Consider the following 54,912-nt stretch of genomic DNA (forward strand, 5'->3'; position numbering starts at 1 on the left):
GTCCGACCATCGCGCAGGGAAGGCCGTGTGTTGGGCTTCACCTGTATGCTGCTGTGCGGTTCTTCCTGCGTGTGCATTTTCGCGCAGCGGACCGCGGGTGCCGCCGGCACTCGGCCTTCCCTGCGCCCTCTTGGCTCGAGAGGGTAGAGCGACGAAGCAAAGCTCGGGCGGATTGCGCCGCGAGAACGCGACGGCGCGCCTGGCGCCCTTTGCTCCGCAATTGCGGGACCAGTTCGAGGGCAGACGCGCGCTGGATCAAACTTAGAATCTCTCCAAGAAACTCTCCGGACTCACTTCGCTGCGCACGCAATGCAACTCTGAAAGATATTGCTCATTACTCTTGCGGGAGGGTCAGGTGCGCGTCTCGCAGCGATTTCTTTCCGCTGCTCGATCTTTCGCAAGTCCTGCGTCGTCATCCCAGGCTGTGTGGCCGGGGCCTAACCGTACGCCTCACCCCTGGCTCGACACGCGCGCGGGGTCGAGATGCTGCTCGATCTTGGGGCGGTCACGCGTGCGCTCGAAACTGGTGCACAGCAACTCGGTCTCCTCGAGCGAGATCGGAGCGCGATAGAGCCGGCACATGAATTCGGCGGTGGCACGTCCCTTGACGGTCCCCGGGCCGCGCTCCGCGAGGAACATGCAATCCCGGCAGATGCTGGCATCGAGCCGCTGATGGGCCGCATCGAGGTGATTGAGGATCTCGCGGAGAGAGTCGCGCAGCCTGATGCACTCGTCGGTGCCGAGCGCCGTGACCGCGTTCACGACGTGGTTGATAGGGTCGTGCTGGCTCAGGCATTTCTCGCCCTGGGCGGTGACGTGGAGGACGACGGAACGTTTGTCTTCCTGCGAAGGCTTTCGCACCAGAAAGGACTTGCTCTCCAGAGTCTTCACGATCTGCGACGCAGTCGCCCGCGTCGCGCCGATGAAGCCGGCCAGCGCGGACGGAGTGCGCGAAAACCTGTTGGCGCGGCCGAGGAAGCGCAGCGCCATCCACTCCCGATCGCGCAATCCATGCTGATTGCCTTCGAAATACCAAGCCCTCGCCGCCTGAACCAGCAGCTCGACGGCTTCCCGCGCCAATGGCATGGATCTACCTCGTCCCCGGAGCTTCGTCGGCGGCGTCTCGAAGCCGCTTCGCGCCCTGAGGTTCCGACCAGCATGTCGTGTCGAACTCTCGCGCAAACGCACCGACCGCAACGCGCCGGATCTGGGCCGATCGGCGCCGCGTTGTCCGAAGCGAGAGGCTGTGGCGCCGATGGCATGCCAGCAGCATCGCCATCGCGGGGGAGCCCGGGTCGCCGTCGCCGGCAGACGGTGGATCGGAGTAGCTCAACCGAAGCCCCCAAAGTTCAAGTCACAAGCAGACGTTTCTTGTAATCCGCGGAAACGATGAATGAGCTTCTCAACAAAATCAAGTCAAGACGCTCGCGGAGACTGGATGTCGTCGCAGCCGAACGTAACGTTCAAGACAATCTCGCTCTCTCGGACACATGATGGTGAACGCACATTCTCTGCCCGGCGCGCGAGATGCGTCAGATCCACGACGGTTGGATTTCATTGGCATGTTGCTGTCCGCCGTTGACGCAAACTGATCGAAGCTTGTGCATGACGACGATGTGTGTCGGCACGTCATCCACAACTTGTGCGTTCTGCCCGGGAATCCTCAGGGGAACTCGCAAGGATTACTCGTGATGGTTGTCAGGGCCGTAGTCGCAGGATCGACCGCCCCGTCGCACCTGGGGCGCGTTCTCACCCGAACGGAGGATACGCCGACGAGGGAAATTGGTCGTAGATGTGCGCGCGCATGCACGGGAAGCGTAGCGACATGCGCAATCTCCTGTCGATAACCACGGGCTGGACGGGTGACAGGCTTGTGTTGCACGCCGTCCCACCTTTCCGACTAGTCGCCCTTGAGCATGTCCCGGAGCTCGCGGAACGGATCGGCGCTCGGCGGAGCCGAAGCGCCTTGGCGCATCGCGCTGTAGATTCTCGGAACCATCTCAACCGCCTGATCGAGGCTCGAATCACGTCCCGACTGGTATCCGCCCATCAGGCGGAGGTCGCGCGTGTCCTCGTATTTCGCGATCATGGCGCGCAGCTTGCTCACCAGTTCGCGCTCCTCGGGATCCCAGACGTTGTGGGCGAGGCGCGAGACCGAGGCCAGCACGTCCACGGCCGGATAGCGCGCCTGGTCGGCGATGTGCCTGGAGAGCACGATGTGCCCATCGAGTGTGCTGCGGATGGTGTCCGCGATCGGCTCGTTGTGATCGTCGCCGTCGACCAGCACGGAGAAGATCCCGGTGATCGTGCCGGATCCCTCCTCGCCGGGACCGGCGCGCTCCAGGAGGCGCGGCAGATCGGTGAAGACCGTCGGCGCGTAGCCGCGCGCGACCGCGGGCTCCCCGGCGGCGAGCGCGACCTCGCGAGCGGCATGGGCGAAGCGGGTGATCGAATCGACCATCAGCAGCACCGACTCGCCCCGGTCGCGGAAATATTCGGCGACCGCCATCGCGGTCTTCGGCGCCAGCCGCCGCATCATCGGGCTCTCGTCCCCCGTCGAGACGATCGTGACGGCGCGCTGACGGTCGGTGCCCAGCACGTCCTCGATGAACTCGCGCACCTCGCGGCCGCGCTCGCCGACCAGCGCCAGGACGACGGTGTCAAAACCCTGGCTGCGGGCGAGCATCGCCAGCAGCGTCGATTTGCCGACGCCGGAACCGGCGAAGATGCCGACGCGCTGGCCGGCGCAAATCGGCGCGAACAGGTCGATGACGCGTACGCCGGTGCGCAGCGGCTTGTGCACGCGAGCGCGCTTCATGGCCGACGGCGCCTCCGCTTCCGCCGAGACCGCCTGGGCTCCCTGGGTGAGGGGACCCTGTGCGTCCAGCGGCTCGCCGAGAGCGTTGATGACGCGGCCCTTCCAGCTCGGATCTGGCGCGAAGGACAGAGGCGGCATCCGGTAGGCGACCGAGCCGAGGCCGCCGGAAAATTGCCGGTCGAACGGCTTGGCAACGATGCCGTCGCTGTCGATCCGCACCACCTCGCCGATCTGGCGCTTGCCGGCCGAATTGACGCCGATGAGCTCGCCGAGCCTGACGAAGCGCGACAGGCCGGAGACGCGGAAATGCGTCGGCGCGATCTCGGAGATCGCGCCGCTGACGCTTGCCAGGGGAGTGCTCTGCTGGAGCTCCAGCAGCGCCCACTCGAGTTGCCGAAGAGCGTTCAAGGAAACCGTCCAACCTCAATCTCAATGCGCGCGAGGCGCAGTCTACTTGCCGGGTTCGCCGAGTGTCCGGATGGCGTTCTGGAGCGAGCTCTCGGTGCCCTCGATCATCGAATTGGTGCCGTCGAAGGCGCGAGAGGCCGAGATCAGCCGCGTCAGTTCGAGCATCGGATTGGCGCCGGAGCCCTCGACATAGCCCTGCTTGAAGCCGTCCCGGGAGAAATCGGCGATGGCGGTCGCGGGCCGGTCGGGCGTCACGCCGGAATTGCCGTAGCGTTCGAGATTGGCGTCGGCCGGAATGCTGAACAGGCCGATCGTGCCGATCTCGTTGTTGTCCTGGGTGATCGCGCCGCTGCGCGCGATCGAGATCGGTCCGCCGTTCGGGTCGAGCGTGATCTGCGCGCCGCCGGAATCGACGACGGGGAAGCCGCTCACGGTCTGGAGGTCGCCGTTGGGCGCGATCTGGAGGCGGCCGTCGCGCGTGTAGACGGTGCCGTTCGGACCGGCGAAGGCGATCCAGCCCTGTCCGACCACGGCGACGTCGAGGGGGTTGCCGCTCTCGGTGATGTTGCCCATCTCGCGCGAGATGATGTTGTCGCCGGGCGAGGAGAACGCGACCGGGGTCGGCCCCGCCTTGGACAGCACGGTCTCGAACTTCACCACGTCGGTGCGGAATGCCGCCGTGTTGACGTTGGCGACGTTGTTGGCGATCGTCTGGAGGCGCTTTTCGAGAGCGACCTGCGCCGACAATCCCACATAGAGGGCGGATTGCATGACTTACCTGTTGAACTTGATGTTCTGAAGCGTCGCGAGCATGTTGGTGTCCATGCTGATCGACGTCGACGCGCCGGCGATCAGGACCAGCGCGGGATTGGTCGAGGGGTCGTTCTGGGCCTGGGTCGCATCCCACATCGCCGCGAAACGCTGCACGAATTTGGTGACCTTGGCCGGGTCCTGGAAATCGGCGAGATCGATCTTGTCCGTGATCATCTTGGCCTGGGCGTCGATGTCGGACGAGCTGATCGTCGACGGCCAGCCCATTGCCGTCTGCACCACCTGCGTCAGCGCCTTGTCGGCGAGGATCTGGTAGGGGGTCGTGATCGTGGAAGCCTTGCGGGCGAAGTAGAGCGCCAACCGCAGGCCTTCGTTCTGGTCGCCGGCCTTCTCCTCCATCGTCTGGGTGACGTATTGGGTCGCCGTGCCGGTCGTGGCCGCGGTGGCCTGGGTTGCCTTGTCGCCGAGGGCGGCGAAGTCGAAGGCGGCGGCAAATTGCCGGTAGCGGGTGTCGGTCAGCTTGTTGGCGAAGGCGTCCTTGCTCGCAACACCCTCGGTCAGAACCTTGCGCATGAATGCCTTGGCATAGGTCATGTCGCTGAGGCCGTAAGCCTTCATCGCGTAGGAATAGAGACGATAGTCCTTCAGGAAATCGTCGATGGTCTTCACGTTGCCGATATGGCTGAGGAAATAGTCGGTTTCGCGGCTGACGTCCGGCTGCTTCGCGACCTGCGTCAGCGACTTGCCCATGTCCTTCGTCAGTCTGGTGTAATCCGCGATGGTGGATAGCATGACGCGCGCCCCTCTGGCCCCTGTTGCGGCTTCGTCTCAGGCTGCCGTGAATTGCTTGCGCGGGGCTGGCGAGACCGAAGCCAGCTTCGCGCAAGCGTCGCCGACTAGATACTTTCGACGGGATCGGCGATGGAGCGGCGCGTTGGGCAGTTTCGTGGGGATATTCATCACGGTAGCGGCGCTGCTCGGCGGCTTTGCCGCCATGGGCGGGCATCTGGCCGTGCTCATGCAGCCGTGGGAATTCGTCATCATCGTGGGCACCGCGGTCGGCACCTTCATCGTCGCCAATCCCTGGAAGACCGTCGTGGACACCGGCGTTGCCTGCATGCAGGCCATCACCGGGTCGGTACCGGGCCAGCGCTACTATCTCGACCTGCTCGGGGCGCTGCACGCGCTGATGCGTGAATTGCGGGGCAAGGGCCGCAACGAGGTGGAAGCGCATATCGACGATCCCTCTTCTTCCGAGATCTTCAAGGCGTTCCCCAGCGTGCTCGGCGACCCGTCGCTGCTCCAGTTCATCTGCGACTATATTCGCCTCATCATCATGGGCAACGCGCGCACGCACGAGATCGAAGCGCTGATGGACGAGGAAATCCACACCATCGTGAAGAGCAAGCTGACCCCCTACCATTCGCTGGTTACTGTCTCCGAAGCGCTGCCGGCACTCGGCATCGTCGCTGCGGTGCTCGGCGTCATCAAGGCGATGGGCGCGCTCGACCAGTCGCCGAAGCTGCTGGGCGGCTACATCGGCGCGGCCCTCGTCGGCACATTCGCCGGCATTTTCCTGTCCTACGGCATCATTTCGCCCTTCGCGCTGAAGATCAAGATGACGCGCGAGAAGAAATGCCGGCCATACATCATCGTCAAGCAGACGCTGTTGGCGTTCATGAACGGTGCCATGCCGCAGATCGCGGTCGAGCACGGCCGCAAGATGATCGCGAGTTCCGAACGGCCGTCGATCGATGTCGTCGAGAATGAGACCATCGCAGGTCCCAAGGCGGTCGTGACCGAGCCCGAACCCAAGGCGGCGCGCGCATGATGATGGAAGACACCGAGGTCGATCAGCGGAAGCAGCTGCCGAACTACCTGCTGGACGCCGCCGGCATATCGATCGATCGCATGCCGATGCTCAATGTGATCTTCGATCGCATGGCGGCATCGTGCACGGACAGCCTGCAGCCGATGGCCGGAACGCCCTGCTATTTCTCCGTCAACGGCATCAGCAACGACCGGGTCGGCGACATCATCAAGGACTACGAGGCCAACGCGGTCGCGGCGGTGCTCTATGCCGAGCAGTGGGATTCCCGCATCATCATCATGCTCGACCGCGACTTCGTGTTCACCATGGTCGAGGCGATGTTCGGCTCCGACGGGGCCGAGCCGCCGCTCGACGTCGAGCGCTCGTTCTCGAACATCGAGCTCCGCCTGGTCCAGGCGCTGTTCGAACGGTTCGCCAAGGCGCTGCAATCCGCCTTCGCCGGCACCTCCAACGTCACCTTTCGCGTGGAACGGGTCGAGACCGCGATGGCATCGCTGGCGATCGGGCGGAGCGGCAACATGTCGATCTGCGCGAACATCATGCTGCAGGCGCTCTACCGCGGCGGCCAGATGTTCCTCATCATTCCGCACTCCGCGCTCAATCCGCTCAGGCAGAAGCTCGCGCACGTCGTCGTCAGCGACGGCCGCGCCGCCGATCCGCGCTGGCGGGAGCAGATGGAGAGCGAGGTTCAGCGTACCGAGGTGACGCTGAGCGCGGTGCTGGACGAGAAGACGATATCCCTCGGCGACATCGTGAAGTTCCATGTCGGGCAGGTGCTCGAGCTCGAAGCCACGCCGCGCACGCTCGCTCGCCTCGAAAGCAACAACCAGGTGCTGTTCTGGTGCCAGATCGGCCAGCTCGATGGCTATTACGCCATGCAGGTGGCCGATCCCGTCGATCAGAAACGGGAGTTCGTCGATGATATCCTATCTCGTTGATGCCGTACTGCTGATTGCGCTCGCCTTCACCAGCATGCGGGTGACCCGGATGCACCGCGAGCTGGCACGGCTTCGCAGCTATCAGGGCGAATTCTCGACCGTCATGCACGAAACTGCGGGCGCCTTCGACACGGTCATCACCGCGGCGCACGATTCGACGGCAAGTCTCGGACGGCTCGCCAACGTGCTCAGCACGAAGATCGACCAGGCGCACGAGGCCATCGCGGCGCTCGATGCGCGGACCGGGTTCGCGCCCGCCGCGACCGCAGGCGGCGCCGACCTGAACAAGCACTGAAGCCGAAGCCGGCGGAACGAATACGATCGGAACGCCACGGCGCTCCGGGAGCGGAAATACCAAAAGGCGATACAAGATGGCGCAATCCTTCGACTATGAGTCTGCACATGAATCGGCAGAATCCGAGACGTCTCCGCTGGAGCGGCTGGCGGAGATTGCCCAGCGCACGGCCGAGGAAACCGGCAAGTTCGCCAATGTCGACGCGATCCTGCGCATTCCCGTCACCATGCAGGTGGTGCTCGGCTCGGCCACCATCCCGGTGGCAAACTTGATGAAGCTCGGACGCGGTGCGGTGGTTCCGCTCGATCACCGGGTCGGAGAGCCCGTCGACGTGGTCGTCAACGGCCGTATCGTCGCTCGCGGCGAGGTGGTCGTCGTCGAAGAGGACAATTCCCGCTTCGGCGTCTCGCTCACGGAGATCGTCGGACCGCTGGGGCAGGGTGATACCTGACCATGGCGGCACCGGTCGGCATCGCTCCCGTCAAGCAGCGAGGCGTTACCACGCTCGGCGGCACGGAAAAGGTCGCCGCGCTCCTGCTGGCGATGGGACGGCAGGCGGCCGCCAGCGTGCTGCAGCAGTTCGAGCCGCAGGAGATCCGCATCGTCACCAAGGCGGCGGCGGAACTGCGGCCGATCACCGCGCAGGAGCTGGAGGGCATCGTCGAGGAGTTCGCCCAGCAGTTCTCGATGGGCGCCAACATTCTCGGCACCCTCGGCGGCCTGGAAGCCGTGCTCGGCGATGTGCTTCCGGCCGACCAGGTCTCGCAGATCATGTCGGATCTGCTCGGCAATTCCAGCCGGTCGGTGTGGGACCGCGTCTCGTCAGTGTCCGAAAACTCGCTCGCGAGCTACCTGTCCAAGGAGCATCCGCAGACCGCGGCGCTGATCCTGTCCAAGGTCAAGCCGGCCTGCGCCGCCAAGGTCATGAGCCAGCTGCCCTCGAGCCTGCGTAACGAACTGATGCGGCGCGTCCTGAGCCTCAAGCCGATCGTCGATGACGCCATGCGCATCATCGAGAAGACGCTGCACGAGGATCTGACGCTGAACTTCGCCCGAAACCTCGGCGCGGATACCTATGCCCGGGTCGCGGACATCATCAACAAGATGGAACGCGGCCACATCGAGGACATGTTGAAGAGCCTGTCGGAGAAGCGGCCGAAGTCGGCCGAAGTGCTGAAGGAGCTGCTGTTCACCTTCGACGACGTCGTCAACCTGACGCCGAAGGCGCGCACCATGATCTTCGACCAGGTGCCGACCGATCGCATCGTCGTCGCGCTGAAGGGCACCGACAAGAATTTCCGCGAGCTGATCCTGTCCTCGGTCGCCTCTCGCGTGCGTCGCGTCGTCGAGCACGAGCTCGCCATCGGCGAGCCGTCGAACCAGCGCGACGTGCTGGAGGCGCGACGGGTGATCACCGACCTTGCGCTTGACCTGGCGGAGAAGGGCGAAATCGAGCTCAACCCCGAGCAGGAGGATGAGCTGGTCTTCCGCTGACCGCTGAACGGGCATGGCAGAAACATCCGATCAGGAGAGTAAGACAGAAGAGCCGACCGAGAAGAAAGTCCGTGATGCGCTCGAACAGGGCAAGATCCCGGTCTCTCGGGAGGCCTCCATTTTCGCCTCGATGGCCGCGCTCATGGTGATCCAGGCGTTCCTGATCGGCCAGGGCGTGCAGCAATTGACGCCGACGCTGAAGAGCCTCCTCGACGATCCCGAGGGCTTTCCGCTCAGCACCGGCGCGGACGCGCAGAACTTGCTCACGGTGGTCGGCCTCCAGGCGCTGCGGTTCCTGGTGCCGCTGGTTGTCATCCTGATGGTGTTCGGGCTCGCCGCTTCGCTGCTGCAAAACGCGCCGCGCGTGGTGCTCGAGCGCATCAAACCGGACCTGAATCGAATCTCTCCGGTCAGCGGCTGGAGCCGGCTGTTCGGGACGCAGGGCCTGATCGAGTTCGCCAAGTCGCTGTTCAAGCTCGGCGCGGTGACCGCCGTCGTCGCCTTCGTGCTGCGCTCGTCCGAAGCAAGGGCGTTCGAGGCGATGTACACCGATCCGGTCGCGCTGCCGGAGATGATTCTCAACATCGCGATGCGAATCGTCTCGGCGATCTGCATCGCGACCATCGTCCTGGTGGCGATCGATCTCGCCTGGGCGCGTTTCCACTGGCGGCGCGAGCTGCGCATGACCAAGCAGGAGATCAAGGACGAGCACAAGCAGGCGGAAGGCGATCCGCTGGTCAAGGCGCGCCTGCGTTCGCTGGCGCGCGACCGTTCGCGCCAGCGCATGATCGCTTCGGCCTCGCGCGCGACGCTGGTGATCGCCAACCCCACGCATTTCGCGATCGCGCTGCGCTACAAGCGCGAGGAAAACGCCGCGCCGCTCGTCGTGGCCAAGGGCATGGACGTGATCGCGCTGAAGATTCGCGAAGTCGCCGAGCAGAACCGAATCCCGGTGATCGAAAACAAGGCGCTGGCGCGCGCGCTGTACGAGGCGGTCCAGGTCGACCAGGTGATTCCGGCGGAGTTTTTCCGGCCCGTCGCCGAGATCATCTACTTCCTCCAGTCCAAGCAGGCGGCGCGGCCCGAGAAGGTTCAGTAGATTTCGGAGGACGGCGTCTGCCTCATCAGCCTGACGAAAGCTTGCCGCCCTAAGCTTCTCCCGAATGGATCAGAATGGGGCCGTCGTGGGACCGCTTTATCTCTTCGAACTCGCATCGTCGCAGGCGCGGTACCTCGAACTACGCCAGTCGACCATCGCGACCAACGTCGCCAACGTCAACACGCCGGGCTTTCGCGCGCGCGACGTCGAGCCGTTCAACAAGGTGCTCGACGGCATGCCGGTCAGGCTTGCGACGACGTCGCCGTCGCACATGCAATTGTCCGCGACCGAGACCGACACGCGGGCGACCGCGAAGAAGGACAGCTGGGAGGTGGTTCACTCCGGCAACTCCGTCAGCCTCGAGCAGGAAATGATCAAGGGCAGCGACGTCAATCGCGATTATTCGATGAACTCTGCAATCGTGCGGTCGTTCCACCGCATGGTTCTGTCGAGTGCAAAGGCTTGAGGTGAACTGATATGCTGGACTCCCTGCAGGCGTCATTGACGGTCGCAAGCTCCGGGCTCGAAGCGCAGTCGACACGCATGCGCATCGTCTCGGAAAATCTCGCCAACGCCACTTCGACGGGACGCGCCGCCGGCGCCGATCCGTATCAGCGCAAGACGATCACCTTCGACGCCGCGATGGATCGTGCTTCGGGCACGCAGCTCGCGAAGGTCAAGGAGATCGGGGTCGACACCACGCCGTACCGCGTGGAGTACGACCCCGGGCATCCCGCCGCCGACAAGGCCGGCTACGTCAAGCTGCCGAACGTCAACATGATGATCGAAATGGCCGACATGCGGGAAGTCAATCGGTCCTATGAAGCCAATCTCCAGGTCGTGAAGCAGGTGAGATCCATGCTCGGCATGACCATCGACCTTCTGAGGAGCTGACAATGCTTGAGGCGATTTCATCCACGGCGATCTCCGCTGGCCAGGCGGCGACCCGCGCGACCGAGACGCAGGTCGTCTCGCCCGCGGCGACCACGGCGACTCAGGCCAGCGACGACCTCGGATTCGAATCCGTGATGAAGCAGGTGACCACCGACGCGATCGGGACGCTGAAGGCCGGCGAGGCGGCGTCGATCTCGGCGATGCAGGGCAAGGAATCGACGCGCCGCGTCGTCGAAGCCCTGATGTCGGCCGAGCAGGCCCTGCAGACGGCAGTCGCGGTTCGCGACAAGGTCGTGCAGGCCTACCAGGAAGTCGTTCGGATGTCGATCTGATCTGAAGGGATGAGATAAGTGAAATCGCTCGCCATTGCGGCCACGGGCATGAACGCCCAGCAGACCAACATCGAAGTCATCGCGAACAACATCGCCAACATCAACTCGACCTCCTACAAGCGGGCGCGCGCGGAGTTCACCGATCTGTTCTACCAGATGGACCGCATGCAGGGTGTCGCGAACGTCAACGGCTCCTCGCCGATCCCTGAAGGCGCCAATCTCGGCCTCGGCGTCAAGTCGGCGGCGATCCGCAAGCTTCACATCCAGGGCGCGCTCACGCAGACCGGCAACCCCTACGACCTCGCGATCAACGGGCGCGGCTGGTTTCAGGTGCTCGGCCCGAACAACGAGGTGCAGTACACCCGCGCGGGCTCGTTCAACACCAATGCCAACGCCCAGCTCGTCACGATCGACGGCTACCTGCTGGATCCCGCGATCACCGTGCCGCAGGGAACGGTGGAGGTCACGGTCAACGCCACCGGCCAGGTGTTTGCCAAGCTCGATACGGAAGTGAACCCGCGGCAGATCGGCCAGCTCAACCTCGCCAACTTCGCCAACGAAGCCGGCCTCGAGCCCCTCGGAGGAAATCTCTATCGCGAGACCACCGCGTCCGGCACGCCGGTCGTCGGACTGCCCGGCGATGCAGGCTATGGCAAGATCAACCAGAAATATCTCGAAGCCTCGAACGTCGACCCGGTCAAGGAAATCACCGAGCTGATCTCGGCGCAGCGTGCCTACGAAATGAATGCCAAGGTCATCCAGGCCTCGGACGAAATGGCCCAGACGGTCTCGAAGGGCATGCGCTAGTTCCGGTGTCTCGATGTTGAAGAGGGTGGGCCTGATCATACGCGGGTTGGCCGCCGTGCTGCTGGTTCTCGGCGCGGCCCGGGTCGCTGCGGCCGAGGAGAAGCGGCTTCCCGTGCCGGCCGTCTCGATCCGGGCCGGCGAGCTGATCCGGGAGGAGATGATCACCGAACGCGCCTTCGCGCCGAGTCTGCTCGGCGTCGCCATGTTCATCGAGGGGCGTCAGGTGCTAGTCGGCCGCATGGCGCGGCGCGCGCTGTTCCCTGGCCAGCCCATTCCGACCAATGCGGTGGAAGATCCCTGGACCGTGGCCCGCGGCGCCATGGTCAAGGTCGTGGTGGAAGACAGCGGCCTCTCCATCGTCACTTACGGCTCGGCGATGCAGTCGGGTGCGGCTGGCGCACTGATCCCCGTGCGCAATACGGACACCGGGGTGATCATCAGGGGCGTCGTCCAGCCGGATGGCACCGTCAAGGTCGTGGACGGGTCATGACCAGACTCCTGCTTGCGCTTGCTCTGCTCATGTCGGTCGCCAGCGCCCAGGCCGCCGTCCGCATCAAGGACATCGCGGACATCAAGGGTCTGCGCGAGAACCAGATCGTCGGTTACGGCCTCGTCATTGGCCTGAACGGCACGGGCGACACGCTTCGCAACGCTCCGTTCACGGAACAATCCCTGCAATCGATGCTCGAGAACATGGGCATCAACGTCAGGAACGAGACCACGAGCACAAACAACCCCCCGCGTCCGACGACGCTGCGCACGCGCAACGTCGCGGCGGTGATGGTGACTGCGGATCTGTCGCCCTCGATCGGGCCCGGCGAGCGCATGGACGTCACCGTGTCGTCGCTCGGCGACGCGACCTCGCTGCTCGGCGGCACGCTGGTCATGACCTCGCTGCGCGCGGCAGACGGCGCCGTCTATGCGGTGGCGCAGGGCGCGATCACCGTCGCCGGCTACAGCGTCGGAGGCCAGGCACAGAACGTCAGCCAGGGCACGCCGACGGCTGGCCGCATCCCGAACGGTGCGCTGGTCGAGCGTGAGGTGCCGGGAAGTCTCCACGAGATGGAGTTCCTGGTGCTGCAGCTGAAGAACCCCGACTTCGTCACCGCAACGCGCATCCTCGACGCCATCAACCGCTACGCCGGCGGCCGCTACCGCGCGCAGATCGCCTTCGAGCGCGACTACCGCACCATCGTGTTGTCGAAGCCGCGCCATATCGGTCCTGTCCGCTTCCTCGCCGAAATCGGCGAATTGTCGGTCGAGCCGGATACGCCTGCGCGGGTCGTGATCAACGAGCGGACCGGCACGGTGGTGATCGGGCGCGACGTGCGGATATCGACGGTGGCCGTGACCCACGGCAATCTGACGGTCCGTGTCACGGAGATGCCCGTCGTCTCGCAGCCGGCGCCGTTCTCGCGAGGGCAGACGGTGGTCGTTCCGCAGACCGTGGTCGAAGCCAACGAGGCGGGGTCGCAGGTGGCGATCCTGAGCGGGGTCGATCTCCAGCGCCTGGTGCGCGGGCTGAACCAGATCGGCCTGAAGCCATCGGGGATCATCGCGATCCTCCAGGCGATCAAGTCGGCAGGCGCTCTCCAGGCCGATGTCGTCGTGCAATGATGCACAAGCGTCATGCAAGCTTGTGCGCTCAATGCTGAGGTCTCGACCGAGAATCGCACGCGGCCCGATGCTGAAGCTGGATCACAAAGCCAAACTCCTCCTGCTCGCCGTAGCCACAGCGCTCGCGAGCGCGTCGCCCGTGCTGGCGCTGGAGGAGGCCAAGCCGTCGAAGCCGCTCAATTTGCTCTCCTTCGCGCGCGCCCGCGCGCCTGGACCGCAGAGGCCGCCGGTTGCCTCGTTACCAGGCGGCGATGCCTCGATCCGGGCGACGGCTTGGGCGGCCGAAAATTCGGGACCCGCGATCACCGGCGCGATGCCGTCTTCCGAGACGCCGCCCCCTGCGCCGGCGCCCGCGCCGGCACGCCCGGCAAAGCCCGGCAGCGCCGCGCCTGCGAAACCAATGCCGACGCAAGCCGCGGCGGCTCCGGACAACGAAATCGCGCTGTTCTGCAGCAACGTCGCCGATTCCGCCGTCGACGCCAGGCTGGCGTGGCAGCTCAAGGAGCTGGAGAAGGCCGAGAGCCTGCTGCGTGAGCGGATCGCCGAAGTCGAGGCCAAGCGCGCCGAATACGAGAAATGGATGGCGCTGCGCGACGACTTCCTGAAGAAGGCCGAAGCGAGCGTGGTCGAGATCTATTCCCGCATGAAGCCCGACGCTGCGGCGACACAGATCGCCGGCATGGCCGACGAGACCGCCGCCGCCGTGCTCGCCAAGCTCAGCCCGAGGAGCTCGAGCGCAATCTTCAATGAAATGGACACGGCGCGCGCGGCACACCTCGCCGACCTGCTCGGCGGCATGCGTCGCGTGGATGACGGAAAGCCAAAATAGATGAACAAGCCGATCCTCGTCCTCTCGCTGCTGGCCGCTTCCGTGCTCCTGGCCGGATGCTTGCATGACCCGGCCGAAGTGCTGATCGGTCCGCAAATGTCGCCCGTCGGCAGCGGCCTGAGGATGCAGGCCGATCCGATCCCGGTGACGCCGCGCATGCGCACGCCTGTCAGCTATCGTTCGACCTGGGACGACGGCACCGATCTCTACCGCGATCCCCGCGCCCGGCGCACCGGTGACGTCGTGACGGTGATCATCTCGATGCAGGACAAGGCCAAGCTCGACAACAAGACCGGCCGCTCCCGCGATTCGCAGGTCAAGTTCGGGCTCGACTGGCTGATGGACGTCGCAGGCTGGAGCGATACGGGCCAGGCTAACGCCAACCTCAGCACAAATACGCAGATCAAGGGCAACGGCCAGATCGACCGCACCGAGGACATCAAGCTGTCGATCGCGGCCATCGTCACCGACGTGCTGCCGAACGGCAACATGATGATCAGCGGCTCGCAGGAATTTCGCGTCAACACGGAGATGCGCGTGCTCAACGTCGGCGGTATCGTGCGTCCGCGCGATATCTCCCGGACCAACACGATCTCCTACGAGAAGATCGCCGAGGCGCGCGTGTCCTATGGCGGGCGCGGAAATCTGTCGGACGTGCAACAGCCTGGATGGGGACACCGGATCTATGACGCCGTGGCACCATTCTGAAGTTCGTCCCGCCCGGGTCGCGTCACGACGGCAGGGAATGGCATGCGCCTGATTGCCGCCATCGTCGTGCTGACCCTGATCGCGATCGGCGCGGGCGCCCTTGCCGGTCTGCACCTGATTGCGACCGCCGAGCGCGTTGCCGATGCGAGGAAGAGCGCCACGCCGCCGCCGATCGCGTCGAGTTACGCCGGCAGCGCGCGGCTCCGGAAATTGTCTCCGATCGTGACCAATCTTGCCGCGCCTGCCAACAACTGGGCGCGCATCGAAGCCTCCATGGTGACTGACAGCATGAGCGACGAGGACGCCGGCATTCTGGCCGCCCACATCAGCGAGGACATCGTCACCTATCTGCGATCGGCGACGGTTGCGCAGTTCGAGGGATCGCGCGGGCTCCAGCATCTGCGTGACGACCTGACCGAGCGCGCCAACATCCGCTCGTCTGGCAAGGTCCGCGAATTGATCATCGAGACGCTGGTGATCCAGTGAGGGTGAGGGTCCTGCTGCTCGCGTTGGTTCTGGTCGCTCTGCCCGAAGCGGCGCTGGCCCAGATTCCGGACCTGAATTCCCTGCTGCCGCCCGGCAACGGCTCGACCAGCGGTCGGATCATCCAGCTGATGGCGCTGATCACGGTGCTGTCGGTGGCGCCGGGGCTGCTCATCATGGTGACGAGCTTCACGCGATTTGCGGTGGCGTTGTCGTTCCTGCGCGCCGGTCTCGGCCTGCAGACGACGCCTGCCAACCTGGTGCTGATCAGTCTCGCGCTGTTCATGACCTTCTACGTCATGGCGCCGACCTTCGACAGGGCCTGGGAGACCGGCGTCCAGCCGCTGATGAAGAACGAGATCTCGGAAGAGGAAGCCTATCTGAAGATCACCGATCCGTTCCGCGAGTTCATGCTGGCGCATGTGCGCGACAAGGATCTCCAGACCTTCGAAGCGCTCGCCGCGGAGAGCTTCCGAAAGAAGTTCGACGACAAGCGCATCGATCTGCGGGTCATCATTCCGGCCTTCATGATCTCCGAGCTCAGGCGCTCGTTCGAAATCGGATTCCTCATCATCCTGCCGTTCCTGGTGATCGACATGATCGTGGCGACGCTGACCATGTCGATGGGCATGATGATGATGCCGCCGACGATCCTGGCGTTGCCGTTCAAGATGCTGTTCTTCGTGCTGATCGATGGCTGGAACCTGCTGGCCTCCGGCCTGGTGCGCTCGTTCTCTTAACCGCCGAAATCGCTGACCGGCTGGATATGGTTAAGCGATACGCGCTGGTTATGGTTAGCGGCGAGTAATCTTAACCATATGATTTTACAGCTAAATTCAGGCGCGCCTTAATCCGGAAGCAAGATTCGGCGTGCTAGCAATGCGGCACGGCGGGTTGGACCCCACCCACATCAGTCCAAAGGCATGATGCCGCCCTTCCGTACCGGTGAAAGCCCGGTATGTCCCCTCGTGAAATGTAACGCGTACATAAAGGGACATTCGCAATGTCAAGCCTGCTTACGAACTCGACTGCCATGACCGCACTCCAGACCCTGCGGTCTGTGAGTTCGCAACTCTCCACCACGCAGAACCGGATCTCCACCGGTCAGCGCGTGGCCACCGCGTCGGACAACGCCGCCTACTGGTCGATCGCCACCTCGATGCGCGCCGACAACGCCGCGCTCTCCGCGGTCTCGGACTCGCTCGGTCTGTCGGCCGCGACCATCGACACCGAATACACCGCTCTGACCTCGGTGATCGGCGACAAGGACTCGGGTCTGACCAAGCTCCAGGCGCTGCTGGTCCAATCCAAGACCGCCGGTATCGACCGCACCAAGATCCAGGCGGACATCACCCAGATCCAGCAGGACATGAAGCTGAAGGCCAATTCGGCGACCTTCAACGGCATCAACTGGCTGAGCACCACGACCGGTACCACACCGACGAGCTTCAGCCTGGTGTCGTCCTACTCGCGCGTCGGCGGCACGCCCACCATCGGCTCGATCACGGTGACGACGGCCAACTACACGCTCTACTCGACCACGCAAACCGGCATTCTGGACACCGTGGCCGGCAGTGCGTCGGTCGACACGATCAACATCTCCGCGCTGACCGACTCGGCCGCCGACCAGACCACGCTCGATGGCTACATCTCGAAGGTCACCGCGGCGATCAACTCCGTGGCCTCGGCCGCTGCCGATCTCGGTGCCGTCAAGAACCGCATCTCGACCAACACGAACTTCGTGAAGTCGCTGATGGACTCGGTTGACCGCGGTGTCGGCCAGCTCGTCGACGCGGACATGAATGCGGAATCGACCCGCCTGGCTGCCTTGCAGGTGCAGCAGCAGCTCGGCGTGCAGGCACTCTCGATCGCCAACAACAGCAGCCAGAGCATCCTGTCGCTGTTCCGCTAGGACCAGATCATCGGAGGAAGGGCCGCGCTTCAAGCGAAGCGCGGCCCTTTCGTTTGGCGTGTCGCGGCGCGTACGCCGTCATTTCGGCTGCCTGTTGCGCGCGGAGCACAGAGCCACAAGCCTCGCACAAGCTTCGCCCGCTAACCTCGCCGTTACGACAGATTGGGCCTTGAACCTGCGCTTGCGGGAGCCCAAAGGCATGACGCCGTTCTGTCGTACCGGTGCAAGCCCGGTATGTCCCCTCAGCACGATTCAATCTCCAAAGGGACATCAAAATGGGTTCTAGTCTCCTCACCAACTCCTCCGCCATGACCGCGCTCCAGACCCTGCGGTCTGTCAGCGCCCAACTCGCTACCACGCAGAACCGGATCTCCACCGGCCAGCGCGTCGCCACCGCGTCGGACAACGCCGCCTACTGGTCGATCGCCACCTCGATGCGCTCCGACAACGCCGCGCTCTCCGCGGTGTCCGACTCGCTCGGGCTGTCGGCCGCGACCGTGGACACCGAATATACTGCTCTGACGTCGGTGATCGGCGACAAGGACTCGGGTCTGACCAAGCTCCAGGCGCTGCTGGTCGAAGCCAAGACCGCGGGTATCGACCGCACCAAGATCCAGGCGGACATCACCCAGATCCAGCAGGACATGAAGCTGAAGGCCAACTCGGCCACCTTCAACGGCATCAACTGGCTGAGCACCACAACGGGTACCACCCCGACGAGCTTCAACCTCGTTTCGTCCTACTCGCGCGTCGGCGGCACCCCGACAATCGGTTCGATCACCATCACGACCGCCAACTACACGCTCTACTCCACCACGCAGACCGGCATTCTGGACACCGTGGCCGCCAGCGCCTCGGTCGACACGATCAACATCTCTGCGTTGACCGACTCGGCGGCCGACCAGACCACGCTCGATGGCTATATCTCTAAGGTCACCGCTGCGATCAACTCGGTGGCCTCGGCCGCTGCCGATCTCGGCGCGGTCAAGAACCGCATCTCGACCAACTCGGAGTTCGTCAAGACCCTGATGGACTCGGTTGACCGCGGTGTCGGCCAGCTCGTCGACGCCGACATGAACGCGGAATCGACCCGCCTCCAGGCGCTGCAGACTCAGCAGCAGCTCGGCGTTCAGGCGCTCTCGATCGCCAACCAGAACAGCCAGAGCATCCTGTCGCTGTTCCGCAGCTAAGCGACGCTCCCGAAAACGACCGTGCTCCCTCAGGGAGCACGGTCCCCGCCACGTTTCGCGGACGTGACGGCACGGGACGTGCCGGCAATCGACCTTCCGGCCCCAGACTTCGTGCAACTCGCCGCAGCCGATCGCGCTGCCACGCGCCCGAGCGTGCGCTTGTAGCTGCTGAGCCGACTGGGCCCGCCCGAGCTTCATGTAAAATTGCAACGCCTCGCCAGCGAAACGACACATTGGTAGCCTCGCACAACCTTCAGACAAGGTTGAAGGCTGAGTGTCCTCTGCGTTCGCATTGGTACGAGGTCACATGCTCAGTCGTGCGCAGGTACAGCAGCTGCTCAATAATCTGCTGGAGCTTGGGCCGCGTCGCCTGATGGCCCTGGGACTGATCGGCTTTGCGGTTCTCGTCACGGTCGTCGGCGGCGCCTATTACCTCAGCCGGCCCGAGTTCGAAGCGCTCTACACCGGCCTCACCCGAGAAGACGTGACGCGCATCGGTGCGGCGCTGCGCGAGCAGAACATCGCGTTCGACGTCAATTCGGCAGGCGATGCGGTCTCGGTGCGCCCGAGCCAGACCATGCAGGCGCGGATGCTGCTCGCCGAGAAGGGGCTGCCGACCAGCGCCAATTCCGGTTACGAGCTGTTCGACAAGATCGGCTCGCTCGGCCTGACCTCGTTCATGCAGGAGGTCACCAAGCTGCGGGCCCTGGAAGGCGAGATTGCCCGCACAGTCCAGCTGATGAAAGGCGTGAAGGCGGCGCGGGTGCATATCGTGCTGCCGGTGCGCGGCTCGTTCCGCGCGACGCAGCAGCCGCCTTCGGCATCGGTCGTGCTGCGCACCGACGGCGCGATCGAGGCACGAACGGCGCAGTCGATTCGTCATCTCGTCGCCGCTGCCATCCCCGGCATGAGCCGCGACAAGGTGACGGTGCTGGATGCCGACGGCTCGATGCTGCTCGCCGAAGAGGACGAGGCGAGCGCTGCGCCGGCCAAGATGGCGAGCCTGCAGAAGACGGTCAGCGGCATGGTGCAGGAGAACATCCGCAAGGCGCTGACGCCGTATCTGGGCATCGACAATTTCGAGGTGAGCGTTGCGCCGCAGCTGTCCACCGACAAGCGGCAGATCAACGAGACCGTCTACGATCCGGAGAACCGCGCCGAGCGCTCGGTGCGGAACGTGCGCGAGAAGGAGTCCTCGCAGAACGCCGACCGCTCGACGCCGACCACGGTGCAGCAGAATCTTCCCGACCAGCAGGTGAATGCCGGTGGAGGCAAGAACTCCAGCGAGGACAAGACCCGCCGCGAGGACGTCACCAACTTCGAGGTTTCGTCCAAGACCACGACGACAGTGAGCGACGGCTATTCGGTCAAGAAGTTGTTCATCGCCGTGCTGGTCAACCGCGCGCGACTGGTCGCCGAGCTCGGCGACAAGAGCAACCAGGCTATCGTCGACAGCAAGCTCGCCGAGATCAGTCAGCTCGCGGCGACGGCGGGAGGACTGGACAAGGCGCGCGGCGATCAGATCCAGGTCACGGCCGTCGACTTCATCGAGGGCTCGCGTGAGCTGGCACCGGTGCCGCCGATCAGCTTCGTCGAGATGATCAACAAGCAGCTCGGCAGCGTCATCAACGCGGTGACGATCCTGGCCGTTGCTTCGATGCTGGTCTGGTTCGGGCTTCGGCCCGCGGTCAACGGCATTCTGACCCATCGCGCGGAGCAGGAGCAGGCAGAAGCGGCCGAGGCCGCCCAGCTCGAAGCTGCGGGGACCCTGGCACTGTCGGATGGCGAGGAGGCCGAGCTCAACCTCGTCGAAGACCTCGAAGGCAAGATGCAGCGAACGCCGCAGAAGCGGCTGGAGCAGATCGTCCGGCTCGACCAGATGCAGGCGGCGGCGATCCTTAAGGACTGGATGCGACGCGAGGAGGCGGCATGAACGCGGCAATCGGAAAGCTCCTGACGCAGTTCGACGCGAATGGCCGGGCCAAGTCGCCGCCGTCTCCACCGCCGAAAATCCAGGACGTGCTGACGAGACCCAAGGATGCGCGGCGCGAGCCGTCGCCTCAACCGCCGCCTCAAGCGCCCACGCAGCCGCAGCTTCAGGCGCCGACGCCTGCCACGGAAGCTCCGCAGTTCAATCTCCTTGACGATGCCTATCGGCGAGGCCATGCGGCCGGCGTCGCGGAAGGCGACGCAAGGCTGGCCGAGGAGCGCGTCCGCAGCGCGATCCGGCTCGGCGAGGAGCGGGCCAAATGGTCCGACCAGCAGGCACTCGCGATCGTCAGCGGCTTCGAGGCGGCCTGTCGCGAGATCGAGACCAACATCGCAAGCTCCGTTGCGCGGATATTGCTCCCGTTCCTTGCTGAGGCGGTGCGCGACAAGGCGATCGGATCGCTGGTCGAGCAGATCTCGGCGCTGACCGGCAATTCGTCCGTTCCGGCCTTCAAGGTCACCGGCCCGAGCGAGTTGCTCGACCTCGTGAAGACGCAGCTCGAGGCTTCGAGGCGAACGGGCATCACGTACGAGTCGGCCGACACCTTCGAGGTCCGCGTCGTGGCCGACCAGACCGTGATCGAGACCCGGATCGCCGCCTGGAGTGAACGCCTCAAGGAAGCGCGCCGGTAATCTGCCATGGAAGAGGTCAAGCATGAGATCGTGATCATCCGCCGGCGCAGCGCCTTCGCCGAGGAGGCGCATCATGGCGGCGTCTGGAAGATCGCGTACGCGGATTTCATGACCGCGATGATGGCGTTCTTCCTGGTCATGTGGCTGCTCAACGCGCTCAACCAGGACCAGAAGCAGGTTGTCGCGAGCTATTTCAACCCGATCAAGCTCGCGGAGAACGCGCCTGCCCCGAAAGGCCTCAAGGATCTCTCCAAGAAGGAGCCGTCGTCGTTCGAAGGCCAGGATGGCAAGCGCCAGCCGGCAGGGCCGAACGAGGAACGTCGTGGTGACTCTCCGACCGCCGAGAAGCGGGCCTCCTACGAGGAGAAGGTCCTGTTCCGCGATCCCTATGCGACGCTCGCCGAGATCGCAAACAGTGCGAACCAGTCCTCGGGACAGCGGCGTGTGGGCGCGCTCACCTCCGCCGAAGAGGAGGGCCTGAAGGGTGGCGATGCCTACCGCGATCCCTTCGATCCCGGCTATTGGAGGCTGGCGCCGCAGACGTCCAAGGACGCGGATCGTTTCATCGAGAGCGAACCCAAGCCGAATGCCTCCGCCCGCGATGCGTCGGGAGCCGCTCAGAGTGAGCCGCAGGCGCGCCGTGCCAAGGTGGACGAGGCCGACGGAAGCGTGGCGCCGAACGCAGAGAGCTCGTCCGCAAGCCTGTCGCCCCTGCTGCCGCCGGGTCCCGCACCGACGCAATCCTCACGCGAGGGCAGCGCCCAGGCTGGCGTTCAGGCCAGCGCCACCCCGCAGGCGCGTCCAAACGAAACGGCGAAGGAGTCCGAACCGCGCGATGCGGCGCAAGCGCAGCAACCGACGTTGAAGCAGCTTCAGTCGGCGATCGCGGATGCGCTGTCGGACATCAAGGCGGGCGCGGGGCCGGCCGCCGAGGTGCGTCAGGTCGAAGAGGGGCTCCTGGTCAGTCTGACCGACGATGCGAGCTTCGGCATGTTCGCGGTCGGCTCGGCCGAGCCGCGGCCGGAGTTGATCCGTGTGATCGACAAGATCGGGCCGCTGCTGACCAAGCGCCAGGGCGTGATCATCGTCCGCGGCCATACCGACAATCGGCCCTATCGTTCGGAAACCTACGACAACTGGCGGCTGTCGACCGCTCGTGCCCAGATGGCCTATTACATGCTGGTTCGCTCCGGCGTCGACGCCCGGCGGATCGAACATGTCGAGGGCTACGCCGACCGGCGACCGAAGCTTCCGAACGATCCGGCGGCCGCGCAGAACCGCCGGATCGAGATCCTGATCCGGGAGAAGCGCCCTTGATCAGGCTGCTGCGCCGCGCCGCCTTGCTGCTGCTGCCGTTCGCGGCGGCGAATGCGCTTGCTCAGCCTGCGCCTCGGCCCGGCGAACCCTATGAGCTCGTCCGTGCGTTACAGGCTGTGCAGGACGGCATCGCTAACGGCGACACCGCCGCGCACGGCAGCCACATCGCGATGATCCGGCAGATCGGCGAGAAATTCCTCGCGGCCGATCCCGCCGTGTGGAGCAATCCGCAAAACAGCCAGGCCGTGGTCATCTACCTGCTCAGCGGCGGCGCGCCGCAAATCGTCCGCAAGCTGCCGCGCGACAAGATGAACGTGGACGAGCGGCTGTTCAACGGCGCGCTCGCCTATGTCGAGGGTCGACAGGACGAAGCGCGGGAGCTGCTCAAGGAGGTCAAGCCGCGGACGCTTTCCTCGGGGCTGGGCGGACAGGTCGCGTTGGTTCAGGGCGCGTTGTTCGCGCGCGCCGAAGCATCGTTCGCGATCGAGCGTCTGGACGATGCGCGCCTGCTGTTGCCCGGCACGCTCGTCGAGGAGGCGGCGTTGCGGCGCGAGATCCTGCTGGTGGGGCAGGCGGAGGACTTCGAGAAGTTCGAGTTCCTCGCGCTCGCCTATATCCGCCACTACCGCAACTCGATCTATGCCGGCGATTTCTGGCAGCGCTTTTCCACGGGGCTGACGCAATCGAGCATGGCGCTCGACGAGCGTCGTTTTGCGCGGGTCGCAGCTCTGCTGGAGCAGATCGATCGCGCCGGCCGCCTCAAGCTGTATCTCGTGATCGCGCGGGATGCGATGGTGCGCGGACGGCTGGCCGTGACCCGGCTCGCCAGCGAGCGGGCGCTGACGCTCAGCGCCGACGCCTCGGCTGATCGCGAGCGGGCCCATTTTTTCCGCGGCGCCTCGCGGGCGCTCACCGACGAATATGACGGCGGTCTCGCCGAGCTGAAGGCGCTCGACCGGTCGAAGCTGCCGGAGCGCGACGTCCCCCTTTTGAATGCCACGATGCAGCTCGCGCTCGACGTCCGCAAGCCGTTCGCAGGCGGGTCCGCCGCCGCAGCCGACAAGCCTCCGGCAACGCCGGCGCGACTCGATCTGGCGTCATCAACCGTGACGCTTGCCCGCGCGCAGAAGCAGCTCGGCGAACTCGAACTCCTTACCAGGGACCGCCGTCGATGACCAAGCTCAACGGAACCTCCGGACAGCTCTTCTCGGGTCTCGCCGAGAGCCTCAACATCCGCGGGACGTCGCGTTCGGCCAAGAGCGCGGGGACCAAATCGCAGGCAAATTCGTCGTTCAACGATCTGCTCCGCACCGTCTCGAACCTTGCGAAGCAGGCACTGAGCGATGATGGCAGCGATACGACCGCGAAGACCGGAGCGCCGCGCACGCATCTGGCCGGCCCGACCGAGAAGGACAAGAAGGGCGCGACGGCGCACGACCGCATCGCGGCGACCGCGCATCCAAAGTCCAAAGAGGAGCCTTCCGACACCAGGACCGACGGGTCGTCGGAGAATCAGCGTCCGATCGATCACGCCGCGGGGACAGACGTCCACGACCAGTCCGGCATCACCTTGGTAGCCGGGCAGGAGATCGCCGTTGCGCCTGCCGTGACGCCGCAGATGCAATTGCAATCCGCCGACAAGGACGCGCCCGCGCGTGACGAGCGGCTCTTCACGGCGAAGCGCGAGGCTCCGGGCGCGAGCGCGGCGAAGGCGGCGTCGGTCGACGCCGCCCCATCCGGTATCGCTCCGACTGCCGCGCGCTCGGAGGCCGCAGCTTCGCAAGGCATGACTGCGGCGCAGCCGGCGCCGACGCAAGGCGCGGAGACTTCGAGCGCAATGCCTGCATCACCCGGCTTCGAGGCGGTCACGGCCAATGTCGAGCGGGCTGCCAAGGCGTCAGCTCGCGCCGCGCTGCCCGAGACGACCAAGGTCACCGTGGTCCAGCAGGAGACGCACCTGCCTCCGGCGCAGTTCGGCCCGCCGCAACAGGTCGCCAATGCAGTCGTCGCCGAGCTGAAGGAGTCCTCGGCGCCGGCAGCATCCGCAGCGTCCGATCTCGCGGCGTCCCAGACCAATGCGCCGGATCAGCCTCTCAAGATCCTGACCGTCAATCTCGAGCCACCCGCGCTCGGCAACGTCACCGTACGTCTTCGTCTCGTCGGCACCGAAGTGTCCGTGCAGCTTGCAGCCGAGCGCAAGGACACGAGCCAAATGCTCGACCAGCAGCGCGACCAGATCCGCGATCTGATGCAGTCGGCCGGGTATGTCGCCGACGTCGCGCCGGTCCAGCACGGCTCGCTGGACGGATTCCAGAGCGGATCCGGCCAATCGCAGCCGCAGCTTTCCGGCCAGCAGCAATCGTCGCCGCAGTCGCAAGGCACGTCCGGCGGTGCGGGCACGTCCTCGGGGCAGTCCGACGGCGGCGCGAAGCAGGGGCGCCAGGAGCGCCAGTTCAACCAGGAGACGCGTCATGATCAGGACGTGGGGCCGCATCATCGCCGCGGCCCTGTTTATCTCTAATGCGAGTGTCGCCGAGGCGGCCGCCGAAACTGCGCGGCCCTGCGAGCGGGAAATGGCGCGGGCGGCCCATCAGCACGGGATTCCGCTCGGCATTCTCTACGCGGTCGGCCTCACCGAGACCGGACGGCGCGGTGCACTCCATCCCTACGCGCTCGGCGCGGATGGTCAGACCGTGTTCGCCAAGGACGTGAACGATGCAATCGCGAACTTCGAGGCGATGCGCAGCAAAGGCATCAAGCTGATCGACCTCGGCTGCATGCAGATCAATCACTACTATCACGGCGAGAAGTTCGCCTCGGTGCGGGCGATGTTCGATCCTGCCAGGAACGTCGAATACGCCGCGCGTTTCCTGAAAGAGCTGAAACAGCGCGAAGGAAGCTGGACCATGGCGGTCGCCCGTTACAACGCAGGCCCCAACAATCAGCCGGCGCAGAAGCGATACGTCTGTCACATCGTCGCTCATCTCGTCTCGAGCGGCTTCGGCGCGTGGACCGAAAAGGCGCGCTCCTTCTGTCAACCCAGAACGACCTGAAGCGGCAAACCGAAGCGACAACCGACGGACCACGACAAGTTGTGCATCGCTTCCAATCATCAGCCCCGCGCAAGCAAGACCCCCCATTGTAGCTGCAACCTACCAAAGGAGCCCAATTCATGAGCCTGTATGGTGTTATGCGCACCGGCGTTTCCGGCATGTCTGCGCAGTCCAACAAGCTGTCGACGGTCTCGGACAACATCGCCAACGTCAACACGACCGGCTACAAGCGGGCTTCCACGGAGTTCTCCTCGCTGATCCTGAAGAGCGGCTCCGGCAACTACGATTCCGGCGCCGTCGAAACCACGGTCCGCTACGCCATCACCGATCCCGGGCATACGCAGTTCACCACCTCGAGCACGGACCTCGCCGTTCAGGGCAATGGCTTCTTCGTGGTGTCGAACGCAAACAACACGCAGCAGTATCTGACGCGCGCTGGCGCCTTCGTGCCGGACAGTCAGGGCAATCTGGTCAACGCGGCCGGCTACTATCTTCTGGGACAGCCCGGTCTCGTGACCAACTTCTCGCAGAACAGCCTGTCCGGCATGCAGATCGTCAACATTGCCCAGATTCCGCAGGTGCCGGTGCCGTCGACGGCGGCGACGCTCACGACCGGCAATCTGGATCCGGATGCGGCCGTCATCGCCGGTCCGCCCGGCCCGGCGTCATACTCGTCGAAGAGCTCGATCGTGGCCTACGACAATATCGGCCAGGCCGTTACGCTGGACGTCTACATGTCCCACACGGCGACGGCTGCCGGCTCGGATACCTGGCAGATCGAGGTCTACGACTCCGCGACGGGCACCTCGCTCGGCGCCGCCACCACTTTCACCTTCGACACCACGGCAGCCGGCAGGGGCGCGCTGGCGGCGGCGAGCCCGACCGGTCTCACCGTGACCGTCCCCGGCGGTGCGCCGCTGACCATGGACCTCTCGAACATGACGCAGGTCGGAACCGACTTCAGCTTCAAGGCGACCGTCAATGGCAGCGTTCCCGCGGCCATCGAAAAGGTCGACGTCGACGGTGCGGGCCACGTGACGGCGATTCTCAAGAACGGTCAGCAACTGACGCTCTACACGATCATGCTCGCCGACGTCGCGAGCCCCGACAATCTGACGCCCGAGCCGGGCAACGTCTATTCCACCAACCTGAATTCCGGCAACGCCCAGGCTGGAAATGCCGGCACCGGCGGGCTCGGCACGATCCAGTCCGGCGCACTGGAAGCCTCCAACGTCGACCTCGCGGACGAACTCACCGGGATGATCGAGGCGCAGCGCGGCTTCACGGCGAACTCGAAATCGTTCCAGACCGGCGCGGACCTGCTGGACGTCGTCGTCAACCTGAAGCGCTGAATTCTCCAGCGCTCGCTTCGGTCAAGAGCACGCCATGTCGCTTACCGCCGCTCTCAACTCGGCTCGTTCCTCGCTCTCTGCGTCGAGCGTCCAGTCGTCGGTCATTTCGCGCAACATCGCCGGCGCGAGCGCCGACGGCTACTCGCGCAAGCTCGCCGTGCTGGACAATCTGCCCGGTGCCGGCGTCTATGTCGCGGCAATCCAGCGTGCCGCCAGCTCGGGCCTCTACGACAACGTCCTGATCGCCACCTCGTCGTCGGCCAAGCAGACTGCGATCTTTGATGGTCTCCAGAAGATCGCGGCTTCGACCGTGGACGATCCGGAGCTCGACCAGTCGCCGACGGCGCAGCTCAATGCGCTGAAGCAGGCGCTGCAGAAATACGCCAACGCTCCGGACAACACCACGCTGGCACAGGCGGCGGTGGCGTCCGCCAAGGACATGGCAACCGCGCTCAACCAGGCGACGAAGACCGTGCAGTCGGTCCGCGAGAGCGCCGATGCCGACATGAAGACGTCGGTTCAGAACATCAACCAGTTGCTCTCCCAGTTCGAGACCGTGAACACCGCGATCGTGAAGGGCACGATCTCCGGCGACGACATCACCGATTACCTCGACCAGCGCGACAGCATCGTCTCGCAGCTGTCGCAGGAGGTCGGCGTCACGATGTCGATCCGTCCCAACGGCGATGCGGCGCTCTACGCCGACAGCGGCGTCGTGCTGTTCGACAAGACGGCGCGGACGGTGAGCTTTGCGCCGACGAACGTCTACACCGCCGGCACCACGGGCAATGCGGTCTACATCGACGGCGTCCCCGTGACCGGGGCCAATTCGGTGATGCCGCTGAAGTCGGGCAAGCTCGCAGGCCTCGCTCAGCTGCGCGACCAGGACACCGTCACCTATCAGAGCCAGCTCGACGAAATCGCGCGCGGCCTGATCAACACTTTCAGGGAAATCGATCAGACCGCCGCGGCGCTGCCCGACGTCCCCGGGCTCTTCACCTATCCCGGGGCGCCGGCCATGCCCGCGAGCGCCACCGTCTCGGTGGGCCTCGCCGGCACGATCTCGGTTGCCGCATCGGTCGATCCGGCCCAGGGCGGCAATCCGAACCTGCTGCGCGACGGCGCGATCAGCGGCAACCCTGCCTACCAATACAACACCGCCGGTAACGGCGGCTACTCGACCCGGCTGCAGCAGCTCATCGACGGCATGGATGCGTCGCAGCCGTTCGATCCGGCAACGCAAGGCAAGCCGACCGGCAATTTGATCGACTTTGCGTCGTCGTCGACGAGCTGGATCGAGAACCAGCGCAAGACCGCCAACGACAACTCCGAGTACCAGAACACGCTGCTCAACCGCAGCATCACGGCGCTGTCGAACGTCAACGGCGTCAACATGGACGACGAGATGGCGTTGATGCTCCAGGTCGAGCGCACCTATTCGGCGTCGTCAAAGATCATCTCGACCGTCGATGAAATGCTGCAGAGCCTGCTGGCTGCCGTGGGGAATTAAGTCATGATGAGCGCAAACTACGTTTCCACCCTGATGTTGTCCTCGTCGTTGAGATATTCGATCACGAGTAACCAGGCGGCGCTGACCAGGGCCTCGACGGAGGCGACCACCGGCCGTTTCTACGACGTTGGGCTCGAGCTTGGTGCCACGACGGGAAGCGACCTCACGCTGCGGGCCGACTTCAGCTTCGCCGATCAGCTCGTCGACACGAACGGGCTCGTCGCGGGACGCCTGGACGTGACGCAGAACCGGATCACCCAGCTCAGCAAGACGGCGACTGACTTCCTCAAGGACCTGATCGCGGCTCGCAGTACCGACGGCGGCGGGCGGGTCATCCTGCCGCCTGCGGCGTCCAATCTCCAGGATCTGATCGGCGCCTTGAACGTCTCTTATAACGGCTCGTATCTGTTCTCGGGCATCAACACGCAGAACGAGCCCATCACGGCTTACGCCGCGGGCTCGGCCAGCAAGAACCAGGTCGATGCGGATTTCCTCGCGACCTTCGGCTTCTCGCAATCCTCGCCCAATGTGGGCACCATCACCCCGGCCCAGATGCAGACCTTCCTCGACACCACCTTCGATGCGGAGTTCGCGAGCCCGGCCTGGAACACCAACTGGTCGTCGGCCACCGACCAGACCATGCAAAGCCGCATCTCCACGACCGAGATCGCCGAAACGTCCGTCAGCGCCAACGAGGCCGGCTTCCGCAAGCTCGCCGAGGCCTACACCATGATGGCCGATCTCGGGAATGTGAACCTGAGTCAGGAGACGTTCCAGGTCGTCGTGGACAAGGCGATCGGGCTCGTCGGCAACGCCATCAACGACCTCGCAGCGCTCGGCGGCTCCGTCGGCACGGTCCAGCAGCGGATCACCACCGCGACGGCCAAGCTCAAGACGCAGCAGGACATCCTGAACAATCAGATCGTTGGCATGGAGAAGGTCGACCCGACCGAAGCCTCGGTCCGGGTCAATACCCTGCAGACCCAGATCCAGACCGCGTTGGCGCTTACCTCGCAGCTCCAGAAGATCAGTCTCATCAACTATCTCTGAGGCGGGGCTCGTAACCTTTGTCTAGTTGTTCGGTCTTCGAAGAGTGGTCCTGATGACGTTTGAAGCCTATGAAGCGGTCGTTGACGAAAGCGGCTATGAAGCGCGAAGCCGCGAGCGGCAGGCGCTCAGCCTCGGCATCGACCGGCTCGAGCGGATCCAGAAGGGGCGTTTCAGCCTCGAGGACCTGGTCGAGAGTCTGCTCTATGTGCGGCGGCTGTGGACGATCTTCATCGAGGATCTCGCTCACCCGGAAAACGGGCTGCCGGACAAGCTGCGCGCCGACATCATCTCGATCGGCTTGTGGGTCGTCAAGGAAGCCGACCGTCTCCGCGAGGAGAAGTCGAACGACGTGGCGCAACTCATCGAAATCAACCGCCTGATCAGAGACGCGCTCTAATGAAGATCTCCTTGCGGGCGGGCGAACGGATCTACGTCAACGGGGCAGTGCTTCGTGTGGACCGCAAGGTGTCCGTCGAGCTCGTCAACGACGTGATGTTTCTGCTCGAAGGGCAGGTCATGCAGGCTTCCGACGCCACCACGGCCCTGCGGCAGCTCTATTTCATCGTCCAGCTCATGCTGATGAACCCGACCGATGTCCGCGACGCTGCGGCGCTCTACGCGCAGCATCACGCAGCCCTGTGCGCCGTGTGTGAGAACCGCGAGATGCTGGATGGACTCGGCGCGGTCGACGAGCTGGTCGGGGCGACGCGTTACTTCGAGGCGCTCAAGCGGATTCGGGCGCTGTTTCCGGTGGAGCAGGCCATCCTGGCCGGAGCCGCCACCGTTTCCCCATTCGAGGCTGCCTGACAGCGGAGAGGCCAGATGAACGTCACCAGCGCGACCGACACGACCGGAAATGCGTCCAGTTCGAACAGCTCCAGCTCGACGACGTCGAGCAGCAGCGTGGATTACAACACGTTTCTTCAACTCCTGATCGCCCAGATGAAGAACCAGGATCCGACCAATCCGATGGATACCTCGGAATATATGAGCCAGTTCGCCCAGCTCTCGACGGTGGAGCAGGCGATGCAGACGAACTCGAAGCTGGACGCGCTGCTGTCATCGCAGTCGTTGTCGCAGGCTAACGGGCTGATCGGGAAGACGGTCAGCTTCACCGACTCGACCGGCGCGAGTTTCAGCGGCAAGGTGGTCTCGGTCTCCATCAACAGCGACGGCTCCATCGCGACGCTTCAGGACGGCACGAAGGTCGCCGTCGGGCCGGGGCTCACGATCAGCCAGTCATGAACGAGCGGGATGCCCTCGATATCGTCCAGGCCGCGATCTGGACCATCATCGTCGCCTCCGGACCCGCGGTCGGCGCCGCGATGCTGGTCGGCACCGTCATCGCGCTGATCCAGGCCCTGACCCAGATCCAGGAGGTGACGCTGACCTTCGTTCCGAAGATCATCGTCATTCTCGTCGTCGTTGCCGTCTCGGGCTCCTTCATCGGAGCGCATCTCTCGACGTTCACCGAGATGGTCTACTCGCATATCGAGCGTGGCTTCTGATCCAGCGGGGGCCGCGGCCACCACCCTCGCGTAAGCTTTGCGCGGCAGATTACGGGCGGACCCCTCTGCCGGTGACCCATGGCCGATACGTTAGCTGCTAGCCTGCCCAATCAGCGCCGCCTCGGGGCGGATGCCTTTTTCGCCGCCGGCATCGTGGCCATGCTCACGATCCTGTTCCTGCCGATCCCTCCGATCCTGATCGATCTCGGCCTCGCATTCTCGATCGCATTGTCGGCGCTGATCCTGATGGTCGCGCTATGGATCCAGCGGCCGCTCGACTTCTCGGCCTTCCCGACCGTGTTGCTGATCGCGACGATCCTGCGCCTGGCGCTGAACATCGCGACGACCCGCCTGATCCTCTCGCGCGGCGGCGAGGGCGAACATGCCGCGGGCCATGTCGTTGCCGGCTTCTCGAAATTCGTCATGGGCGGTGACTTCGTCATCGGCCTGATCATCTTCGCGATCCTGGTCACCGTGAACTTCGTCGTGATCACCAAGGGTGCGACCCGTATCGCCGAAGTCGGCGCCCGCTTCACTTTGGACGCCATTCCCGGCAAGCAGATGGCGATCGACGCGGACTTGTCCGCGGGCCTGATCGACGACAAGGAAGCCCAGCGCCGCCGGCGCGAGCTCGAAGAGGAGAGCGCGTTCTTCGGCGCCATGGACGGCGCCTCGAAGTTCGTCCGTGGCGACGCCATCGCCGGCCTCATCATTACCGCGATCAACATCTTCGGCGGCATCGTCATCGGCGTCACCCATCACGGATTGACGCTCTCCCGCGCCGCCGACGTCTACACCAAGCTTTCCGTCGGCGATGGTCTGGTGTCGCAGATGCCGGCGCTGATCGTGTCGCTGTCGGCGGGCCTCCTGGTCTCCAAGGGCGGCACCCGGGGCTCGGCCGAGCAGGCGGTGCTGCGGCAGCTCGGCGGCTATCCGCGCGCGGTGTCGGCTGCCGCGCTGATGATGTTCGTGCTTGCCCTGATGCCGGGGCTGCCCATGGCGCCGTTCGTGCTTCTTGGCGGTGTCATGGCTTTCGTCGGCTATTCGCTGCCGAAGCGGGAGGCCGCGCGGAGACAGAAGGAGGATGCCCGCAAGGCCGACGAGCGCGCCCAGACCGACGCCAAGGAATCAGTGAAGGAGCAGCTCAAGACCGCCGAGATCGAGCTGGCGCTCGGCGGCCACCTTTCGGTCCATCTCCTGGGCTCGCGCACCGAGCTTGCCCACCGCGTGGCCAAGATACGCAAGAAGTTCGCCAAGCAATACGGTTTCGTCATTCCCGAGATCAAGCTCACCGACAATCTGTCGATCGATCCCAAGAGCTACCAGATCCGGATCCACGACACGCGCATTGCCCATGGCGAGCTCAGGCTCGGCGAAGTTCTGGTGCTCGTCGACAAGGACGGCAAGCCCGACGTGCCGGGCGACGAGGTGATCGAGCCGGCCTTCGGCATGAAGGCGCTGTGGGTGACGGAAGCCTTCACCGATGAAGTCAAGCGGCAGGGCTGCAAGCCGGTCGACAATCTGTCGGTGCTGCTCACCCATTTGAGCGAAGTGATCAGGGCGAACCTCGCCCAGCTGCTGTCCTACAAGGACATGCGCGGGCTGCTCGACCGGCTCGATCCCGAATACAAGCGCCTGATCGAGGATCTCTGCCCCTCGCAGATCTCCTATTCGGGCCTGTTGGCGATCCTGAAGATCCTGCTGGCCGAGCGCGTATCGATTCGCAACCTCCATCTGATCCTCGAGGCAATCGCCGAGATCGCGCCACACGTGCGGCGCTCCGAGCAGGTCGCAGAGCACGTGCGGACGCGGCTGGCCCAACAGATCTGCGGCGATCTCTCCGACAATGGCGTGCTCAACGTGGTGCGTCTCGGCAACCGCTGGGACCTCGCCTTCCACCAGAGCCTGAAGCGCGACGCCAAGGGCGACGTCGTCGAGTTCGACGCCGATCCGCGCCTGATCGAGCAGTTCGCGACCGAAGCCAGCGCCGCGATCCGCAAGTTCACCGAGAACGGCACCAGCGTGGTGCTGGCTGTGACCCCTGAAGCCCGTCCCTATGTCCGGATGATCCTGGAGCGGGTGTTCCCGACCTTGCCGATCCTGTCGCATGTCGAAGTCGCGCGCAGCGCCGAGATCAGGGCGCTCGGAGCCATATCGTGATCAGCAGCCTTGCCGACAGCGTGCTGGTGACGTTCATCGTGTTCTGCCGCATCGGCGCCTGCCTGATGCTGGTGCCCGGCTATTCCAGCGTCAATGTTCCGCCCCAGGTGCGCCTGTTCGTGGCGCTGGTCACGACCTTTGCGCTGACGCCGATCCTGATCGCCGTGCTGAAGCCGCTCACGGACAATGCGGCGCCGCTGACGCTGGCGCTCCTGATCTGCTCCGAACTCGTGATCGGCAGTGTCATCGGCCTCGGCGGTCGCGTGTTCTTCCTCGCACTCCAGACCATGGCGACCATGATGGCGAGCGCGATCGGGCTGAGCAACATCCCGGGCACTCCGGTCGGCGACACCGATCCGGCGCCGGCCCTGGTGCCGCTGATCATGGCGGCCGTCACCACGCTGTTCTTCATGACCGACCAGCACTGGCAGGTGCTGCGTGGGCTGATGAACTCCTACGACGTCTGGCATCCCGGCAGCAGGCTTGGTGGCAGCATGGCGCTCGATCTGCTCGTCGGCCGTCTTTCGGAAGCGTTCGTGCTGACGCTGCGGATCACGAGCCCATTCATCGTCTATTCGGTAATCGTCAACCTGGCGGTTGGCCTGATCAACAAGCTGACGCCGGCAATTCCCGTCTACTTCATCTCCGTGCCCTTCGTGCTATTCGGCGGCTTCCTGCTGCTCTATCTCACCAGCGACGAACTGCTGACGCAGTTCATGCTCGGCCTCTCATCGTGGCTGGCGGAGTGACCAAGTCATGACGTCGCGCGCGGACAAGCTCGGACGGATGGTTTCGCTGGTGAAACTCCAGCTTCGGCTGTCCGAATGGCACCTCGCGCAACTGCGGCAGCAGGAGCGCAGCCTGCAGGACGAGCAGGAATGGCTGGTCGGAGCCCTGAACGACGGCAGGCCGCCGGCGGGATCGTCCAGCGAATCGATCGCGCGGCGCTTGAACAGGACGAGCGTCGGCGCACGCGCGGTGCAGGCACAGGCCGCACAGCAGCTTGACCAGATTCGGGCGGAAAGCCGCCGCGTGAAGCAGCTCGAGGAGGTCGCGAAGGCGGCGCTCGCCGACAAGCTCCGTGACGCGGAGAAACGCTCGCTCGAAGAGATGACGGGAATAAGCCCCGTCGTGCACGCGTGGATGCCGCGGCCAGCCAACCGGACCAAGACATGATCGTGACAGCAACCCCCGACCTCGTTCTCGATGTCCTCGATGCCGCCGATCCCGCGACGCAGCGCGCGGCCACAGCGAAGCTCGACGCGTTGAAATCCGCCGATGCCGACTTCGGCGCCACGATGAAAGCAGAGATCGGCAAGGCCGCAGCGGCCACTGCCGATCAATCCGCGGCGAAGGCGTCGGAAGCGCAGTCGGGCGCAGTCAACGGTCCGCCCGTGCAGGTGATCAAGGCGCCGGCATCCGGCGAAGTCTACCGGAAGTTCGAAGCCTTCATCCTCCAGACCTTCGTCGAGACGATGTTGCCGAAGGAGTCGGAGGAGGTCTTTGGCAAGGGCACTGCCGGCGGCGTCTGGAAGTCGATGCTTGCAGAGCAGCTTGGCAGCCAGCTGGCCAAGGGCAAGGGCATCGGCATCGCCAAGCAGCTCGCCGCCGCACATCCGGCCGGGCCGGACGCCGCGGGGAAGGTCGGATCAGATTTGCGAACGGGTGAAAGTTGAGGGGTGAATTTCCTATGCAGCTAGAAGAAGGCGCCGTGGCCATGGCGATGGACCAGCCGGTCGCGGACGGCGAGGTGATGACGACGGAAGCGGCGGCAAGCGATGTGCTGCTGCCCGTCCTGCTGCCGATCGGGGGTGGCGAAGCGATGATCGATGCCGCGGATGCGGTGAGATCGGACGAGGTGCGCGGCCTGCTGGCCGCAATCCGCCGGCTCGCCAGTATCGTCGAGGAAGAGACGGTCGCGCTCACGACGGGTCAGAAGATCGATTTCGACGACTTCAGCGCCCGGAAGAGCCGGAGCATGCTCGAATTCGTCCGCCTGATGCGGGCCCGAATGCACCTCGGCGGCGAAGTCGAGATCACCGAGGAGATTCAGCGGCTGCGCGAGAAGCTGGAGCGGAATCGCTCGATTCTCGAAATGCACTACGATGCGGTGCGCGAGGTCGCGAGCATCATCGTCAAGGCGGTCAAGGAAGCCGAGTCGGACGGCACCTATACCGGCCGCGCAGCGCAGGACGGAAAATGATCAGACTGGTGCTGGCCGGGCTGTGGGTATGCATCCTCACTGCGGGCACGAGCTATGCCGTCGCCTATTGGAAGGAAAACGGCAGCCTGCTGCCGGCGAAGGACGAATATCTCGACGGGCTGCAATATCAGAAGACGCGGGCCCTGAGCGTGCCCATGGTCGAGAACGGCAGCGTGCAGGGCTACATCGTCGCGCGCTTCGTCTACACCGTGGAGGGACGAACCATGCACCAGCTCAACGTTCCGCCGGAGCCGTTCGTCGTCGACGAGGCCTTTCGCCGGATCTATGCCGACGAGCGCCTCGACTTCAGGAAGCTCGCCCGTTACGACCTCTCCATCCTGACGACGGCCATCAAGCAGCGCGTCAACGAGCGGATGCAGGCTGAAGTCGTCCAGGACGTCCTGGTCGAGGACTTCAACTACGTGTCCAGGGAAGAATTCCGGCAGAAGCCGTAGCGCGCGACGCCTCGAAGCCGCGTTGAGAGCACTTCCGTGCGGCCATCCTTCGAGACGCCCGCCAGAGGCGGGCCCCTCAGGATGAGACTGAACGCGTGGCGGCTGCCTCAACGGGTACTGCCGCTGCTTAGCCTCATCCTGAGGAGACCGCGTAGCGGTCGTCTCGAAGGACGAGGCGTGCGCTCGAACGGCTGCTTGCCGCCTCTACCCCAAAAACTGCAACGGCCTCCGCGAAGGTGCTTCGCAGAGGCCGTTGTCTTTGCGCCCGCAGGCTTGCGCCGTGTCAGTTTCCGGCCGGGTATGCGGCCGGGGCGGCGTGCGCCCTGTTCAGGAGGATGCCGACCTCGTCGAGCTCCTGCACCGGCTCGTCGAGGGTCTCGCCGGCCGGGATGTTGAGGCGGTATCCGACGTAACGCCGGGCCACGATCGCGTCGAAGCCGAGGCGGTCGCGGAGCTTCTTGCGCAGCTTGCTGACGTGACTCTCGATCACGCTCTCGTCGAAGGTGGACTCGAAGATGCCGTAGATCGCGTTGAAGATCTGCGTCTTGGTGATCCACTTGCCGTGGTTGGCGACCATATATTCGAGAATGCGCAGTTCGCGGCGGGGCAGGGTGAGGGCGTGGCCCGCGATCTCGGGGTCACGGCCGTTGAAGAAGACCTGGATCCTGCTCTCGCAGGGCCTCGGCAGCTCGCCCACCCGGCGGCGCGCGATCGCGGCCGTTCGGGCAAGGATTTCGCGCAGGTGAATCGGGACGTGCACGACGTCGTCGACGCCCGATTCGAACAGCTCCAGCGTGTTCTTGAGCATCTTCTGGCCGCTCATGGCGATGATGGGAGCCGAGGAACGCTTGCGCATCGCCCGCGGCAGGCTTCCGCGGGCATCGCAATCCCCGAGGAGAAAGGCATCCACCGCCGCGAGATCCGATTCACTCGCAGATCGCAGCCAGTCCCAGAACTCCCCGGAGGAGAACCCGATGGACGACACGCCTTCGCGAACGAGCCCTCCGACGTAGCTGTTCGCGACGCTCTCGCGATCATCAACGATAATATACATCAGTCTTTCGCCCCTGTTTCGCACTTGTTGCGGCCGGTTGTTTGTTGTGATGCTCCGGCTCGGCAACGATGCTGTTTGACGACATTCCTTCCCGCGAACCGTTGTTATGGTGTCGATGTTCGCGGGCAGCCCTACGCATTCAGTGCCTGCGTTCGCAGGCCTGCTACTTCGACTCGATACTGAACGCTTACGACGTGAGGCTCGGCGGGTGTCCTACGGATCACCGCGCGGAGCGGATTGAGAAACGACCTAGAACAGTTGCGCCAAGTTGCTCATCGCGTCCGAACACCGCTGGACTGTGTCGATCTCCTCGCCAACTCGCGAGAATCACTTGAGTAGGACCGTAACAACTGCCGATTTCCGATCAAGCGTGCGTCGTAAAGCGATTGCTACACGTGCTTGATGCTGTTGATTCGTTTCGGGTTGTTTCTTGGTGTGTTCAATCGCATCAGTTGATTTGCATGTTTAACTACTTTTGCACCGTGGCGGTTGCAAGGTTCCGCATCCCCGTGGAATTACTGCCATTTTGAGTGCTGCTGCGGGTCGTGCAAGTTGCGGTGTTTTCAACCGCGGATTGACGCCGACGTCCGCCTTTCCATATGCGACAATTCGACTCACACGAGGCGAGATGACTCAAGCTTGGCGAAATCTCGGCGAGTGTGTGTCTTTCGAGTCGCACTATCGCCACGTGCGTGACCCGATTGCTCATGCGGTGTCGCATCGCGCGAGATGAAAAGTTCTTCGCTGCGTACGTTTCAGGCAAGCTTCGGCAACTAACGTCGCCATTCGACAGATCGAACCGAACGGAGCATTTTCACATGTTGTCCGATGGACAAGTTCGTCCAAACGCGACCGCGGATGCTTCCGCGGCGGCGAAGCCAGCTTCGGAGACGCGCGATCCGAACAATACGACGGGAGCGGGCAAGCCTGCTGGGGGCGCGAAGCGTGCATCGGCCGCGACGAGCGACGAAGTCCTCGCGAAAGAGGCACTCGAGGGGCTGAAGCGTATTCGTGCCAAGGCGCGCCTCGACAAGATGGCGATCCCGAAACCTGCGCCGGCCGTGATCAAGCCGGCCGTGATCGTGGCGAAGCCGCCGCCACCCCGTCCGACATGGGTCGCGCCGCTCGCAACTCTGGCAGTTGCTGCCATGCTGGTGGTCTGCGCCTGCACCGGCGTGATCGCCTATCTCACCACGCAGCCCGCTCAGAACAACGCTGCGGCCAATGCCGAGATCAGGAATCTGCGAGAGACCGTCGCGCAACTGCGCAAGCAGGTGTCGGGCGTGTCGGAAAATCTCGACGGGTTGCGCACGGCGGTCGATCAATCGAGCAAGGTGACGAATGATCGCTTCGGCAGGTTTGCCGAGAACCTGGACCGGATCGAGCGGGTGAGTTCGTCCTCGACCGCCAAGCTCGACAAGCTCGCTCAGGTGCAGGCCCAGGTTCAGCCCCAGGTCCAGACTCCGGCGCAGGCAATGGTGCAATCGCAGCCGGCGTCACAGCAAGGGCCGATGATGGCCTCGGTTGCAGCGCCCGAATTCACGGGCTCGGTGCCTGCGCCCGAGCGTATGTCGGCGCCGCGCAAGACGATCAAGGGCTGGTCGGTCCGACAGGCCTATGAAGGGATTGCGATCCTGCAAGGCCCGAACGGCGTCGTCGAGGCCGTGCTGGGGCAACAGGTGCCCGGCCTTGGCCGGATCGAGGAGATCAGGAATGAGAACGGGCGCCTCGTGGTGGAAGCCAGCGGCGGCGTCATCTATTCGTCACGCAAGCCAGCGCCTTGATCGAGCCGCCTTCTATTGACGGTGATGCTCGAAGCTGGTGCATAGCAGATCGACCTCCGCCTCCGCGATCGCTGCGCGAAACAGGCGGCAACTGAACTCGACGGTCGACTTGCCGTCCGTGGTGGTGCGATCTTCCCGCAGGAAGATGCATCGCTTGCAAACGTCGGTGTGGTGGCGCTGCTCGGCGGCATCCGACTGGTCCAGCACGTGCCGGAAGGTGTCGCGGAAACGGATCTTGACCTCGTCGTCGAGGACGGCAATCGCCTCGACGAGGACGTTGACGGGATCGCGCACCAGGAACTTCTTGCCCTGCTGCGTCACGCTCAACATCACCGACCGCTTGTCCGTGGCCGAGCGCTTTCTTTCGAGGTAGCCGAGCCGCTCGAGCTCTCCGATGATGAACGAGGCGGTGCCGCGCGTGGTGCCGACGTAGCTCGCCAGCGCCGACGGTGTTCGCGAGAACCGGTTGGCCCGGGAGAGGAAGCGCAGCGCCATCCATTCGCGGTCGCGCAAGCCGTGCTTGGTGCCTTCGAACCAAAGAATTCGCGCAGCCTGCTCCAACAGTTCAATCGATTCGCGAGCCAAATTCATTTCAGTTCCAGATAGAAACAACGTGCAGTCAATTGACCTTGGACAGCGCAATCGGCGTGGACGAGATGAAGCCCTCGGGCGCTCCTTCGTCCGTTGCCGGACGGCTGATCGCGCGTGGGGAGAAGCCTGCCCGTTTCCGGAGAAGGAGCTTTCCGGCCGTGGAACTAGGGCGTCACAAAGAAAGTTCGAGTAAATCGCGCGGCGCAGATTTTCCGAAAATTTCAATCAAATGACGATGGCCTGCAGGCGAATTGGCGGGGATGTGCGATGTGCGAGCAACATCATGTGTCATTGTCGCCACTGCAGCTGCCATTTGTTGCGCCTGGGCGCTCCGCGTACGCCAGCAAGAGCATTCGCTGCAACGGCTGGTGGCTTGGCCGGCCGGGAGAGAACCGCTTTCTTCGGTTAATGGATGTTGCGATGCAATGCAGCTAGACCGTTAAATCCTGCACACGCGATACCGGGAATGCCGGCCTGACATTGGGAGTCCGGCTCCGTTCAACGTCAACATCCCGCCTTGGCAGCCGCGATCGCGGGCATCCTGGCATTCGGCGACTTCATGCAGCAGCGGCTTGCGCGATTGCGGGCCTGACGGCTTGGCGCGAAAGCGAGCGGGCTCGCAGGCTGGTGACTTGCGTTTGGCCGGCAACTATTGGCGAATGCGCCGCCCCCGAGGGTAGCAATGAGCAGGAAGGAATAGAGCGATGAGCTTCGAAACCACCATGACATCCGACGTCGTCGGGCTGACCAAAAGCGCCCCGGTCTCACGCCGCGGATTCATGAGCGCCACCGCGGCCGTGGCGGCAGGCTATACGCTTGCGGCAGGTCCGGTCCGCGCCGAGGCGATCACGACCGACACCAGCGGCCTCCAGGCCGGCGATGCCAGGATCAAGGTCGGTTCCGAGGAGATGCCCGCCTATTTCGCCCGGCCGGCCGGCAACCCAAAGGCGCCGGTGATCATCGTGGCGATGGAGATCTTCGGCCTGCATGAATACGTCAAGGACGTGACGCGGCGCCTCGCCAAGCTCGGCGCGTTCGCGGTCGCACCCGACTATTACTTCCGCAAGGGCACTGATCTCACCAAGGTCGCGGACATCAAGGATCTGCTCCCGATCGTCAATGCGAAGCCGGACGCCGAGCTGTTGTCCGATCTCGACGCGACGGCGGCATGGGCGGGATCGCAAGGCGGCGACACGACGAGGCTCGGCATCATCGGCTTCTGCCGGGGCGGCCGCACGGTCTGGGAATATGCCGCCCACAGCGGCACGCTCAAGGCGGGTGTGGCCTTCTATGGCACGTTGGTCGATCCTGCCAATCCGGTGTGGCCGAAGAGCCCGATGCAGCTTGCGCCCGAGATGAAGGCGCCGGTGCTCGGTCTCTATGGCGGCGCCGATTCGGGTATTCCCGTCGCCCAGGTCGAACAGATGAAGGCGGCGCTCGAGCAGAGCAAGAAGCCAGCCGACTTCAAGATCTACCCCGAAGCGCCGCACGGCTTCCATGCCGACTATCGCGGCAGCTATCGCAAGGAGGCCGCGGAAGATGCCTGGAAGCAGGCGCAGGCCTGGTTCAAGAAATATGGCGTCTTGAGCTGATGCATGGTTTCGAAGGGCGGCCCGATCGGCCGCCCTTTTGAGATCAGGTTTAATAGCTGCAGCGGGAGAGGTGAACGAGCCGCGGCAATCGATTCAACCTAAGCCCATTCCGCTTTAGACATCGCGCGAGCCAAGACATAACGGGTGCGCCACCTATCGTCCTTCGCCTGTCCGCCACAGCGCATCCAGGCCGTGCCGGTAGGTCGGGTAGGCCAGCGTGACGCCGAGCTCGCGCTTCAAATTCGCGTTGGAGACACGGGCGCTGCCGGCATAGAAGCTGCGGGCCATCGCCGACATTTCGGCGGTGGCGAACGCCTCTTCGGGCGGCGGCGCAACGCCCATCAGCTGCGCCGCATAGGAGATCACGTCCTGCGGCGGTGCGGGCTCGTCGTCGCAGACGTTCCAAATGCCGCCGCCGTGGCGATGAATCGCGGCCATGATCGCACGCGCGATGTCGTCGACGTGGATGCGGTTGAAGACCTGTCCCGGCTTGATGATGCGCCGAGCGTTTCCCGCGCGCAGCGTCGCCAGCGCGTTGCGGCCAGGGCCGTAGATGCCGGCAAGCCGCAGGACCGCGGCATCGCCGTGTGTCACCTCTGTCCAGGCCTGCTCCGCAGCAACGCGCATGCGCGTTCTCTCGAGCGTCGCCTGCGGCGGCGTGCTCTCGTCGACCCATCCGCCGGCGTGATCGCCATAGACGCCGATGGTGGAGAGATAGACGACCTTGCGCCGACCGTCCGCCAGCAGGTCGCCGAACGCCGCGATGGCGGGATCGCCGGTGGTGCCGGGCGGGATCGACACCACTAGCACGTCGGCCTCGCGAACCTGTTGAGCCGTGTCGCTTGACGGGGCGCCGCCGGAAAAGGCATGCACCTCGAGGCCGGAGAGATCGTTCCGCTGCGCGGGGTCGCGCACGGTGCCGGCGATATGCGAGAAGCTGTCGCCGTGTTTGCGGACGAAGTGCCGGGCACTGTAGCCGAGGCCAAGGATGAAGAGCCGCATGCGTCTCCTGTGCAGGTCGGAGTTCCCGTTCGCGCCGTCGTGCGCCTCTCGCTCATAAGAGATTTTTGGGTCCGGCAAAAGATATTGCGATTTGTCGCGCCTGTCGCTTCGCGGGATGCTCGCTCGTCACAGGCAGGTCGGGAGGAGGCATCGTTGGCGACCGGGTCGATCATTCAGGCGGAAGCGCCGGGGGCAATGCCATGTGATGCCGGGCCATGTGATGCCGGCGAGCTGATCCGGCGCGCGGCGGCGCTGATCTTCGACGTCGACGGCACCCTCGCCGAGACCGAGGAACTGCACCGGCAGGCCTTCAACCTTGCCTTCGTCCGCCGAGGCCTCGACTGGCACTGGGACCGCGCCGTCTACAAGGAGCTCTTGCGCGTGACGGGGGGCAAGGAGCGCATGCGCGCCTACCACGCAAGGCTGGGGATCGCTCCACCATTATCCGACATGGATATCGCAGAGCTCCACCGCATCAAGACCGCGCATTATGCCGAACTGGTGGAGACCGGCTGCTGCCCCTTGAGGCCCGGCGTGACGGATCAGCTCGCTGCGGCCCGGGCACGCGGGCAGCGGCTGGCAATTGCGACCACCACCTCGCACGGCAATATCGATGCGTTGCTGTCGCGGGCGCTGGGCAAGCGCTGGGCGGGGGACTTCGACGCGATCGTCGCCGGCGATGACGTGCCGCACAAGAAGCCTGCGCCGGACGTCTATCTCGAGATCCTGGCGCGGCTGAAGCTGGACGCGTCGGATTGCGTCGCGATTGAGGATTCCGCCAACGGCCTGATTGCGGCCTCGCGCGCCGGCATCCCGGTTCTGATCACGCGCAGCATGTTCTTTGGAGACGATGACTTCACGGCGGCGCAGGTCGTGTTGGACGACCTGTCGGAACTCGGTGCCGCCCAACAAAAGATCGAAAAACAACCCCATGCACAGTAGATCACGCCCGCGTGATCGCTGCGTTCAGTGGACCCGGTGGCTCGTTCTATCGTCCTCAGCCTGTTCGATTATCTGCGCGATCGGGCTGGACTGATGGTGCACCAGGCGCCAGTCGTCGCCGACGCGGCGAAAATGGTTCGCGGCGGCCAAAGCGGTGCCATCGACGATCTCGATGCAGAGCACGCGCGCGCTGTCGCCGTCGACGATCGCCTGCGGCTCGGCGCAGACGATCTGCGGCCGCTCCGGGTTTTGCAGGATGTCGCGCCAGCTCCCGATCACGGTGGAGCGTCCGATGATGGCCGGCCAGCCGGGATGGATGCAGGAGATGGCGTCGTCATCCGCCCACATCCGCTCCATACCGGCAAAGTCGCCTGCTGAGAACGCGGCGTAAAAGGCCGCGTTGGCGGCGATGACCTTGCTGTCATTTCCCATCGCTCTCGGGTGGCGCAAGGACAGGCAAAAATCAAGCGCGACTTCCGTCGATCTTGGCCGCAGTGCAGCATTCAAGAGCGCGCCCGCTTCGTCGGCGATCCACGCGGGGAGGCGGGCGAAAACGCATCATCCGATCGCAAAATCGGCTGCCGTCTCGGCGTGAATGGCCGTCGTGTCGAACGTTTCGACCGAGGTGTCGTCCTGGCCGACCAGCATCGTGATCTCGGTGCAGCCGAGGATCATGCATTCGGCGCCGCGGGCGACGAGGGCTGCCATCACCTCCTGGTAGCGACGGCGCGAGGGAGCGGCGACGTTCCCGAGGCAGAGCTCGTCGTAGATGATGCGGTTCACGTCCGCGCGCGCGTCGGCCGGAGGAATCAGCACGTCGAGATCATGCGCGCGCAACCGGTCGATGTAGAAATCCTGCTCCATCGTGAACTTGGTGCCGAGCAGCCCGACCCGCCGGTATCCCTTGGCCCGAATTCGCTGCGCCGTCGCGTCGCCGATGTGAATGAACGGAACGGCCACGCTCGATATGATCTCGGGTGCCAGTTTATGCATCGTGTTCGTGCAGAGCACGATTGCACGCGCCCCGGCGCTTTCGAGCCGCTGTGCGACCTCCGCCAGGCTGGCCGCTGCCTCCTGCCAGCGGCCGGCGTATTGCATTTGTTTGATCTCCTCGAAATCGTAGGAATACATCAACAAGGGTGCCGAATGCAGCTTGCCCATGCGATCGCGGACCCGCTCGTTGATCAGCTTGTAGTAGAGCGCGGTGCTCTCCCAGCTCATGCCCCCGATCAGGCCAATGGTTTGCATTCGAGTGCTCCAGAACAGTTGCCTCGGCCGGATCGTAGACGAAGACGCCGAAGCTCGGAAGCCGTCCCTTGATTGTGGCAGCTCCGCCGTGCCATCATTCCCTCGCGCCGATTTGATCCTCAGCTTGCGGGCGCATCTAAAAATGCAGCTAAAGAGAACCGCTATCCCTGCATCGTCCCGCATTGCGTGAGCCGTCGGCCATCTCGACTGGGAGGGCCAAATGAAACTTGCTGCGATCGCGGATGTGCACGGGAATCGTCCGGCGCTGGACGCCGTCCTTGCGGACATTGCCGCGCTCGGTATCGACGACGTCGTGAACCTTGGAGACCACGTCAGCGGACCGCTCGAGGCGGCCGGAACTGCAGACCTGCTCATCGAGCGGGGATTTCCGTCGGTGCGGGGAGATCAGGACCGCATCCTACTGGAGCTCCGGCAGGCGGGCACTTCCTCACGGAGCGATTTTCAACAGCTTGAGCGCAGGCATTTCGAGTGGATGGCTGATATGCCGTCCACTCTGATGTACAAAGACCGGGTGTTCCTGTGCCACGCATCGCCTACCAACGATGCTGCCTTCTGGCTCGACACGATAAGTGAGAGCGGTGTGGTGCGCGCCAGTTCGATCGAGGAGATCGAGGTCGAGGCCGAAGGGATCGATGCCCAAATCATCCTGTGCGGGCACACTCACATTCCAAGGATTGTTCGTCTGAGGGATGGGCGACTGGTCGTAAATCCCGGCAGCGTTGGGTTGCCCGGTTACGATGGAAGATTGCCTGTGCCTTACGTCGTCGAGCTCGGCACGCCTCACGCGTGCTACGCCATATTGGAGCATGCCGGAGGAGGCTGGTCCGCGAGCATCCGCTACGTGCCCTACGATAGCGCCGCCATGGCCGCACTGGCGCGCCGCAAGGGCATGCTCACCTGGGCGAGCGCGATTGCAACCGGTTGGGTTCGGCCGGAGCGGAGTTAGGCCGGCACCGGGTCAGAAAGGCACGCCGCGCTCCTCTGAAGCTGCGGAGCTCCAAGCTCTCCGGTATCTGTTCGCGGGCCTGGTCAAGCGGCCGCGGCACCGGCGGTCGTGCAAACGGCAGGGACGGGCATGCCGCCTGCGCAGGCTGCGAAAAGCCTTTCGATCTTGCGCGTCCTGTCGGCCTGTCCTACGCCACCTCCGAACGAATTTTGCGAGGCGGTGAGGGGCATCGCCGAAGTCTCGAGGGAGCCGACATGACCATCCGCAACACCCGCACCGGGGGCCAGATCCTGATCGATCAGCTCGTCGCCCAAGGCGTCGAGCGCGTCACCTGCGTGCCGGGCGAGAGCTATCTGGCGGCGCTCGATGCGCTGCATGACAGCCCGATCGACGTCGTGATCTGCCGCGCCGAAGGTGGCGCGGCGATGATGGCGGAGGCCTATGGCAAGCTCACGGGGCGGCCTGGTGTCTGCTTCGTCACCCGCGGCCCCGGCGCGACCAATGCCAGCCACGGCGTCCACATCGCGATGCAGGATTCGACGCCGATGATCCTGTTCGTCGGCCAGGTCGATACCGGCATGCGCGAGCGCGAGGCGTTCCAGGAGCTCGACTACAAGGCGGTGTTCGGCACCATGGCGAAATGGGCGGTCGAGATCGATCGCCCCGACCGCATTCCGGAGCTGGTCGCGCGCGCCTTCCGCGTCGCCATGCAGGGCCGCCCGGGCCCGGTGGTGATCGCGCTGCCGGAGAACATGCTGACCGAGACCGCCGCCGTGGCCGATGCCAAGCGCATCGAGCCCGCCGTCAGTTGGCCGGCGCCTGCCGATATCGAACGCGTCGGTGCGATGCTTGCGAGCGCAAAGGCGCCGCTCGTCATTCTCGGCGGCACACGCTGGACCGATGAGGCGACCAAGAGCATCGCGCGCTTTGCCGAGCGCTTCGATCTGCCCGTCGCGACCTCGTTCCGCCGGGCCTCGCTGATCGATGCCGATCATTCGCACTATGCCGGCGATCTCGGCATCGGCCCGAGCCCGGGCCTGAAGGCGCGCATCGAGGGCGCCGATGTCATCCTGCTCATCGGCGGCCGCATGTCGGAGATGCCGTCCTCGTCCTACACGCTGCTGGACATTCCGACGCCGCAACAGAAGCTGATCCATGTGCACCCGGGCTCGGAAGAGCTCGGCCGGGTCTATCAGCCGGCGCTTGCGATCCAGGCGACGCCGGCCGCCTTCGCTGCCGCCGTCGAGCCGCTGAAGCCCGCCGGCGCGGTGGCCTGGAAGGGCGAGGCCGCCAAGGCACATGCCGATTATCTCGCCTGGACCGACAAGGCGCGCGAGCTGCCGGGCAGGTTCCAGTACGGCCAGGTGATGACCTGGCTGCGCGACCGCCTGCCGAAGGACGCCATCGTTTGCAACGGCGCCGGCAATTATGCCGGCTGGATCCATCGCCATCACCGCTTCCACAGCTTTGCGGCCCAGCTCGCGCCAACCTCGGGCTCGATGGGCTACGGTGTGCCGGCGGGCGTGATGGCAAAGCGGCACTATCCGGATCGCGTCGTCGTCGCCTTTGCCGGCGACGGCTGCATCCTGATGAATGGCCAGGAATTCGCGACAGCCGTGCAGTATGACGCGCCACTGATCGTCATCATCATCGACAATTCGCAATACGGCACCATCCGCATGCACCAGGAGCGCGACTATCCCGGCCGCGTCGTCGGCACCCAGCTCAAGAACCCGGATTTCGCGATGTACGCGAAAGCGTTCGGCGGCCATGGTGAGCGCGTGGAGCGCACCGAAGAGTTCGCGCCGGCATTCGAGCGCGCGCTGGCCTCGGGCAAGCCGGCGATCCTCCACTGCATCATCGATCCGCGCGCGATCTCGGTCGGCAAGGACTTCGTCCCTGCGGTGAAGGCTTAAGGCAATGGCGGCCGGCCGCCACGTTGCCATCATCGGGGCCGGCGCGGTCGGTGTGATCAGCGCGATCGAGGCGCTGCGCGAGGGCCATCGCGTCACGCTGATCGACCCGGGCGAGCCCGGCGGCGAACAGGCCGCCAGTTACGGCAACGCCGGCTGGCTGTCGTCGCATTCGGTGATCCCGCCGGCCGAGCCGGGCATCTGGAGGAAGGTGCCGGGATATCTCTTGGACCCGCTCGGTCCGCTCGCGATCCGCTGGTCTTATCTGCCGAAGGCGTTGCCCTGGCTGATCAAGTATCTGCTCTCGGGCTGGACCGCGGCGCGGGTCGAGACGACGGCATTTGCGCTGCGCGACCTGCTGAAGGACGCACCGCTACTGCACCGGAAGCTCGCGGAAGAGGCCGGCGTGCCCGAGCTGATCGAGCGCAACGGCGTGATGCATGTCTTCCCGTCGCGCGGCAATTTCGACAACGATCTCGGCTGGCGCCTGCGCAAGAAGGTCGGCGTCCAGTGGCTGGAGCTCAACGCCGATGAGATGCGTCAGCGCGAGCCCGATCTGCATCCGCGCTACACCTTTGGCGTGGTGGTGGAGGAGGCTGGCCGCTGCCGCAACCCCGGGGCTTATGTCGCAGCTCTCGCGCAGCATGCGTTCGCGAGCGGTGCCAGGCACGTGCGGGCCAAGGCGACGGGACTCAAGCTCGATGGCAACAAGCTCGTAGCCGTCCTCACTGAGACCGGCGAGATCGCTTGCGATGCCGCTGTTGTCGCCGCCGGCGCGCGATCGAAGCAGCTCACCGCGTCGGTCGGCGATCCCCTCCCGCTCGAGACCGAGCGTGGCTATCACGTCGTGATCGAGAACCCGGAGTCCGGCCCGCGCAGCTCGATGATGGCATCCGACGCCAAGATGGTCGTGAACTGGACCGACAAGGGTCTGCGCGCTGCCGGTACGGTCGAGATCGCCGGCCTGGAGGCAGCGCCGAACTGGAAGCGCGCCGAAATCCTGCGCAACCACCTCCTCAGCATGTTCCCAAAGCTGCCGAAGGACATTCCAGCCTCCCGCGTCAAGACCTGGTTCGGCCATCGTCCGAGCATGCCGGATGGACGTCCCTGCATCGGCTATGCGCGCGCCTCGCGCGACATCGTCTATGCCTTCGGCCACGGCCATGTCGGCCTGGTCGGCTCGGCCCGCACCGGCCGTCTCGTCGCACAGCTCCTGAGCGGCAAGCAGCCTGAGATTCCGCTCGGTCCCTTCGCGCCCGATCGTTTCCTGTGAGATTTGCACCATGACCGCTTCAGCAAATCCGTCCTCCCGCATCGCTCGTGGCGGCAAGGCCATCTATGGCGCACCGCTCGGCATCCTGATGCTTGAGGCGCGCTTCCCCCGCATTCCCGGTGACATGGGCAACGGCACCACCTGGCCGTTCCCCGTGCTCTATCGCGTGGTGAGTGGCGCTTCGCCGGAAAAGGTGGTGCTGAAGGGCGCAGCCGGCCTGCTGCCTGACTTCATCGACGCCGCCAGGGATCTGGTGCGGCTCGGGGCCGAAGCCATCACCACCAATTGCGGCTTCCTCTCGCTGTTCCAGAAGGAGATCGCGGCGGCCGTCGGCGTTCCCGTTGCGACCTCGTCGCTGATGCAGGTGCCCTGGGTGCAAGCGACCTTGCCGCCGGGCAAGCGCGTCGGCCTCGTCACGGTGTCGGGCTCGACCTTGACGCCGGCCCATCTCGAAGGCGCCGGCGTGCCGCTCGACACGCCGCTGGTCGGCACCGAGAACGGCAAGGAGTTCTTCCGTGTCCTGATCAAGGCCGAGAAGGACGACATGGACGTCGCGCAGGCCGAACGGGACGTGGTCGAGGCCGGCAAGGAGCTCGTCGCGAAGAACCCAGACGTCGGCGCCATCGTGCTCGAATGCACCAACATGCCGCCTTATGCCGCAGCGCTTCAGGCCGAAGTCGGGCTGCCGGTCTACGACATCTATTCCATGATCACCTGGTTTCACGCCGGACTGCGCCCGCGCGTCTTTGCGTGAACGCGTCCGCGAGATCGTCACAAGTCCTGGAGCGAAACCATGAAGCTATCCGGCAAGGTCGCCGCCATCACCGGCGCGGCGCGCGGCATCGGCAAGGCCTGCGCGAAGAGATTCCTGGATGACGGCGTCAAGGTCGTCATCTCCGATATCGATGCAGACGGCCTGGCGGCGACGGCCGCCGAGCTCGGCCGTCCCGATGCCTTGCGCACAATCGTCGGCAATGTCGCCAGGCGCGCTGACGTGGATCAGCTCGTCGCGACCGCCGTGAAGGAGTTCGGCCGGCTCGACATCATGGTCAATAATGCGGGCGTGGCCCGCAACCGGGACATCCTCGACATTACCGAAGAGGAGTTCGACGAGATCATCGGCATCAACCTGAAGGGCGCGTTCTTCGGCGTGCAGGCGGCGGCCAGGCAGATGATCGCGCAGGGCGGTGGCGGGGTCATCATCAACATGTCCTCGGTGAATGCGCTGCTGGCGATCCCGGCGCTGGCGACTTACGCGATGTCCAAGGGCGGCATGAAGCAGCTCACCTCGGTCGCCGCGGTGGCCCTGGCTCCGCACAATATCCGCGTGGTCGCGGTCGGGCCCGGCACGATCCTGACCGACATGGTGGCCTCATCCATCTACACCTCGGAGGAGGCCCGCAAGACCGTGATGTCGCGGACGCCCGCCGGCCGCGGCGGCGAGCCGAGCGAGGTGGCGTCGGTCGTGGCGTTCCTCGCCAGCGACGATGCGTCGTATATTACGGGCCAGACGATCTATCCGGACGGTGGAAGGCTGATCCTGAATTATACGGTGCCTGTGAAGGACAAGTAGGAAGCGCGCTGCATCTCCGTCGTCATGCCCGGGCTTGACCCGGGCATCCACGTCTTCCGGCGATTGTCGCGATGCGTGGATGGCCGGGACAAGCCCGGCCATGACGGCGTGGCTCAGACTCTCACTCCGCCGCGACCGTCATGCCGTGGCCGAGCCGTTTCGAGATGCCGCCGGCGCAGTCGCGCAGCGCATGCGCGATCGGGCTGTCCCAGCGCGCATCGAACGTGCCTTCCGGCCCCATCGCGGTGATGACCAGCGCGACGTGGCCGGAATGGTCGAACACCGGCGCCGAGAATGCGTTGACGCCGGGCAGGGGATCGCCGAGCGCGCGGGCAAGGCCGTGCTTGCGGACTTCGGCGAGCATCTCGGCGACCTTCGCGCCTTTCACCGCGCGCTTCGGATTGTAGCCGACGCCGTGACGATCGAGCCCGCTTTCGAGCGCGGCAGTGATCGTCTTCTCCGGCAGGAACGCCGCAAAGGCGCGGCCCGTCGCGGTCTCCAGCAGTGCCATCACCGAACCGGCCCGCATCACGATATGCACCGGCTGGGCCGGCTCTTCGAGTTGCACCACGGTTGGACCGTACGTGCCCCAGACGGCGAGCGAGACTGCATGTCCGATCTGGTTCGCGAGCGCCGCGATCCTAGGACGCGCGATGCGCACGCCCGAGAGACGGCGCAGGCTGATCAGGCCGAGCTCCAGCGCCAGCGCGCCGATTTCGTAGCGGCCGGTGGTCTCGTCCTGCTCGATCAGGCCGATGCGGGAGAAGCTGGCGAGATAGGGATGCGCCTTGGCGGGCGTCATGCCGGCTTCGCGGGCGAGATCGCGCAGCATCATCGGCTCGCCGCTCCTCGCGAGCGCGCGGAGCAATTCGCCGCCGACCTCGATCGACTGGATGCCGCGGCTTTCCCTCTTCATGCGCCTCCTGGCGTGGCTTACGCCGCGTTGCGCTTGGCGGCGTTGTCGGCGAGATGCCGGCCGGCAATGTAGCCGAAGGTCAGCGCCGGCCCAAGCGTGATGCCGGCGCCGGGATAGTTGCCGCCCATGATGCTCGCCATGTCGTTGCCGGCGGCATAGAGCCCGGGAATCACACGGCCCTCGGCGTCGAGCGCGCGGGCGTTCTCGTCGGTGACGATGCCGGCATAGGTGCCGAGATCGCCGACCACCATCTTGATCGCGTAAAACGGCCCGTTCTCGATCGGCGCGACGCAGGGGTTGGGGCCGTGCATCGCGTCGCCCTGGTAGCGGTTATAGGCTTTCGAGCCCTTACCGAAGGCGGCATCGTGACCCAGCGGCGCGGTCGCATTGAACTGCCTGACCGTTTCGACGAACGCCTTGGCATCGATCCCGGCCTTGGCCGCCAGTGCCTCCAGCGTGTCGCCGCGCATGAGATAGCCGGTATTTAGGTGATGACCCAGCGGCATCGGGAAGGGCGGCACGCAGCCCAGGCCGTATTTGCGCAACGTCTTGTGATCGCAGACGAGGAAGGCCGCGATCTCCTCGCCGGGCCTGGCAGCCTTGATCATGGCCTGGACGAAGTCGTGATAGGAGTTGCCTTCATTGGCAAAACGTTTGCCGTCGCGCATCACCGCGATCACGCCGGGTTTGGCGCGATCGATGAAATGCGGCATCACGCCCTTCGAGCCGTCCTTGCGCGTGGTCAGCGACACCGGCACCCAGGCTGCCGCATTCGGCAGGCGATCCTCGACATGCCCGCCGGCGGCTTCCGCCAGACGCAGTCCATCCCCGGTGTTGCCGGTCGGCCCCGGCGAATAATGCTCGTTGCCGGTCGGTGCATGCGGAAACATCTTCTTGCGCCGTGCCACATCATGCGGAAAACCGCCGCAGGCGAGCACGACGCCCTGACGCGCACGCACGCGCACGTCGCGTCCATCGCGCGAGACGATGGCGCCGGTGACGGTGCCATTCTCGACCGTCAGCTCGCGCACCGGCGAGGACAGCCACATCGGAATCTTCAGATCGAGCGCGGATTTTGCGAGACGCCCCGCCAGCGCGTTGCCGTTGGTCAGCGTCATGCCGCGGCCGTAGCGCAATACGTCCATCAGATGCCGCGACAGGCGCTTGGCGACGTAGGCCGCCGAGGTCAGCGACTTCGTCACCCGCATGAAATGGATGATCTCCTTGCCGCTTCCCAGCATCATGCCGAACACGGTCAGCTCGGGCAGCGGCATGCCCAGCGTCTTGATGAGGTCGCCGAGCTCGCGCCCGTCGAACGGGCGCGTCACCATGGAGCGGCCGCCCTGGGCGCCGCCGGGTGCCTCCGCGTGATAATCCGGAAACACCAGCGGCATGTCGAAGCGCAACGCGGTCTTGGAGGTGAAGAAATCGACCGCCTCGGGGCCGGCGCTCAGGAAGGCATCGACGCGCGCGGCGTCGTAATTGTTGCCGGCTTCGTGGCGAAGATAGGTGCGGGCCTGTTCCGGCGTCTCCTCGATGCCGTAGGCTTTCGCCAGCGACGTCCCGGGAATCCAGAGCCAGCCGCCGGAGCGCGCGGTGGTGCCGCCGAAGCGCGGCTCCTTCTCGACGATCAGCACATCGAGGCCGCGATGGCGCGCGGTGATCGCGGCCGACATGCCGGAGCAGCCCGATCCGGCCACGAGCACGTCGCACTCGTAAGTCTCAATGGCGCTATGCTCGGTGCCGGTCATGTCTCACCTCATTTCTTCAGGAGCGGACATTTGGATTCGGAGACCGGGCGAAACGCGTCCTCGCCCTTCACGGTCTTGATGATGTCCAGATAGTCCCACGGCTCCTTCGATTGCTCGGGCTTCTTCACCTTGGCGAGATACATGTCGCGGATGACGCGGCCGTCCTCGCGCAACTTGCCGCCATGGACGAAGATATCCTCGATCGGCAGCTCGCGCATCTTCGCCATCACCTTGGCGGAATCGTCGGTGCCGGCGGCCTTGATGGCCTTCAGATAATGCAGAACCGAGCCGTAGACGCCGGTCTGGATCATGGTCGGCATCACCTTGGTGCGCTCGTAGAACTTCTTCGACCAGGCGCGGGTGGCCTCGTCCATGTTCCAGTAGGAGGCCGTGGTCATGTAGGTGCCCTGCGCAGCCTTCAGGCCGATCGCGTGCACGTCGGTGTCGAACATCAGGAGGCCGACCAGCTTCTGGCCGCCCTGGACCAGGCCGAACTCGCCGGACTGCTTGATGGCGTTGTCCGTGTCCTGGCCGGCATTGGCGAAGGCGACCACGTCGGATTTCGAGCTCTGCGCCTGGAGTGCGAAGGAGGAGAAGTCGGCGGTGTTGGTCGGATGTTTCACGCCGCCGAGCACCTTGCCGCCCATCTCGTTGATGAAGCGCGTCGCGTCCTTCTCGAGCTGCTGGCCGAAGGCGTAGTCCGCGGTGATGAAGTACCAGGACTTGCCGCCTTCCTTGATGACGGCCGAGGCCGTCACCTTCGACAGCGCATAGGTGTCGTAGGTGAAATGCATCGTGTTCGGGCTGCACAGCTCGTCCGTCAGCGAGCTCGCGCCGGGACCCGAGAGCAGGGCGACCTTGCCCCGTTCGCGCACCATGTTGTGCACGGCGATTGCGATGCCTGAATTGGGGATGTCGACGACGGCGTCGACCTTGCCGTTGTCGAACCAGCCGCGCACGATCTGCACGCCGACGTCGGTCTTCATCTGGTGATCGGCGCTGATGATCTCGATGGGCTTGCCGAGCACGGTCGGCCCGAACTCCTCCACCGCCATCTTGGCCGCTTCGACCGAGCCCGGCCCGCTGTTGTCGCGGCCCCAGCTCGACAGGTCCGTCAGCACGCCGATCCGCACTGCGTCGTCGGAGATCTGCGCAGAAGCAGCTGAAGTCATGGCCGCGAGCATGGCGCAGGCCAGAAGCCCTCTCATCGTCGTTTCCTCTCTTATTGAGCCGCTGGCGCGGCGGGCTTGTTCTGGCGGTAAATTAGATACTGACGAATGAGTTTGTCAATGGCGAATTTTGCGGGGGTCGGTTTCGACGATCGCCCGGCGACGCTTGGCATGTGCGCGCAATTGCCTCAGCACTATCACCGTGAGCGGCTTGTCCTTCGAAGCTTGAGGAGCCAAGGCGGAAGCAAAGCGATCCAGATCTTTCCGCGGAGGCATTCTGGATTGCTTCGTTGCAAGGGCTCCTCGCAATGACGGCGGTGGCAGTCGTGCGCAAAATCTCGCGCCGTATCGCGCGAGAGCCGACGCCTCCGCAGGTTGCAACGGCCGCTGCGATTGGCCATGATGCTCAAGGGAATCTTTGGGCAGGGCATGACGGCAGCAGTGGGGGCCTCCGCTTCGGCGGAGAAAACGACGACGGCGCATGTGGTGTGGGCGAGCGCGCTCGGCACGGCCATCGAGTGGTATGACTTCCTGATCTACGGCACGGCAGCAGCGCTCGTCTTCAACAAGCTGTTCTTTCCGAGCTTCGATCCCTTCGTCGGCACGCTCGCGGCGTTCTCGACCTATGCGGTCGGCTTCGTGGCCCGGCCGATCGGCGGCGCCATCATCGGGCATTACGGCGACCGGCTCGGCCGGAAGACCATGCTGGTCGCCACCATGATCGCAATGGGGCTCGGCACCTTCCTGATCGGCTGCCTGCCGACCTACAGCCAGATCGGCGTCTGGGCTCCAATCCTGCTCGTCATCCTCCGTTTCGTTCAGGGCATTGGGCTCGGGGGCGAGTGGAGCGGTGCGGTCGTGATGGTGGTCGAGCACGCCGGCAATCGACGCGGCTTCTACGGCAGCCTGGTGCAGGTGGGCTTTCCCGTCGGCGTTGCGGCCTCCACCGGCATCTTCGGCCTGATGACGAAGCTGCCCGAGGCGGACTTCCTCAGCTGGGGCTGGCGCGTGCCGTTCCTGATCAGCATTCTGCTCGTCGGCATCGGCTTCATCGTGCGACTCAAGCTCGCGGAGACGCCTCACTTCAAGGAGATCGTCGAACGCAAGGAGGTGCTGGCGCAGCCGGCCCTCGACGTGCTGCGCCGCGACTGGCGCAGCTTTCTGCTGGCGATCGGCATCACGGTGTCGGAGGTCGGGCTCGCATATCTCCTCACCGTGTTCACGGTGGTCTACGCGACGACAAGGCTCGGTCTGCCGCGGCAGGTGATCCTGGATGCCGTGGTCTATGCCGCCATCGTCGAATTCGCGACGCTGCCGCTTGCCGGCTGGCTGTCCGACATCTTCGGGCGCAAGGCGCTGTATCTCGCCGGCGGCATCTTCTCGGTTGCGCTGGCCTTTCCGCTGTTCTGGTTCCTCGACACCAGGGAGCCGGCGCTGATCACGCTCGCGCTCGTCGTCACGATGACACTGACCCATGCGCT

59 protein-coding genes (1 of these 59 only partly in view) are annotated in these 54,912 nt (G+C 64.8%); 46 read left to right on the forward strand and 13 right to left on the reverse strand.

The features are described 5' to 3' along the window. Positions 1 to 450 precede the first annotated feature (450 nt). From AX729_RS04540 to AX729_RS04555, 4 genes are all read right to left on the reverse strand, one after another. Entirely contained in the window at positions 451 to 1,086 is a 636-nt protein-coding gene (locus AX729_RS04540; protein WP_061020713.1) for a MarR family winged helix-turn-helix transcriptional regulator, read from the reverse strand. A gap of 814 nt (positions 1,087 to 1,900) precedes the next feature. Further along, positions 1,901 to 3,226, reverse strand: coding sequence for a flagellar protein export ATPase FliI (gene fliI / locus AX729_RS04545; protein WP_061020714.1), 1,326 nt, complete (start codon positions 3,224 to 3,226; stop codon positions 1,901 to 1,903). A 42-nt stretch (positions 3,227 to 3,268) separates the two neighbouring features. Then, on the reverse strand, positions 3,269 to 3,997 hold the full coding sequence (flgF, locus tag AX729_RS04550; protein WP_061020715.1) for a flagellar basal-body rod protein FlgF: 729 nt from the start codon (positions 3,995 to 3,997) through the stop codon (positions 3,269 to 3,271). 3 nt (positions 3,998 to 4,000) lie between these two features. Continuing rightward, a complete protein-coding gene (locus AX729_RS04555) occupies positions 4,001 to 4,789 on the reverse strand; it encodes a DUF1217 domain-containing protein (protein WP_061020716.1) in 789 nt (262 codons plus the stop codon). Positions 4,790 to 4,931: 142 nt separating this feature from the next. Here AX729_RS04555 and motA point away from each other — a divergent pair, with 142 nt between their 5' ends. The 37 genes from motA (at position 4,932) to AX729_RS04740 (ending at position 35,656) form a co-directional block, all read left to right on the forward strand. Next, positions 4,932 to 5,828 (forward strand): flagellar motor stator protein MotA, encoded by an 897-nt coding sequence (gene motA, locus AX729_RS04560; protein WP_061020717.1) that lies wholly within the window; start codon positions 4,932 to 4,934, stop codon positions 5,826 to 5,828. Next, positions 5,825 to 6,766, forward strand: a complete 942-nt coding sequence (locus AX729_RS04565; RefSeq protein ID WP_061020718.1) for a flagellar motor switch protein FliM — start codon at positions 5,825 to 5,827, stop codon at positions 6,764 to 6,766. Before motA ends, AX729_RS04565 begins: the two co-directional genes overlap by 4 nt. Beyond that, positions 6,747 to 7,061 carry a hypothetical protein gene (locus AX729_RS04570; protein WP_061020719.1) on the forward strand — a complete coding sequence of 105 codons (315 nt, stop codon included), beginning with the start codon at positions 6,747 to 6,749 and terminating at the stop codon, positions 7,059 to 7,061. Before AX729_RS04565 ends, AX729_RS04570 begins: the two co-directional genes overlap by 20 nt. Before the next feature lie 76 nt (positions 7,062 to 7,137). Then, complete coding sequence (gene fliN, locus AX729_RS04575) at positions 7,138 to 7,512, forward strand: flagellar motor switch protein FliN (protein ID WP_061020720.1); 375 nt, start codon at positions 7,138 to 7,140, stop codon at positions 7,510 to 7,512. 2 nt (positions 7,513 to 7,514) lie between these two features. Beyond that, positions 7,515 to 8,555, forward strand: a complete 1,041-nt coding sequence (locus tag AX729_RS04580; protein WP_061020721.1) for a flagellar motor switch protein FliG — start codon at positions 7,515 to 7,517, stop codon at positions 8,553 to 8,555. 13 nt (positions 8,556 to 8,568) lie between these two features. Beyond that, positions 8,569 to 9,654, forward strand: a complete 1,086-nt coding sequence (flhB, locus tag AX729_RS04585) for a flagellar biosynthesis protein FlhB (protein ID WP_061020722.1) — start codon at positions 8,569 to 8,571, stop codon at positions 9,652 to 9,654. A gap of 64 nt (positions 9,655 to 9,718) precedes the next feature. Further along, the gene (gene flgB / locus AX729_RS04590) at positions 9,719 to 10,120 is read left to right on the forward strand and encodes a flagellar basal body rod protein FlgB (protein ID WP_061020723.1); all 402 of its coding nucleotides are present in this window, start codon (positions 9,719 to 9,721) and stop codon (positions 10,118 to 10,120) included. 11 nt (positions 10,121 to 10,131) lie between these two features. After that, positions 10,132 to 10,548, forward strand: coding sequence for a flagellar basal body rod protein FlgC (gene flgC, locus AX729_RS04595; protein WP_061020724.1), 417 nt, complete (start codon positions 10,132 to 10,134; stop codon positions 10,546 to 10,548). Between the two features lie 2 nt (positions 10,549 to 10,550). Further along, positions 10,551 to 10,880 (forward strand): flagellar hook-basal body complex protein FliE, encoded by a 330-nt coding sequence (gene fliE, locus AX729_RS04600; RefSeq protein WP_061020725.1) that lies wholly within the window; start codon positions 10,551 to 10,553, stop codon positions 10,878 to 10,880. Between the two features lie 18 nt (positions 10,881 to 10,898). Next, positions 10,899 to 11,687, forward strand: coding sequence for a flagellar basal-body rod protein FlgG (gene flgG / locus AX729_RS04605; protein WP_061020726.1), 789 nt, complete (start codon positions 10,899 to 10,901; stop codon positions 11,685 to 11,687). Positions 11,688 to 11,700: 13 nt separating this feature from the next. After that, positions 11,701 to 12,177 (forward strand): flagellar basal body P-ring formation chaperone FlgA, encoded by a 477-nt coding sequence (flgA, locus tag AX729_RS04610; protein ID WP_082770333.1) that lies wholly within the window; start codon positions 11,701 to 11,703, stop codon positions 12,175 to 12,177. Beyond that, entirely contained in the window at positions 12,174 to 13,304 is a 1,131-nt protein-coding gene (flgI, locus tag AX729_RS04615; protein WP_061020727.1) for a flagellar basal body P-ring protein FlgI, read from the forward strand. The genes flgA and flgI overlap by 4 nt, the downstream gene beginning before the upstream one ends. Before the next feature lie 67 nt (positions 13,305 to 13,371). After that, on the forward strand, positions 13,372 to 14,133 hold the full coding sequence (locus AX729_RS04620; RefSeq protein WP_061020728.1) for a MotE family protein: 762 nt from the start codon (positions 13,372 to 13,374) through the stop codon (positions 14,131 to 14,133). After that, positions 14,134 to 14,841 (forward strand): flagellar basal body L-ring protein FlgH, encoded by a 708-nt coding sequence (gene flgH, locus AX729_RS04625; RefSeq protein ID WP_061020729.1) that lies wholly within the window; start codon positions 14,134 to 14,136, stop codon positions 14,839 to 14,841. It abuts the gene before it with no gap. A 42-nt stretch (positions 14,842 to 14,883) separates the two neighbouring features. Then, positions 14,884 to 15,327 carry a flagellar basal body-associated FliL family protein gene (locus tag AX729_RS04630; protein ID WP_061020730.1) on the forward strand — a complete coding sequence of 148 codons (444 nt, stop codon included), beginning with the start codon at positions 14,884 to 14,886 and terminating at the stop codon, positions 15,325 to 15,327. Further along, positions 15,324 to 16,064 (forward strand): flagellar type III secretion system pore protein FliP, encoded by a 741-nt coding sequence (gene fliP / locus AX729_RS04635; RefSeq protein WP_061020731.1) that lies wholly within the window; start codon positions 15,324 to 15,326, stop codon positions 16,062 to 16,064. Before AX729_RS04630 ends, fliP begins: the two co-directional genes overlap by 4 nt. Positions 16,065 to 16,327: 263 nt before the next feature. Beyond that, entirely contained in the window at positions 16,328 to 17,236 is a 909-nt protein-coding gene (locus AX729_RS04640) for a flagellin N-terminal helical domain-containing protein (RefSeq protein ID WP_061020732.1), read from the forward strand. Positions 17,237 to 17,511: 275 nt separating this feature from the next. Next, positions 17,512 to 18,426: a flagellin N-terminal helical domain-containing protein gene (locus AX729_RS04645; RefSeq protein ID WP_061020733.1), complete on the forward strand. Its 915-nt coding sequence runs from the start codon at positions 17,512 to 17,514 to the stop codon at positions 18,424 to 18,426. A 307-nt stretch (positions 18,427 to 18,733) separates the two neighbouring features. Next, positions 18,734 to 20,359, forward strand: a complete 1,626-nt coding sequence (gene fliF, locus AX729_RS04650) for a flagellar basal-body MS-ring/collar protein FliF (protein ID WP_061020734.1) — start codon at positions 18,734 to 18,736, stop codon at positions 20,357 to 20,359. Next, positions 20,356 to 21,048, forward strand: coding sequence for a hypothetical protein (locus AX729_RS04655; RefSeq protein WP_061020735.1), 693 nt, complete (start codon positions 20,356 to 20,358; stop codon positions 21,046 to 21,048). Before fliF ends, AX729_RS04655 begins: the two co-directional genes overlap by 4 nt. A gap of 6 nt (positions 21,049 to 21,054) precedes the next feature. Then, on the forward strand, positions 21,055 to 22,365 hold the full coding sequence (locus AX729_RS04660) for a MotB family protein (protein WP_061020736.1): 1,311 nt from the start codon (positions 21,055 to 21,057) through the stop codon (positions 22,363 to 22,365). Beyond that, entirely contained in the window at positions 22,362 to 23,540 is a 1,179-nt protein-coding gene (locus AX729_RS04665; protein ID WP_061020737.1) for a chemotaxis protein, read from the forward strand. Before AX729_RS04660 ends, AX729_RS04665 begins: the two co-directional genes overlap by 4 nt. Further along, positions 23,537 to 24,886, forward strand: coding sequence for a flagellar hook-length control protein FliK (gene fliK / locus AX729_RS04670; RefSeq protein ID WP_061020738.1), 1,350 nt, complete (start codon positions 23,537 to 23,539; stop codon positions 24,884 to 24,886). The genes AX729_RS04665 and fliK overlap by 4 nt, the downstream gene beginning before the upstream one ends. Continuing rightward, positions 24,837 to 25,418 (forward strand): transglycosylase SLT domain-containing protein, encoded by a 582-nt coding sequence (locus AX729_RS04675; protein ID WP_061020739.1) that lies wholly within the window; start codon positions 24,837 to 24,839, stop codon positions 25,416 to 25,418. Before fliK ends, AX729_RS04675 begins: the two co-directional genes overlap by 50 nt. Positions 25,419 to 25,537: 119 nt before the next feature. Beyond that, positions 25,538 to 26,770: a flagellar hook protein FlgE gene (locus tag AX729_RS04680; protein ID WP_061020740.1), complete on the forward strand. Its 1,233-nt coding sequence runs from the start codon at positions 25,538 to 25,540 to the stop codon at positions 26,768 to 26,770. A gap of 34 nt (positions 26,771 to 26,804) precedes the next feature. Then, on the forward strand, positions 26,805 to 28,280 hold the full coding sequence (gene flgK / locus AX729_RS04685; protein WP_061020741.1) for a flagellar hook-associated protein FlgK: 1,476 nt from the start codon (positions 26,805 to 26,807) through the stop codon (positions 28,278 to 28,280). A gap of 3 nt (positions 28,281 to 28,283) precedes the next feature. Further along, positions 28,284 to 29,330 (forward strand): flagellar hook-associated family protein, encoded by a 1,047-nt coding sequence (locus AX729_RS04690; RefSeq protein ID WP_061020742.1) that lies wholly within the window; start codon positions 28,284 to 28,286, stop codon positions 29,328 to 29,330. A 52-nt stretch (positions 29,331 to 29,382) separates the two neighbouring features. Beyond that, positions 29,383 to 29,727: a flagellar biosynthesis regulator FlaF gene (flaF, locus tag AX729_RS04695; RefSeq protein WP_061020743.1), complete on the forward strand. Its 345-nt coding sequence runs from the start codon at positions 29,383 to 29,385 to the stop codon at positions 29,725 to 29,727. Beyond that, a complete protein-coding gene (gene flbT / locus AX729_RS04700; protein ID WP_061020744.1) occupies positions 29,727 to 30,137 on the forward strand; it encodes a flagellar biosynthesis repressor FlbT in 411 nt (136 codons plus the stop codon). The genes flaF and flbT overlap by 1 nt, the downstream gene beginning before the upstream one ends. 15 nt (positions 30,138 to 30,152) lie before the next feature. Beyond that, entirely contained in the window at positions 30,153 to 30,575 is a 423-nt protein-coding gene (gene flgD, locus AX729_RS04705; RefSeq protein ID WP_061020745.1) for a flagellar hook assembly protein FlgD, read from the forward strand. Next, positions 30,572 to 30,838, forward strand: a complete 267-nt coding sequence (gene fliQ, locus AX729_RS04710; protein WP_061020746.1) for a flagellar biosynthesis protein FliQ — start codon at positions 30,572 to 30,574, stop codon at positions 30,836 to 30,838. The genes flgD and fliQ overlap by 4 nt, the downstream gene beginning before the upstream one ends. Positions 30,839 to 30,916: 78 nt before the next feature. Next, the gene (gene flhA, locus AX729_RS04715) at positions 30,917 to 32,998 is read left to right on the forward strand and encodes a flagellar biosynthesis protein FlhA (RefSeq protein ID WP_061020747.1); all 2,082 of its coding nucleotides are present in this window, start codon (positions 30,917 to 30,919) and stop codon (positions 32,996 to 32,998) included. Continuing rightward, entirely contained in the window at positions 32,995 to 33,747 is a 753-nt protein-coding gene (fliR, locus tag AX729_RS04720; protein ID WP_061020748.1) for a flagellar biosynthesis protein FliR, read from the forward strand. The genes flhA and fliR overlap by 4 nt, the downstream gene beginning before the upstream one ends. A gap of 7 nt (positions 33,748 to 33,754) precedes the next feature. Continuing rightward, positions 33,755 to 34,174, forward strand: coding sequence for a hypothetical protein (locus tag AX729_RS04725; RefSeq protein WP_061020749.1), 420 nt, complete (start codon positions 33,755 to 33,757; stop codon positions 34,172 to 34,174). Beyond that, positions 34,171 to 34,674 (forward strand): rod-binding protein, encoded by a 504-nt coding sequence (locus tag AX729_RS04730; RefSeq protein ID WP_061020750.1) that lies wholly within the window; start codon positions 34,171 to 34,173, stop codon positions 34,672 to 34,674. Before AX729_RS04725 ends, AX729_RS04730 begins: the two co-directional genes overlap by 4 nt. 14 nt (positions 34,675 to 34,688) lie before the next feature. After that, entirely contained in the window at positions 34,689 to 35,201 is a 513-nt protein-coding gene (locus tag AX729_RS04735) for a flagellar biosynthesis protein FlgN (protein WP_156456716.1), read from the forward strand. Continuing rightward, complete coding sequence (locus tag AX729_RS04740; protein WP_061020751.1) at positions 35,198 to 35,656, forward strand: hypothetical protein; 459 nt, start codon at positions 35,198 to 35,200, stop codon at positions 35,654 to 35,656. Before AX729_RS04735 ends, AX729_RS04740 begins: the two co-directional genes overlap by 4 nt. Before the next feature lie 283 nt (positions 35,657 to 35,939). Here AX729_RS04740 and AX729_RS04745 read toward each other — a convergent pair whose 3' ends face one another. Continuing rightward, positions 35,940 to 36,710 (reverse strand): response regulator transcription factor, encoded by a 771-nt coding sequence (locus AX729_RS04745; protein ID WP_061020752.1) that lies wholly within the window; start codon positions 36,708 to 36,710, stop codon positions 35,940 to 35,942. An 818-nt stretch (positions 36,711 to 37,528) separates the two neighbouring features. Here AX729_RS04745 and AX729_RS04750 point away from each other — a divergent pair. Continuing rightward, positions 37,529 to 38,494, forward strand: a complete 966-nt coding sequence (locus AX729_RS04750) for a hypothetical protein (protein WP_061020753.1) — start codon at positions 37,529 to 37,531, stop codon at positions 38,492 to 38,494. 12 nt (positions 38,495 to 38,506) lie between these two features. Here the strand turns inward: AX729_RS04750 and AX729_RS04755 are convergent, their stop codons facing one another. Together AX729_RS04755 and AX729_RS39400 are read right to left on the reverse strand one after the other, a co-directional pair. Next, positions 38,507 to 39,085, reverse strand: a complete 579-nt coding sequence (locus AX729_RS04755) for a MarR family winged helix-turn-helix transcriptional regulator (RefSeq protein WP_061020754.1) — start codon at positions 39,083 to 39,085, stop codon at positions 38,507 to 38,509. A 172-nt stretch (positions 39,086 to 39,257) separates the two neighbouring features. Beyond that, positions 39,258 to 39,398, reverse strand: coding sequence for a hypothetical protein (locus AX729_RS39400; RefSeq protein WP_156456718.1), 141 nt, complete (start codon positions 39,396 to 39,398; stop codon positions 39,258 to 39,260). A 391-nt stretch (positions 39,399 to 39,789) separates the two neighbouring features. Between AX729_RS39400 and AX729_RS04760 the strand changes: the two genes are divergently transcribed. After that, entirely contained in the window at positions 39,790 to 40,677 is an 888-nt protein-coding gene (locus tag AX729_RS04760) for a dienelactone hydrolase family protein (RefSeq protein WP_061020755.1), read from the forward strand. A gap of 153 nt (positions 40,678 to 40,830) precedes the next feature. Here the strand turns inward: AX729_RS04760 and AX729_RS04765 are convergent, their stop codons facing one another. Further along, complete coding sequence (locus AX729_RS04765; protein ID WP_061020756.1) at positions 40,831 to 41,679, reverse strand: SDR family oxidoreductase; 849 nt, start codon at positions 41,677 to 41,679, stop codon at positions 40,831 to 40,833. Between the two features lie 195 nt (positions 41,680 to 41,874). Between AX729_RS04765 and AX729_RS04770 the strand changes: the two genes are divergently transcribed. Further along, positions 41,875 to 42,621, forward strand: coding sequence for an HAD family hydrolase (locus AX729_RS04770; protein WP_156456722.1), 747 nt, complete (start codon positions 41,875 to 41,877; stop codon positions 42,619 to 42,621). A gap of 24 nt (positions 42,622 to 42,645) precedes the next feature. Here the strand turns inward: AX729_RS04770 and AX729_RS04775 are convergent, their stop codons facing one another. Beyond that, positions 42,646 to 43,053, reverse strand: coding sequence for a nuclear transport factor 2 family protein (locus tag AX729_RS04775; protein ID WP_061020757.1), 408 nt, complete (start codon positions 43,051 to 43,053; stop codon positions 42,646 to 42,648). Between the two features lie 126 nt (positions 43,054 to 43,179). Beyond that, positions 43,180 to 43,869, reverse strand: coding sequence for an aspartate/glutamate racemase family protein (locus AX729_RS04780; RefSeq protein ID WP_061020758.1), 690 nt, complete (start codon positions 43,867 to 43,869; stop codon positions 43,180 to 43,182). A 220-nt stretch (positions 43,870 to 44,089) separates the two neighbouring features. On the opposite strand from AX729_RS04780, the gene AX729_RS04785 reads away from it, so the two are divergent. The 5 genes from AX729_RS04785 to AX729_RS04805 all read left to right on the forward strand — a co-directional run bounded on the left by AX729_RS04785 (position 44,090) and on the right by AX729_RS04805 (position 49,595). Further along, the gene (locus AX729_RS04785; protein ID WP_061020759.1) at positions 44,090 to 44,836 is read left to right on the forward strand and encodes a metallophosphoesterase family protein; all 747 of its coding nucleotides are present in this window, start codon (positions 44,090 to 44,092) and stop codon (positions 44,834 to 44,836) included. 254 nt (positions 44,837 to 45,090) lie between these two features. Continuing rightward, complete coding sequence (locus tag AX729_RS04790) at positions 45,091 to 46,752, forward strand: thiamine pyrophosphate-binding protein (RefSeq protein WP_061020760.1); 1,662 nt, start codon at positions 45,091 to 45,093, stop codon at positions 46,750 to 46,752. 4 nt (positions 46,753 to 46,756) lie between these two features. Then, the gene (locus tag AX729_RS04795) at positions 46,757 to 48,022 is read left to right on the forward strand and encodes an NAD(P)/FAD-dependent oxidoreductase (RefSeq protein ID WP_061020761.1); all 1,266 of its coding nucleotides are present in this window, start codon (positions 46,757 to 46,759) and stop codon (positions 48,020 to 48,022) included. A 10-nt stretch (positions 48,023 to 48,032) separates the two neighbouring features. Continuing rightward, on the forward strand, positions 48,033 to 48,776 hold the full coding sequence (locus tag AX729_RS04800; RefSeq protein WP_061020762.1) for an aspartate/glutamate racemase family protein: 744 nt from the start codon (positions 48,033 to 48,035) through the stop codon (positions 48,774 to 48,776). A gap of 39 nt (positions 48,777 to 48,815) precedes the next feature. Beyond that, on the forward strand, positions 48,816 to 49,595 hold the full coding sequence (locus AX729_RS04805) for an SDR family NAD(P)-dependent oxidoreductase (RefSeq protein WP_061020763.1): 780 nt from the start codon (positions 48,816 to 48,818) through the stop codon (positions 49,593 to 49,595). A gap of 121 nt (positions 49,596 to 49,716) precedes the next feature. On the opposite strand, the gene AX729_RS04810 is transcribed toward AX729_RS04805, so the two are convergent. The 3 genes from AX729_RS04810 to AX729_RS04820 are packed head-to-tail and all read right to left on the reverse strand — an operon-like array spanning position 49,717 to position 53,470. Further along, positions 49,717 to 50,511, reverse strand: coding sequence for an IclR family transcriptional regulator (locus AX729_RS04810; RefSeq protein WP_061020764.1), 795 nt, complete (start codon positions 50,509 to 50,511; stop codon positions 49,717 to 49,719). Between the two features lie 17 nt (positions 50,512 to 50,528). Continuing rightward, positions 50,529 to 52,262: an FAD-dependent oxidoreductase gene (locus AX729_RS04815; protein WP_061020765.1), complete on the reverse strand. Its 1,734-nt coding sequence runs from the start codon at positions 52,260 to 52,262 to the stop codon at positions 50,529 to 50,531. 8 nt (positions 52,263 to 52,270) lie between these two features. Further along, entirely contained in the window at positions 52,271 to 53,470 is a 1,200-nt protein-coding gene (locus AX729_RS04820) for an ABC transporter substrate-binding protein (protein WP_061020766.1), read from the reverse strand. Positions 53,471 to 53,860: 390 nt separating this feature from the next. Between AX729_RS04820 and AX729_RS04825 the strand changes: the two genes are divergently transcribed. Beyond that, positions 53,861 to 54,912, forward strand: the 5' portion of a protein-coding gene (locus tag AX729_RS04825; protein ID WP_061020785.1) for an MFS transporter. It continues 250 nt past the right edge of the window; 1,052 of the gene's 1,302 nt are visible here — the first part of the coding sequence; its start codon is at positions 53,861 to 53,863; its stop codon lies beyond the right edge, outside the window.

It is taken from the genome of Bradyrhizobium sp. CCH5-F6 (assembly GCF_001556045.1).
Classification (GTDB): domain Bacteria; phylum Pseudomonadota; class Alphaproteobacteria; order Rhizobiales; family Xanthobacteraceae; genus Bradyrhizobium.

What these genes read in the sequence shown, in the direction of transcription:
- AX729_RS04735 (WP_156456716.1), top strand. Translation starts at nt 34,689, where the DNA reads ATGCAGCTAGAAGAAGGCGCCGTGGCCATGGCGATGGACCAGCCGGTC.
- AX729_RS04645 (WP_061020733.1), top strand. Translation starts at nt 17,512, where the DNA reads ATGGGTTCTAGTCTCCTCACCAACTCCTCCGCCATGACCGCGCTCCAG.
- AX729_RS04795 (WP_061020761.1), top strand. Translation starts at nt 46,757, where the DNA reads ATGGCGGCCGGCCGCCACGTTGCCATCATCGGGGCCGGCGCGGTCGGT.
- flaF (WP_061020743.1), top strand. Translation starts at nt 29,383, where the DNA reads ATGACGTTTGAAGCCTATGAAGCGGTCGTTGACGAAAGCGGCTATGAA.
- flgK (WP_061020741.1), top strand. Translation starts at nt 26,805, where the DNA reads ATGTCGCTTACCGCCGCTCTCAACTCGGCTCGTTCCTCGCTCTCTGCG.
- AX729_RS04755 (WP_061020754.1), bottom strand. Translation starts at nt 39,085, where the DNA reads ATGAATTTGGCTCGCGAATCGATTGAACTGTTGGAGCAGGCTGCGCGA.
- AX729_RS04815 (WP_061020765.1), bottom strand. Translation starts at nt 52,262, where the DNA reads ATGACCGGCACCGAGCATAGCGCCATTGAGACTTACGAGTGCGACGTG.
- AX729_RS04570 (WP_061020719.1), top strand. Translation starts at nt 6,747, where the DNA reads ATGATATCCTATCTCGTTGATGCCGTACTGCTGATTGCGCTCGCCTTC.
- AX729_RS04620 (WP_061020728.1), top strand. Translation starts at nt 13,372, where the DNA reads ATGCTGAAGCTGGATCACAAAGCCAAACTCCTCCTGCTCGCCGTAGCC.
- AX729_RS04800 (WP_061020762.1), top strand. Translation starts at nt 48,033, where the DNA reads ATGACCGCTTCAGCAAATCCGTCCTCCCGCATCGCTCGTGGCGGCAAG.
- AX729_RS04805 (WP_061020763.1), top strand. Translation starts at nt 48,816, where the DNA reads ATGAAGCTATCCGGCAAGGTCGCCGCCATCACCGGCGCGGCGCGCGGC.
- fliQ (WP_061020746.1), top strand. Translation starts at nt 30,572, where the DNA reads ATGAACGAGCGGGATGCCCTCGATATCGTCCAGGCCGCGATCTGGACC.
- fliK (WP_061020738.1), top strand. Translation starts at nt 23,537, where the DNA reads ATGACCAAGCTCAACGGAACCTCCGGACAGCTCTTCTCGGGTCTCGCC.
- AX729_RS04675 (WP_061020739.1), top strand. Translation starts at nt 24,837, where the DNA reads ATGATCAGGACGTGGGGCCGCATCATCGCCGCGGCCCTGTTTATCTCT.
- fliN (WP_061020720.1), top strand. Translation starts at nt 7,138, where the DNA reads ATGGCGCAATCCTTCGACTATGAGTCTGCACATGAATCGGCAGAATCC.
- flgF (WP_061020715.1), bottom strand. Translation starts at nt 3,997, where the DNA reads ATGCAATCCGCCCTCTATGTGGGATTGTCGGCGCAGGTCGCTCTCGAA.
- flhB (WP_061020722.1), top strand. Translation starts at nt 8,569, where the DNA reads ATGGCAGAAACATCCGATCAGGAGAGTAAGACAGAAGAGCCGACCGAG.
- AX729_RS04565 (WP_061020718.1), top strand. Translation starts at nt 5,825, where the DNA reads ATGATGATGGAAGACACCGAGGTCGATCAGCGGAAGCAGCTGCCGAAC.
- flhA (WP_061020747.1), top strand. Translation starts at nt 30,917, where the DNA reads ATGGCCGATACGTTAGCTGCTAGCCTGCCCAATCAGCGCCGCCTCGGG.
- AX729_RS04730 (WP_061020750.1), top strand. Translation starts at nt 34,171, where the DNA reads ATGATCGTGACAGCAACCCCCGACCTCGTTCTCGATGTCCTCGATGCC.
- AX729_RS04740 (WP_061020751.1), top strand. Translation starts at nt 35,198, where the DNA reads ATGATCAGACTGGTGCTGGCCGGGCTGTGGGTATGCATCCTCACTGCG.
- AX729_RS04745 (WP_061020752.1), bottom strand. Translation starts at nt 36,710, where the DNA reads ATGTATATTATCGTTGATGATCGCGAGAGCGTCGCGAACAGCTACGTC.
- AX729_RS04810 (WP_061020764.1), bottom strand. Translation starts at nt 50,511, where the DNA reads ATGAAGAGGGAAAGCCGCGGCATCCAGTCGATCGAGGTCGGCGGCGAA.
- AX729_RS04555 (WP_061020716.1), bottom strand. Translation starts at nt 4,789, where the DNA reads ATGCTATCCACCATCGCGGATTACACCAGACTGACGAAGGACATGGGC.
- AX729_RS04640 (WP_061020732.1), top strand. Translation starts at nt 16,328, where the DNA reads ATGTCAAGCCTGCTTACGAACTCGACTGCCATGACCGCACTCCAGACC.
- AX729_RS39400 (WP_156456718.1), bottom strand. Translation starts at nt 39,398, where the DNA reads ATGGCAGCTGCAGTGGCGACAATGACACATGATGTTGCTCGCACATCG.
- flgH (WP_061020729.1), top strand. Translation starts at nt 14,134, where the DNA reads ATGAACAAGCCGATCCTCGTCCTCTCGCTGCTGGCCGCTTCCGTGCTC.
- AX729_RS04820 (WP_061020766.1), bottom strand. Translation starts at nt 53,470, where the DNA reads ATGAGAGGGCTTCTGGCCTGCGCCATGCTCGCGGCCATGACTTCAGCT.
- AX729_RS04770 (WP_156456722.1), top strand. Translation starts at nt 41,875, where the DNA reads ATGCCATGTGATGCCGGGCCATGTGATGCCGGCGAGCTGATCCGGCGC.
- AX729_RS04725 (WP_061020749.1), top strand. Translation starts at nt 33,755, where the DNA reads ATGACGTCGCGCGCGGACAAGCTCGGACGGATGGTTTCGCTGGTGAAA.
- AX729_RS04775 (WP_061020757.1), bottom strand. Translation starts at nt 43,053, where the DNA reads ATGGGAAATGACAGCAAGGTCATCGCCGCCAACGCGGCCTTTTACGCC.
- fliF (WP_061020734.1), top strand. Translation starts at nt 18,734, where the DNA reads ATGCTCAGTCGTGCGCAGGTACAGCAGCTGCTCAATAATCTGCTGGAG.
- AX729_RS04690 (WP_061020742.1), top strand. Translation starts at nt 28,284, where the DNA reads ATGATGAGCGCAAACTACGTTTCCACCCTGATGTTGTCCTCGTCGTTG.
- AX729_RS04750 (WP_061020753.1), top strand. Translation starts at nt 37,529, where the DNA reads ATGTTGTCCGATGGACAAGTTCGTCCAAACGCGACCGCGGATGCTTCC.
- AX729_RS04655 (WP_061020735.1), top strand. Translation starts at nt 20,356, where the DNA reads ATGAACGCGGCAATCGGAAAGCTCCTGACGCAGTTCGACGCGAATGGC.
- flgC (WP_061020724.1), top strand. Translation starts at nt 10,132, where the DNA reads ATGCTGGACTCCCTGCAGGCGTCATTGACGGTCGCAAGCTCCGGGCTC.
- AX729_RS04540 (WP_061020713.1), bottom strand. Translation starts at nt 1,086, where the DNA reads ATGCCATTGGCGCGGGAAGCCGTCGAGCTGCTGGTTCAGGCGGCGAGG.
- AX729_RS04765 (WP_061020756.1), bottom strand. Translation starts at nt 41,679, where the DNA reads ATGCGGCTCTTCATCCTTGGCCTCGGCTACAGTGCCCGGCACTTCGTC.
- AX729_RS04790 (WP_061020760.1), top strand. Translation starts at nt 45,091, where the DNA reads ATGACCATCCGCAACACCCGCACCGGGGGCCAGATCCTGATCGATCAG.
- flgB (WP_061020723.1), top strand. Translation starts at nt 9,719, where the DNA reads ATGGATCAGAATGGGGCCGTCGTGGGACCGCTTTATCTCTTCGAACTC.
- flgI (WP_061020727.1), top strand. Translation starts at nt 12,174, where the DNA reads ATGACCAGACTCCTGCTTGCGCTTGCTCTGCTCATGTCGGTCGCCAGC.
- AX729_RS04760 (WP_061020755.1), top strand. Translation starts at nt 39,790, where the DNA reads ATGAGCTTCGAAACCACCATGACATCCGACGTCGTCGGGCTGACCAAA.
- AX729_RS04785 (WP_061020759.1), top strand. Translation starts at nt 44,090, where the DNA reads ATGAAACTTGCTGCGATCGCGGATGTGCACGGGAATCGTCCGGCGCTG.
- flgD (WP_061020745.1), top strand. Translation starts at nt 30,153, where the DNA reads ATGAACGTCACCAGCGCGACCGACACGACCGGAAATGCGTCCAGTTCG.
- AX729_RS04580 (WP_061020721.1), top strand. Translation starts at nt 7,515, where the DNA reads ATGGCGGCACCGGTCGGCATCGCTCCCGTCAAGCAGCGAGGCGTTACC.
- AX729_RS04630 (WP_061020730.1), top strand. Translation starts at nt 14,884, where the DNA reads ATGCGCCTGATTGCCGCCATCGTCGTGCTGACCCTGATCGCGATCGGC.
- AX729_RS04680 (WP_061020740.1), top strand. Translation starts at nt 25,538, where the DNA reads ATGAGCCTGTATGGTGTTATGCGCACCGGCGTTTCCGGCATGTCTGCG.
- fliE (WP_061020725.1), top strand. Translation starts at nt 10,551, where the DNA reads ATGCTTGAGGCGATTTCATCCACGGCGATCTCCGCTGGCCAGGCGGCG.
- flgA (WP_082770333.1), top strand. Translation starts at nt 11,701, where the DNA reads ATGTTGAAGAGGGTGGGCCTGATCATACGCGGGTTGGCCGCCGTGCTG.
- AX729_RS04660 (WP_061020736.1), top strand. Translation starts at nt 21,055, where the DNA reads ATGGAAGAGGTCAAGCATGAGATCGTGATCATCCGCCGGCGCAGCGCC.
- AX729_RS04780 (WP_061020758.1), bottom strand. Translation starts at nt 43,869, where the DNA reads ATGCAAACCATTGGCCTGATCGGGGGCATGAGCTGGGAGAGCACCGCG.
- flbT (WP_061020744.1), top strand. Translation starts at nt 29,727, where the DNA reads ATGAAGATCTCCTTGCGGGCGGGCGAACGGATCTACGTCAACGGGGCA.